Source organism: Bacillus sp. MUM 13, assembly GCF_001866725.1.
Classification (GTDB): domain Bacteria; phylum Bacillota; class Bacilli; order Bacillales; family DSM-1321; genus Peribacillus.
In genome coordinates, this window is sequence record NZ_MLYQ01000018.1 from 57,672 (window position 1) to 101,924 (window position 44,253).

47 protein-coding genes and 3 pseudogenes (1 of these 50 cut by a window edge) are annotated in these 44,253 nt (G+C 40.3%); 16 read left to right on the forward strand and 34 right to left on the reverse strand.

Annotation, left to right across the window (positions count from 1 at the left end):
• The 3 genes from BIV59_RS06200 to hmpA form a co-directional block, all read right to left on the reverse strand.
• A protein-coding gene (locus BIV59_RS06200) for a TrkH family potassium uptake protein (protein WP_481747416.1) crosses the window boundary here: on the reverse strand, window positions 1-1,154 show its 5' portion. The gene continues 193 nt to the left of window position 1, outside the view; only the first 1,154 of its 1,347 coding nucleotides appear in the window; it begins with the start codon at window positions 1,152-1,154; the stop codon falls past the left edge of the window.
• 581 nt (window positions 1,155-1,735) lie between these two features.
• Window positions 1,736-2,338 carry a molybdopterin dinucleotide binding domain-containing protein gene (locus BIV59_RS06205; protein WP_240501858.1) on the reverse strand — a complete coding sequence of 201 codons (603 nt, stop codon included), beginning with the start codon at window positions 2,336-2,338 and terminating at the stop codon, window positions 1,736-1,738.
• A gap of 123 nt (window positions 2,339-2,461) precedes the next feature.
• Entirely contained in the window at window positions 2,462-3,682 is a 1,221-nt protein-coding gene (gene hmpA / locus BIV59_RS06210) for an NO-inducible flavohemoprotein (protein ID WP_071350596.1), read from the reverse strand.
• 368 nt (window positions 3,683-4,050) lie between these two features.
• On the opposite strand from hmpA, the gene BIV59_RS06215 reads away from it, so the two are divergent.
• The 3 genes from BIV59_RS06215 (at window position 4,051) to BIV59_RS06220 (ending at window position 5,285) form a co-directional block, all read left to right on the forward strand.
• A complete protein-coding gene (locus tag BIV59_RS06215; RefSeq protein WP_071350597.1) occupies window positions 4,051-4,590 on the forward strand; it encodes an MEDS domain-containing protein in 540 nt (179 codons plus the stop codon).
• Window positions 4,591-4,680: 90 nt separating this feature from the next.
• On the forward strand, window positions 4,681-4,821 hold the full coding sequence (locus BIV59_RS23550) for a hypothetical protein (RefSeq protein ID WP_170846095.1): 141 nt from the start codon (window positions 4,681-4,683) through the stop codon (window positions 4,819-4,821).
• A gap of 215 nt (window positions 4,822-5,036) precedes the next feature.
• Window positions 5,037-5,285: a hypothetical protein gene (locus BIV59_RS06220; protein ID WP_071350598.1), complete on the forward strand. Its 249-nt coding sequence runs from the start codon at window positions 5,037-5,039 to the stop codon at window positions 5,283-5,285.
• Between the two features lie 127 nt (window positions 5,286-5,412).
• On the opposite strand, the gene BIV59_RS06225 is transcribed toward BIV59_RS06220, so the two are convergent.
• From BIV59_RS06225 to BIV59_RS06235, 3 genes are all read right to left on the reverse strand, one after another.
• Window positions 5,413-6,045 carry a hypothetical protein gene (locus BIV59_RS06225; RefSeq protein ID WP_240501859.1) on the reverse strand — a complete coding sequence of 211 codons (633 nt, stop codon included), beginning with the start codon at window positions 6,043-6,045 and terminating at the stop codon, window positions 5,413-5,415.
• Between the two features lie 89 nt (window positions 6,046-6,134).
• Complete coding sequence (locus BIV59_RS06230; RefSeq protein WP_071350599.1) at window positions 6,135-6,695, reverse strand: histidine phosphatase family protein; 561 nt, start codon at window positions 6,693-6,695, stop codon at window positions 6,135-6,137.
• A gap of 175 nt (window positions 6,696-6,870) precedes the next feature.
• Window positions 6,871-7,650, reverse strand: coding sequence for an alpha/beta hydrolase (locus BIV59_RS06235; protein WP_071350600.1), 780 nt, complete (start codon window positions 7,648-7,650; stop codon window positions 6,871-6,873).
• Window positions 7,651-7,982: 332 nt separating this feature from the next.
• Here BIV59_RS06235 and BIV59_RS06240 point away from each other — a divergent pair, with 332 nt between their 5' ends.
• The 5 genes from BIV59_RS06240 (at window position 7,983) to BIV59_RS06260 (ending at window position 13,427) form a co-directional block, all read left to right on the forward strand.
• Window positions 7,983-9,500, forward strand: coding sequence for a spore germination protein (locus BIV59_RS06240; RefSeq protein WP_139194320.1), 1,518 nt, complete (start codon window positions 7,983-7,985; stop codon window positions 9,498-9,500).
• 21 nt (window positions 9,501-9,521) lie between these two features.
• Entirely contained in the window at window positions 9,522-10,607 is a 1,086-nt protein-coding gene (locus tag BIV59_RS06245) for a GerAB/ArcD/ProY family transporter (protein ID WP_071350602.1), read from the forward strand.
• Entirely contained in the window at window positions 10,600-11,688 is a 1,089-nt protein-coding gene (locus tag BIV59_RS06250) for a Ger(x)C family spore germination protein (RefSeq protein ID WP_071350603.1), read from the forward strand. Before BIV59_RS06245 ends, BIV59_RS06250 begins: the two co-directional genes overlap by 8 nt.
• A 45-nt stretch (window positions 11,689-11,733) precedes the next feature.
• On the forward strand, window positions 11,734-12,774 hold the full coding sequence (locus BIV59_RS06255) for a tetraprenyl-beta-curcumene synthase family protein (protein ID WP_071350639.1): 1,041 nt from the start codon (window positions 11,734-11,736) through the stop codon (window positions 12,772-12,774).
• A gap of 191 nt (window positions 12,775-12,965) precedes the next feature.
• The gene (locus tag BIV59_RS06260; protein WP_071350604.1) at window positions 12,966-13,427 is read left to right on the forward strand and encodes a hypothetical protein; all 462 of its coding nucleotides are present in this window, start codon (window positions 12,966-12,968) and stop codon (window positions 13,425-13,427) included.
• A gap of 225 nt (window positions 13,428-13,652) precedes the next feature.
• Here BIV59_RS06260 and BIV59_RS06265 read toward each other — a convergent pair whose 3' ends face one another.
• The 16 genes and pseudogenes from BIV59_RS06265 to BIV59_RS06340 form a co-directional block, all read right to left on the reverse strand.
• Window positions 13,653-13,913: a metal-sensitive transcriptional regulator gene (locus BIV59_RS06265; RefSeq protein ID WP_071350605.1), complete on the reverse strand. Its 261-nt coding sequence runs from the start codon at window positions 13,911-13,913 to the stop codon at window positions 13,653-13,655.
• A gap of 435 nt (window positions 13,914-14,348) precedes the next feature.
• Window positions 14,349-14,537, reverse strand: a complete 189-nt coding sequence (locus BIV59_RS06270; protein ID WP_071350606.1) for a hypothetical protein — start codon at window positions 14,535-14,537, stop codon at window positions 14,349-14,351.
• 51 nt (window positions 14,538-14,588) lie between these two features.
• Window positions 14,589-14,972, reverse strand: coding sequence for a DUF302 domain-containing protein (locus tag BIV59_RS06275; RefSeq protein WP_071350607.1), 384 nt, complete (start codon window positions 14,970-14,972; stop codon window positions 14,589-14,591).
• 180 nt (window positions 14,973-15,152) lie between these two features.
• Window positions 15,153-15,380 carry a sulfurtransferase TusA family protein gene (locus BIV59_RS06280; protein ID WP_071350608.1) on the reverse strand — a complete coding sequence of 76 codons (228 nt, stop codon included), beginning with the start codon at window positions 15,378-15,380 and terminating at the stop codon, window positions 15,153-15,155.
• Window positions 15,381-15,396: 16 nt separating this feature from the next.
• On the reverse strand, window positions 15,397-15,969 hold the full coding sequence (locus BIV59_RS06285; RefSeq protein WP_071350609.1) for a sulfurtransferase TusA family protein: 573 nt from the start codon (window positions 15,967-15,969) through the stop codon (window positions 15,397-15,399).
• A 14-nt stretch (window positions 15,970-15,983) separates the two neighbouring features.
• Complete coding sequence (locus BIV59_RS06290) at window positions 15,984-16,280, reverse strand: rhodanese-like domain-containing protein (protein WP_071350610.1); 297 nt, start codon at window positions 16,278-16,280, stop codon at window positions 15,984-15,986.
• A 57-nt stretch (window positions 16,281-16,337) separates the two neighbouring features.
• A complete protein-coding gene (locus BIV59_RS06295) occupies window positions 16,338-16,814 on the reverse strand; it encodes a DsrE/DsrF/DrsH-like family protein (RefSeq protein ID WP_170846096.1) in 477 nt (158 codons plus the stop codon).
• Between the two features lie 93 nt (window positions 16,815-16,907).
• Window positions 16,908-17,270 (reverse strand): rhodanese-like domain-containing protein, encoded by a 363-nt coding sequence (locus tag BIV59_RS06300; protein ID WP_083392069.1) that lies wholly within the window; start codon window positions 17,268-17,270, stop codon window positions 16,908-16,910.
• Between the two features lie 98 nt (window positions 17,271-17,368).
• Complete coding sequence (locus tag BIV59_RS06305; RefSeq protein WP_071350612.1) at window positions 17,369-18,148, reverse strand: sulfite exporter TauE/SafE family protein; 780 nt, start codon at window positions 18,146-18,148, stop codon at window positions 17,369-17,371.
• Between the two features lie 55 nt (window positions 18,149-18,203).
• The gene (locus BIV59_RS06310; RefSeq protein WP_071350613.1) at window positions 18,204-19,331 is read right to left on the reverse strand and encodes an MBL fold metallo-hydrolase; all 1,128 of its coding nucleotides are present in this window, start codon (window positions 19,329-19,331) and stop codon (window positions 18,204-18,206) included.
• Between the two features lie 151 nt (window positions 19,332-19,482).
• Window positions 19,483-19,985: pseudogene (locus BIV59_RS06315) on the reverse strand (DUF2716 domain-containing protein).
• 332 nt (window positions 19,986-20,317) lie between these two features.
• A complete protein-coding gene (locus BIV59_RS06320; protein ID WP_139194321.1) occupies window positions 20,318-21,613 on the reverse strand; it encodes a VTT domain-containing protein in 1,296 nt (431 codons plus the stop codon).
• Window positions 21,614-21,997: 384 nt separating this feature from the next.
• Window positions 21,998-22,858: an STAS domain-containing protein gene (locus tag BIV59_RS06325; protein WP_071350614.1), complete on the reverse strand. Its 861-nt coding sequence runs from the start codon at window positions 22,856-22,858 to the stop codon at window positions 21,998-22,000.
• Window positions 22,859-23,012: 154 nt separating this feature from the next.
• Entirely contained in the window at window positions 23,013-25,451 is a 2,439-nt protein-coding gene (locus BIV59_RS06330; RefSeq protein ID WP_071350615.1) for a heavy metal translocating P-type ATPase, read from the reverse strand.
• Between the two features lie 135 nt (window positions 25,452-25,586).
• Window positions 25,587-25,793, reverse strand: coding sequence for a copper chaperone CopZ (copZ, locus tag BIV59_RS06335; RefSeq protein ID WP_071350616.1), 207 nt, complete (start codon window positions 25,791-25,793; stop codon window positions 25,587-25,589).
• A gap of 440 nt (window positions 25,794-26,233) precedes the next feature.
• Window positions 26,234-27,046: an STAS domain-containing protein gene (locus tag BIV59_RS06340; protein WP_071350617.1), complete on the reverse strand. Its 813-nt coding sequence runs from the start codon at window positions 27,044-27,046 to the stop codon at window positions 26,234-26,236.
• A 632-nt stretch (window positions 27,047-27,678) separates the two neighbouring features.
• Here BIV59_RS06340 and BIV59_RS23555 point away from each other — a divergent pair.
• Window positions 27,679-28,203 carry a DUF5412 family protein gene (locus BIV59_RS23555; protein ID WP_071350618.1) on the forward strand — a complete coding sequence of 175 codons (525 nt, stop codon included), beginning with the start codon at window positions 27,679-27,681 and terminating at the stop codon, window positions 28,201-28,203.
• A 42-nt stretch (window positions 28,204-28,245) separates the two neighbouring features.
• Here the strand turns inward: BIV59_RS23555 and BIV59_RS22725 are convergent.
• Window positions 28,246-28,904 (reverse strand): annotated as a pseudogene (locus BIV59_RS22725) (IS1595 family transposase); the annotation flags it as partial.
• 553 nt (window positions 28,905-29,457) lie between these two features.
• On the opposite strand from BIV59_RS22725, the gene BIV59_RS06355 reads away from it, so the two are divergent.
• The 3 genes from BIV59_RS06355 (at window position 29,458) to BIV59_RS06365 (ending at window position 32,019) form a co-directional block, all read left to right on the forward strand.
• Window positions 29,458-29,787 (forward strand): four-helix bundle copper-binding protein, encoded by a 330-nt coding sequence (locus BIV59_RS06355; RefSeq protein WP_071350620.1) that lies wholly within the window; start codon window positions 29,458-29,460, stop codon window positions 29,785-29,787.
• A gap of 179 nt (window positions 29,788-29,966) precedes the next feature.
• Window positions 29,967-31,334: a sensor histidine kinase gene (locus tag BIV59_RS06360; RefSeq protein WP_346417302.1), complete on the forward strand. Its 1,368-nt coding sequence runs from the start codon at window positions 29,967-29,969 to the stop codon at window positions 31,332-31,334.
• A gap of 1 nt (window position 31,335) precedes the next feature.
• Window positions 31,336-32,019, forward strand: a complete 684-nt coding sequence (locus BIV59_RS06365; protein ID WP_071350622.1) for a response regulator transcription factor — start codon at window positions 31,336-31,338, stop codon at window positions 32,017-32,019.
• Between the two features lie 28 nt (window positions 32,020-32,047).
• Here the strand turns inward: BIV59_RS06365 and BIV59_RS06370 are convergent, their stop codons facing one another.
• Window positions 32,048-32,590 carry a YdhK family protein gene (locus tag BIV59_RS06370; protein WP_083392070.1) on the reverse strand — a complete coding sequence of 181 codons (543 nt, stop codon included), beginning with the start codon at window positions 32,588-32,590 and terminating at the stop codon, window positions 32,048-32,050.
• A 331-nt stretch (window positions 32,591-32,921) separates the two neighbouring features.
• On the opposite strand from BIV59_RS06370, the gene lepB reads away from it, so the two are divergent.
• The 3 genes and pseudogenes from lepB to BIV59_RS06385 all read left to right on the forward strand — a co-directional run bounded on the left by lepB (window position 32,922) and on the right by BIV59_RS06385 (window position 34,590).
• The gene (gene lepB, locus BIV59_RS06375) at window positions 32,922-33,467 is read left to right on the forward strand and encodes a signal peptidase I (RefSeq protein WP_071350623.1); all 546 of its coding nucleotides are present in this window, start codon (window positions 32,922-32,924) and stop codon (window positions 33,465-33,467) included.
• 87 nt (window positions 33,468-33,554) lie between these two features.
• A pseudogene (locus tag BIV59_RS24315) lies at window positions 33,555-33,833 on the forward strand (insertion element protein); the annotation flags it as partial.
• Window positions 33,834-33,879: 46 nt separating this feature from the next.
• Window positions 33,880-34,590 carry a hypothetical protein gene (locus BIV59_RS06385; RefSeq protein ID WP_071350625.1) on the forward strand — a complete coding sequence of 237 codons (711 nt, stop codon included), beginning with the start codon at window positions 33,880-33,882 and terminating at the stop codon, window positions 34,588-34,590.
• A gap of 180 nt (window positions 34,591-34,770) precedes the next feature.
• On the opposite strand, the gene BIV59_RS06390 is transcribed toward BIV59_RS06385, so the two are convergent.
• Window positions 34,771-34,995 (reverse strand): DUF2188 domain-containing protein, encoded by a 225-nt coding sequence (locus BIV59_RS06390; protein WP_071350626.1) that lies wholly within the window; start codon window positions 34,993-34,995, stop codon window positions 34,771-34,773.
• A gap of 167 nt (window positions 34,996-35,162) precedes the next feature.
• Here BIV59_RS06390 and BIV59_RS06395 point away from each other — a divergent pair, with 167 nt between their 5' ends.
• A complete protein-coding gene (locus BIV59_RS06395) occupies window positions 35,163-35,573 on the forward strand; it encodes a hypothetical protein (protein WP_071350627.1) in 411 nt (136 codons plus the stop codon).
• 198 nt (window positions 35,574-35,771) lie between these two features.
• Here the strand turns inward: BIV59_RS06395 and BIV59_RS06400 are convergent, their stop codons facing one another.
• The 9 genes from BIV59_RS06400 to BIV59_RS06435 form a co-directional block, all read right to left on the reverse strand.
• Window positions 35,772-36,422, reverse strand: a complete 651-nt coding sequence (locus BIV59_RS06400) for an HAD family hydrolase (RefSeq protein ID WP_071350643.1) — start codon at window positions 36,420-36,422, stop codon at window positions 35,772-35,774.
• A gap of 157 nt (window positions 36,423-36,579) precedes the next feature.
• Window positions 36,580-37,032: a GNAT family N-acetyltransferase gene (locus BIV59_RS06405; protein WP_071350628.1), complete on the reverse strand. Its 453-nt coding sequence runs from the start codon at window positions 37,030-37,032 to the stop codon at window positions 36,580-36,582.
• 31 nt (window positions 37,033-37,063) lie between these two features.
• On the reverse strand, window positions 37,064-37,504 hold the full coding sequence (locus BIV59_RS22730) for a hypothetical protein (RefSeq protein WP_139194322.1): 441 nt from the start codon (window positions 37,502-37,504) through the stop codon (window positions 37,064-37,066).
• 43 nt (window positions 37,505-37,547) lie between these two features.
• A complete protein-coding gene (locus BIV59_RS06415) occupies window positions 37,548-37,901 on the reverse strand; it encodes a VOC family protein (protein ID WP_071350629.1) in 354 nt (117 codons plus the stop codon).
• Between the two features lie 686 nt (window positions 37,902-38,587).
• Window positions 38,588-39,103: a DinB family protein gene (locus BIV59_RS06420; RefSeq protein ID WP_071350630.1), complete on the reverse strand. Its 516-nt coding sequence runs from the start codon at window positions 39,101-39,103 to the stop codon at window positions 38,588-38,590.
• Between the two features lie 310 nt (window positions 39,104-39,413).
• The gene (locus BIV59_RS24215) at window positions 39,414-39,545 is read right to left on the reverse strand and encodes a hypothetical protein (RefSeq protein WP_276205126.1); all 132 of its coding nucleotides are present in this window, start codon (window positions 39,543-39,545) and stop codon (window positions 39,414-39,416) included.
• A 2-nt stretch (window positions 39,546-39,547) separates the two neighbouring features.
• Window positions 39,548-40,885, reverse strand: a complete 1,338-nt coding sequence (locus BIV59_RS06425; RefSeq protein ID WP_071350631.1) for a (Fe-S)-binding protein — start codon at window positions 40,883-40,885, stop codon at window positions 39,548-39,550.
• Window positions 40,882-42,294 (reverse strand): glycolate oxidase subunit GlcD, encoded by a 1,413-nt coding sequence (gene glcD / locus BIV59_RS06430; RefSeq protein ID WP_071350632.1) that lies wholly within the window; start codon window positions 42,292-42,294, stop codon window positions 40,882-40,884. The genes BIV59_RS06425 and glcD overlap by 4 nt, the downstream gene beginning before the upstream one ends.
• Before the next feature lie 104 nt (window positions 42,295-42,398).
• Window positions 42,399-44,090: an L-lactate permease gene (locus BIV59_RS06435; RefSeq protein WP_071350633.1), complete on the reverse strand. Its 1,692-nt coding sequence runs from the start codon at window positions 44,088-44,090 to the stop codon at window positions 42,399-42,401.
• Between the last annotated feature and the right edge of the window lie 163 nt (window positions 44,091-44,253).

Here is a 44,253-nt window from a genome sequence, read left to right on the forward strand (position 1 = left end):
TCAAAAAGAATTTTCTCCATACTTGCATGCTCTGTATATGTAAGCAAGAAGAAAATAATAAAGATAAAAATGACAGCACTCACGCTAATTGATAATGATTTATTTACTAGCTGCCATGATATTCGTCTCTTAAAAATATTCACATCACCTTTATTAGATAAAAATGTCCAAAGAGTCAATAAAATAATGACAAAAGTGGTTACTTTAATACCACCGCCGGTAGAACCAGAAGAAGCTCCAATAAACATTAATACCATCATGAAGACCTGAGAGGGTAAGGTCATTTGTCCGATATCAATTGTATTGAATCCTGCTGTCCGAGTAACAACGCCCTGAAAATAAGATGCCCACACTTTATCTTCTAACCCTAACTTCCCTAAAGTAGCTGAGTTATGATATTCCGAAGCAAAAATAATTAAAGTGGCCACGATATTAAGAATTAATGAGAACAGCAAAACGATTTTGGAATGAAGAGTTAACTTTCTCCAAGATTTTTTTTGCCAAATATCCAATATTACGGTATAACCTATCCCGCCTATAATAAATAAAAACGTGATAACCAAATTAATTGCAGGATCCCCCACCCATTTACTTAAATTGTCTGGCTCAAGTCCAAATCCAGCATTGTTGAACGCTGAAACCGAATGGAAAACACCATAATAAGCAGCTTTCCCCCATGTCATCTCATGTGCCCAGCGTACCGCTAAAATGATAGCACCCGCAATTTCAACAATTAGAGTAATACTAATAATCTTTAAAACAAGTTTCACTACACCTGAAAGAGTAAATAAGTTCAAGGAATCTTGAAGCAGCAATCTTTCTTTCATTCCTATTTTCTTTCCCAGAATGATGAACATAAATACACCTAAAGTCATAAAACCCGATCCGCCAATTTGGATTAAAAACAAAAGAACGATTTGCCCAAATACAGTAAACGTCGTACCTGTATCCACCACTGCCAGTCCTGTTACACATACCGCAGATGTGGCTTCAAACAAAGCATCAATCATGCTCAGCCCATGTCGTTCTCCCGATGTAGAAATAGGCAGCATCAATAGGAATGTACCTAATAATATGAGGATTGCAAAGCCTATTACAAGAATCTGGGCAGGATGTAATTTAATTATTTTTCCCTTTTTTTTAAACAATTTCACGGTCGTCTTTTCCCTTCTATACATTTAGATGGTTAATACGTGTATTCTTAATGTACCCATTTTAATTAAGCTGTTGCTGGAATTCCAAGTAAATGCCCGGCGCTGTTATTTAGTCCTCATAGATTCTCCTCTAGTATGGTATAGTCAGCTTAACCTTAATTTTTCTGTCCAGCTTAGTGTAGCATATCCACTCATTTATTAAGGCTGCTTTCGAAAACTTTGCTGCTACCTGGACAAGGGGTTGATTTCCGCTTCAGAATGCCCGCTTTCCGCGGGGCGGGCGGAGAGCCTCTAAAGCAAAGCTTGCGGGGTCTCACCTCCCGCTAATCGCACAGGAGTCTCGCACCTTACTCTCAATCAACCCGGTTTAACAACGGGATCCCTTCACAGAATATATGAAAAAACAGCAATCTTTAAGAAAAGAGCATTTATTAAATAATGGTACCCACTTAAAGTTATCCATACTCTAACTCTCACTCACCAACAATATGACTTAAAAACCCTTCATAATGGTCAAATCATGCCTAAAGAAAAAAGCACATCCTCATAAATAAGAGCATGTGCTTCTTAAGCATATGAAGCTATATTTTTTGCCTATATGGCATATAAGGCTGAATCGGAACATTGATGATGGATAATGGTATTTCCAGGGTATCACCCATTTGAATACTATACGGGTTTTGCAATCGATTGGCTTCTATTAAACCATCCGCAGTTAAACCATACTGTTCAGCAATAAATTCAAGAGTCTCCCCGGTTTCTATTTTATGTTCCCGGCGGATTTTCTCAATTTTGCAAGCAGATTGTTTAAATGTCGGCTGCTTGGAAAGAGGGTCAACAAAGTCTGCAGTCAACTCCTTTGCAGCTTCTTTTTTCTGCCAGCTTCCAAAATGGAAGGGAACAAATACGAGTCCCTTTTGCACAACATCCCCTACTCTTGCAGGGACTTCAATCCAGCCGCGCGGTGAAGAAATTTTGACCACCTCTCCCTGCACGATGGAGAGCGTCTTTGCATCTTCTTTATTAATTTCAACATACCCATGCTGCGCCGCCATTTGCAGGTAAGGGGAACGTCCGGTTTTTGTACGGGTATGCCAGTGCCACACCAGCCTGCCGGTCGTAAGCCAGATCGGATATTCCTCATTCGGCTGCTCAGCCGGCGGCAGATAGCGGGTTGGGTGCAAAATGGCTCGCCCGCTGGCATTGTGGCATCTCCTTTCCATTTTGACTATTAATACTATAAATAGAACAAAGAATGCTTCTGCAAAATGCGAAACAGCCATGGAAAAACCTTGGATTCTAATTGGCTACTCTTCTCCTAAAATGGCGACAGGACTGAAGGATTCATAGTGAACGTGTTCTTTTGGTACTCCCCATTCATCCAAAGCTTTAATGATTGTCTCCATAAAAGGAAGAGAACCGCAAAGATAAAATTGGGCGTCCTTAGTGCCAGCATTCGCTTTTAAGAAGTTTAAATCAACATAACCTTCTTTATCAAAATTTTGGGAGGCTTTATCCTCCTCAGTTGGCGCGTCATAACAAACCAAGTATGTTAAATGGCTGTTGTTATCGGATAGCTGCTTTAAATCCTCCCGGAAAGCATGGGTTTTACTATTGCGCGCAGAATGGATAAACGTGATTTCCTTCGCTGTTTTTTCATTTAAAAGAGTCTGCAGCATACTGTATACCGGTGTAATCCCGATACCTCCGCTAATAAACACAACTGGCAAATCATCCTGCTCAAGGACAAAGTCTCCTGCAGGAGCTGAAAATGGAAGTGAATCACCTGTTTGGATGTCGTTATGTAGATAATTTGAAACAATACCTTCCGGTGATGTATCATGTTCGTCTTCCCGCTTCACGCTGATCCGGTAATAATCCTTCCCTGCTGCTTCCGAAAGGCTGTAATGGCGGATATGGGTATACTCTTCCCCTGGAACTTTTGCCTTAATGGTAAGATATTGTCCTGCTTTATAGCCAGCGATTTCTTTCCCGTCTTCAGGCCGCAGGTAAAAGGAAGTCACTTCGTCGCTTTCTTTTACTTTTTTCTCCACAATAAAGCTGCGGTAGCCTTCCCAGCCGCCTGTCTGATTTTTAGTTTCTGCATACAATTTCTCTTCAAGTTCAATAAAAGCATCGGAAATATAGCCATAAGCCTTTCCCCACGCCTCAATGATTTCATCTGTAGCGGCATCTCCCAGAACATCTTTGACAGCAGCAAGCAGCGTCTCTCCAACTACCGGATATTGTTCTGCTTTAATTCCGATTGCCCTGTGTTTTTGAGATATTCTCTCTATAACAGGCTTGATTGCACCAAGATTTGTTATATGTTCCCCAGCCGCATAAACAGCGTATCCCAACGCTTCTTGCTGAAGGCCTCTTTTTTGGTTAGTCTGATTGAAGATGTTATAAAGGTCGGGTGCTTTTTCAAATAATAGTGTATAAAACCTTCTCCCAATTTCCTTACTATGTTCCTTTAATACCGGGGCAGTAGCCTGAACAATACTAATCGTTTTTTCATCAAGCATATAAACACACCATCCTTCTCAATACTTTTACATTGTATCCTCTTGATTTGGAAGCCAAAATACTGTCTGCCATCTTTCGCTGACTGATCCTTTTTATGGAACGCAGTATTTCTTTATTTTTATCCTTTGTTTTGTACATTAAACATTAAACCAGGAATATTCCAAAGACCCCTGAAGGAATACGGAGTGACACAATGCCGGGATCCTGCCCGCTGTAAGAAAAGGACTAGCATTATATAGTTAAAAGAGACAAACAGTTTTCACTCTTACACCATCAAGGATATTTTTACCGAAAAACCCATTTTTGATAATTAAATATGATAAACTTTATTAATAGCGTTATATGTCTGTATCGATGAGGTGTACATTTGGAAAGTACGCATTTAATAGAGGTTAACAAGGTTCAGAACCTTACCAAGGGCCACGTATTATACTTTTTTGAGGATCAGGAACAGTATGTTTCAAACGTAATCGACTTTATCATTTCCGGTTTAAAACGAAATGAATATTGTATTATTATAGAAAATGACCGATTTATTCCTTTGATAAAAAAAAGACTTACTTTGTCAGTAAATGAAAGCCGCTTAATGAAAGTGGGATTCGTCAATAATTATGACTTCTATTATACAAAGGGAGACTTTAGAATTAATTCTATTTTCGATTACCTGCCGAAAATAATTGAAGGTTATTCTGAACTCGATTCAGCTGTCCGAAGTTGGGCTCATGTAGAGTGGCGGGATGAACAGGAGGTAAGCAGAAAATTAGTAGAATCTGAAAATGAAGCAGATAAAATTGTCACCGATACAAATCTTCTTTCTGTATGTGCCTACGATACCAAAAGAGTTAGTGAAGAATTTATGGCAGGCCTTCTAAACTCCCATAACATTCTCATAACCGAGGAGCAATAATCCAATCTGCAGACTTTCTTAATCATTGTAATTAAATGGATATAAGGGTAGCCTAACTGGAATAGGTGTCTATGCAGAGGAGAGAACACTATGGACATGTTTCTGTTTATTAAAGAACTTGGGCGTTTGCTGATTGAATTGAACAATTGCGGCGATTACCAAGTGAAAAAAGTAATCCAGCAAGATATCGTTTTACTTCGGGATGCATTGCTTTTGACTGCTATTAAATAGTGGTTTTTTTTTGTTCGATTTATTAAACCCTCCACAATCAATAGTTTTCCGGCTCAGATGCTGTTCCCTGCTTCTCAAGGTTGCGGCTGCATAGAATTTTTTCAAAACTGTGATACAGGTTATATGTATTATTTTCCCCTTCAGGTGGACAAACACCGGACCCCTTTTCCGCTTTTCTAATATCTTATTACTACAGCGAAAAAAGGGGGGAAAATATGAAAGCCATAAAAACATTCGACACTTCATCCAATCGGGTTTTATTAGCTGAATTTGATAAAAATTGGGAACGCGAAACAACATCCGCTGGACTAATTGTCTATACTGCAGCAGCAAATGATGCTGAAGTAAAGCTTCTTCTTGCAGGCGGACAAACCCAGACACTAGTATTCAGGAAACGCAAGACCATCATTGTTGCAGGAAGTACGTTCCACTTCTCACCACACAGCTACTTTATTACTTCATGATTGCTGCTAGTTTAATTTAAGCATGATATTTTAATGTAAGCAGCCATGCAGAAGTGGCAACTAGCTTAGAACCACTTCTGTCATGGTCTGAGATTTGGCGGTTAAGTTTATCAATCCACTGCTTCCCTTACTTTATATGAACCTCCTCACTATCTAACCTATAGGCATCTTTCCTTTTTTTCTTTACAATCCCTAAATAAATGACAATGCTGATTATTATTAGACAGTAGGTCACATTTTGCGCAATGCCAACAATGTCACTCCAACTGCTTTTGCCATTTAAAAATAACTGTAAAATCAGCCCTAAAGGGATAATAAGAAGTATAAAGGGAGTTTTCTTTATAAGAAATCCTGAAATACCTCCAATAATGCCGCCTAAAATCGACGATCCGTACCAAACGGCATAAGTGATAACCTTTTCATTAAAGGATACTTTCACTGGTACATCCTCGTAAAAATTGGAAACTACGAAATAAAGGGAAATTGCGGTGATTGTATATATGGTAGCAAATAATATCGACTCCTTCATTCCCCTTCCGAAAATAACACCAACAAACATTGCAAAAATAAACCAGAATGGCAAGGAATTAATCATTACCGCCAAATATGAAATGATGAATTCAGGTACGGTTACACCATCACTTAAATCTGGCAGATTATCAGAAATAACGGAAAACATGCCAACAATTAAACCAACAACAAGAGTGTAAATAATAAACCTTTTCCAGTTCCCTTCATATTCATGCCTCTTCATCAACATATATCACCTCTTTTGTAAACATTATTAAACAATAGTTTAACTTAACGATATATATAGTCCTTCAACAGCAGCCCTTACGAAAAGAGCAATTAGCCCTTCCCCCAAATTCTATTTACTTCTTTTAATTCTAATTTATCAAAAGAGAGTTTATAAATATCCGGCATATTGAGTTCTTTCCAAAAATCAAAGCCATAATTAGTATCAAAGTAATTCATAATAAGGACCATTATATTGCCATGTGTACCTATTAAAATGTTTTTATTTTCAAATCTTTCTAAGACTTTTATTGTAGCTTTAACTCCCCTTTTTTGAGCAGTTATATTTGATTCTCCGCCTTTCCAATAAAATGCAGGCTCTTTCCAGACTTTTGTGACAGCTAACTGAAAATCTTCAACATACTGTGAAGACAATTGCCTCTCTTTGAATGCATCCACAATAATAACTTCTTTGCCAATATCCTTTGCTGCACCTTCTACTGTTTGAACTGCACGCAGATAAGGACTTGAAATAACATAATCTATACTTTCTTTGGCAAGCAGCTGATTCACTATTTTTGCGTCACATAAACCTTTTTCGGATAAGGGTCTTTTAAGTTCTTCTGTAGAATATTCAGAATGAGCGTGTCTTACAAAGTACAGATTTGTTACCAAACTTTCCCCTCCTTAAGCATGATTGTCACTACAAATGTATTTAATCAGTAAAAATAATAGTTTCAATTTAAATAGATAATTTTAATTCTGCAGTAATTCAAACCAATTTCAATCAGATTAGAGCCAATTCAAAGTGCATTTGAGCGAAAGGCCCGAATGCGGAGCTTCATTCTGCTTAATTGGAATCTTCCTCAAATAAAAATTCAAAAATTGCCGGAACTCTTTCTCGCCAAGCCTGTTCATTATGGACAGCTCCATCTATGATGTCGAAGCGCAAATCTGTTATTTTATTTTTCAATATATGGTGAACCCTTTCGCTTGAGTCCACATACTGCTTACTTCCGATGCTTTGTGTACCTTCGTTTGTGCCAATGTCCATGTAAAACTTTTCGATGCTGGAAAGATCACTGTTTTCAATGAAGTTCTCAATTTCCTTCTGATTGAACCAGTAAGCTGAGGAAACGGAGGCGATTCTTTTAAAGATATCAGGGTACGCACAGGCAGCATAAGTAGAAATCAGCCCTCCCATCGAGCTGCCCGCCATGGAGGTTTCTTCTGTTTTTGTTCTATATGCAGCATCAATCATCGGCTTTAGCTCTTGAACAATATAATCAATGTATAGCTTGCCTTCTCCGCCTATTGAATCTTCGTTCACAGGAAAGACCCTGCTCATTTCTTCGCTTGGCCAAGGCCCATATTCATCGAGGCGCTTATAGCCTTCATGATTGCAATCGAGTCCCACTACAATCATTTTTCTGCCGCGCTCTGTCAGGTATTCTGAAATCCCCCAGGATACACCGTAATTCGCGTCTTCATCTTTAAAAAGATTTTGGCCATCATGCATATAGAGAACAGGATACCTGGAATCATTTTGATAATAATCCTCAGGCAAGTACACCCTTGCTGTTCTTTTTCTATTAAACGGCGTAATCACCACTTCAAATTGCTCGATCATCAAAAATCCCCTCCCAATCTGTCTCTATTATAGCTAAACATTTCCATATTAGCTCTTGGAATGCATGTCTTCCCGCAGACAAACAGGTTTTCACGTTTCCATTTTCTGTAATCATGCAACTTTTCCCCATAATCGTGCAGCTTTTACAGAAATCATGTGACTTTCTGCGATAATCATGCAGCTTTTCACAAAAATCATGCAACTCCCAATTCCGGACAGTTTCTCCTATTACCTATACCTAAAAAAACATCCAGGAATAAATACCGGCAATTGTAGAAAAATATTGAAGTGTACAAATGATATTCCAAAAATGCGGAAAGGAGAGGAAATACATGAAAACATGGTGGCAGAAATCCGGCAAAAAGAATTCATCCGAAGGCCAGCTGGATACACAATATCATTCACTCAAGGATCTTCTTGATACTTGCCGTAAATCAGCAGATTTTATGAGGTTTCAGCAAAACAAGCATAATTTTTTGTGTGTTACCTATGTTAAAACTCTCGTCTCTCCTGAAATTTTGCACCGGGATATCTTTTTGTATCTTCAGGATAAGAAATTCAAGTCATATGATGAGCTGAAAAACGCTCTGCCGTTTGAGAATATTATGGTTACAAATGATGTTTCCGAAATTCAGAAAAAGCTGTTTGCCGGTTTTATCATGATTCAGCTGCATGAAGATGATACTTCTGCCATGCTGCTAAACGCATTGACAGAAGAAAAAAGGGCCATTTCCATTCCTGAGCAGGAATATAGCGTCATTGGGCCAAAAGAAGCTTTCGTGGAATCCCTGGATATTAATTTAAACAGAATCCGCAAAAGACTGCCGATTCCTGAATTAACCTTTGTAGAAATCATTGTGGGGAATTTGTCCAAGACGAGAGTTTGTGTGGCATATATCAGCGGAGTGGCCGATGAAGAGAACGTAAATACTGTTGTCCAAAGAATAAAAAATATAGAATATGACGAAATTGTGGATTCCTCTTTTATTACACAGATGATTTCTGATAACAGGAATTCACCATTTCCGCAGCTAATTGATACAGAACGGCCGGACCGGACTGCAAGTGTTTTGGCTGAGGGCAAAATTGCCATTTTAACAGACGGCTCTCCATCTGTTTTAACCGGCCCAACGACGCTGGTTGAGTTTTTCTCTGCTTTTGAGGATTACTTCCTGACATGGCATATTGCATCAGCTTTTCGTTTAATCCGTTTGTTTTCGGTCATGTTTTCGGTTTTATCCACTCCGCTGTATGTGGCGATTTTGACCTATCATTATGAATTGATTCCGCAGGATTTATTAAATAAACTTGTTGCATCAAGAAGCGGTATTCCATTTCCGCCGGTGCTTGAAGCCATCATTCTGGAACTGACCATTGAGCTTCTGCGGGAAGCTGGCGCGCGTCTGCCCACAAAGGTAGGCCAGACCATCGGTATCGTGGGCGGTATTGTTATCGGAACGGCGGCTGTTGATGCAGGATTGACAAGCAATGTGCTCTTGATTGTTGTGGCATTGGCTGCTCTATCATCCTTTACCACACCCGTTTATCAGATGAGCAATACCATCCGTTTGATTCGTTTCCCTTTTATTTTATTTGCCCAGTTTCTAGGGCTTCTTGGCATTTCTGTATGCTTTGCTTTTGTTTTAGCGCATTTGCTGAGCCTTAAGTCGCTTGGAAGGCCATATATCGCACCTATCTATCCGCTCAGGATACATGATTTAAAGGATGCCCTATTCAGGCTGCCGTTTTCTCACCAGAAATTGCGCCCTATGCAAGTAAGATCCCAAAATCCAGTACGATTTAAAGACAAAGCCAAGAAGAAGAAAAAAAAGCCAGATATTGAAGACTAAACTGCAGAGGTAGGATACATCATGGTAAAAGAAAACCGCCAAGTCTCGCCGTTTTTCACCTTTTATTTGATACACTGTGTACAAATAGGTGTTGGCATTCTTGGATTTCAGCGCTACATCGCGAAGGATGCAGGCCACGATGGCTGGATATCCATACTCATCTCAGGACTTTCTATCAACGTCATTTTATGGATATCATATAAAATTCTGAATAAAAGCAAAAGTGATATAACCGTCATACATAAACAGCTCTTCGGCAAGGTCATCGGAAATACTCTCTCACTCATTTTCATTGTATATCTGCTGGCGGTGACGGTTACCATCGCCCGCACATATGTCGAGGTCATCCAAATCTGGATTTTCCCGGAGCTCAACACCTGGTATATGATCATGATTATACTGTCTCTCACCTATGTCTTCGTCATCAAGGGGTTCAGGATTGTTACCGGCGTAGCATTTTTAAGTGTCATATACGGAATTCCTGTCATCTTCATGAATTGGTTTCCCCTTCAGGAAGGACACTTTACAAGGATACTTCCCATCATGGACCATTCTGTTGGAGAAATTTTATTAGGCGCAAAAACCATGACCCTCAATTTTTTGGGCTTTGAAACGATATTCTTTTTTTATCCATTTATCAAAAAAGCGGAAAAGTCGCAAAAGTGGTCGCATCTGGGCGTTTTGTTCAGCATATTCATCTATTTTCTCAGTGCCTTTGTTGCTTTTGTGTACTTTAGCCAAAGCCACCTGAAAGATACCATTTGGGCAACCCTGACATTATGGAAGATTGTTAACTTGCCGTTTATTGAAAGGTTCGAATATACCGGCATAGTGATATGGCTGTTTGTCATCGTTCCAAACCTTTGCATACTTATATGGTCAGCAAGCTGGGGGTTGAAACAGGTTACTCATTTAAAGCAAAAAAAGGGTGTGATACTTTTATTGATCATCACTTTCATTTGCTGCGTATTCTTTTCAAACCGTGTTGAAATCGATTTACTGAACTCACTCACGGGGAAAGCAGGCTTTATCTTGATTTATTTTTACATTCCATTTCTTTATGCTTTTCAACTTATACGATTGAAGGCAGGTAAAAAAAATGAATAAAAACCCGGTTCAAATTATATGGTGGACCATTTTTACCATACTCTTAATCACCGGCTACAGCATAAAGCCCCGGATTCTTGAAGATATCCAGCTTATCACGGCATTTGGGTATGATTATATTGATGATATGTATGTAAAGGGCACTGCTGTCACACCGATCAGTTCAAATGAAGAAACCGCTCCGCCAAAAAACAGCTATTTCTCTGCAAAAGGGCATACAAGCAAAAATATCCGCCAAATCATTCAGTCAGAGTCCCCAAAAACGCTCATGATCGGCAGAGCGGATGTGGTTTTATATAATAAAGAACTCGCAGAGCACGGAATAGGCTTCTATATTAAAACGCTCAGCAGGGATCCTGAAATCGGAAGGAATATTTATCTGGCTGTTGTCGATGGCTCTGTTGAAAAGATGCTCAAGAAAAACTATACAGTATCAGAAACTCCGTCACGGTACCTTTCAGATCTGTTTAATTCCAATATGAACCAAAATCTTCCAAAAACCAATTTGCATTCTTTTTTGAATACTTACAAAGAAGAAGGCCAAGATCCCATCATGCCGCTGCTGGATAACTATCAAAATAAAATCAGGATTAAGGGAGTTGCCCTTTTTAAAAAAGATAAATATGCAGGATCTGTTTCAGAAGAAGACTCGTTTCTCTTTAAAACCGTTTATGAAAATTTCGAAAACGGGCTGCATGAAATCAAGTTAAAAGACGGTTCTTTTTTAACCATAGAAAACCTTGACTCAAAGGTGAAATACCAAATGACAGGAGGTGACTTTTCAAAAGCGGAGGTGCAGATATCCATGAAAGGCAGAGTGGCTGATGCCGGGCGTGTCACTTTCAACAACCCTAATGCTCTTCATGCTGTGGAAAAGGATTTCAGTGAAGATTCCTCTAAAAGATTAAATAAAATGATCAGGAAGTTCCAAAATTTGGAGGTTGATCCATTAAGCCTTGGGGAAAAAATGAGAAGTAAAACACGCCATTTCGACTTTAAAGAATGGAAGGAAAAATACCCTAAAATGGATATTACGGTCAAAATGGATGTGGAGCTGAGCCAGTCAGGGATTGTAGACTAAAATAGGGAAAGGAGCGGTTATGTGTATTCAAATTCTATTTCTTTAATGATAGATATTTTTTATAAAATCTTTCCTTTCGTTGACAAGGAACTTGCCCACTGGAGAAAAAGAGCGGAACAGATACCTGATCCTGAACTTAAAAAACAGGCGTTAGCGAGCCTCGAAAGCAAAGCCTTTCACTGCCAGGGAGGAGCCATTTTTGCCCTGCTTGCAGATAATAAATGGAACCGTGAAGAAACCATCAAGTTTATCGTAGCCTACCAAACAATGAGTGACTATCTGGATAACCTGTGCGACAGGGGCACCATTTTAAACCCAAAGGACTTTTCTGCCCTGCATGAAGCCATGCGGCACTCCATTGATCCAGGTCATGAAAAAACAGATTACTACAGGTTCAGAAGCGAAAAAGAGGATGGCGGCTACCTGTATGAGTTAGTGGATGTATGCCAGTCAGTACTGCGCGGCACCCGGCATCACAGCATCATCCTTCCGTACATGGGAGCTCTAAATTCCTATTATTGCGAGCTGCAGGTACATAAGCACGTTACTGAAGAGGAAAGAGCGGCACGCCTGATGGGCTGGGCCAAAACCAGGAATTCTGACTTCCCTTCCCTCGCGTGGTATGAATTTTCTGCCTGTGCCGGATCTACCCTGGGCATATTTTGTCTTTGTGCATACAGCATCCAGAAAGAATTTAGTGAAGAGAAAGCCATTTCTATATTCAATGGCTATTTCCCATACATACAGGGCCTGCATATATTATTGGATTACTTTATTGACCAGGAAGAAGATCAAAAGGAGGGTGATCTGAATTTTTGCAGCTATTACCGGGATGATGATGAATTATTGTCCTCTTTTGCAAGCTTTATCTCTCAGTCACTGGATACGGCGGCAAATATACCAGATAAAGGCTTCCACCAGCTTATCCTTAAGGGCCTGCTCGGTTTATACTTATCTGACAGTAAAGTCAAGTCTCAAAAAAATGTACGCACGCTTGCAAGAAAAGTCATTAAATTAGGAGGCAGGCAAACATATTTCTTTTATGGAATGGCTAGGGTTTACAACAGTCTGCGAGCAAAAACGTGAATAAATCATGGAGCCGAATTTTAATTTACTATATGGGAAAATTAAAATTGAAGATAATCAGGAGGTTAATACAATGGAAAATCATCATAAAGGAAGCACCCAAAGTATACTACGGAGTTCCTATTCCGCCTGTATAAATGTAAGGAAAGCACTGTCTTGGGATTTCTCTATCAATAAAGGATTAAAAAAATGTGGATGCTAAAGAGACGATTTTTTGGAGTGCAGCATTCCCCGGCTTTGGACAAATACTGAATGGCAAATTAATAAAAGGATTCATATTTATTGTCATCGAGATTTTAATTAATGTGCAGGCGAACTTTAACTTAGCTATCATATATAGCTTTCAGGGCGAAATTCAAAAAGCCATTCAAGTGACAAACCATCAATGGCTGATGTTTTACCCTTGCTTATACTTTTTTTCCATGTGGGATGCCTACCGGGATGCGGGAGGCGGAAAGAAACCATGGGCCTCCCTGCCATTTGTCTTTTCAGCCTACTTCGTCACGCTTGGGCTGTTTTATTCCTCGAAACTAGAAATATTTGGTGTGCTGCTTGGCCCTGTATGGCTTCCTATACTATTTCTTATACCCGGTATATTAAGCGGCTTGATCATCCGCCGCATTGTGCTATATTTTGGAAGAAGAAAAATCTAAGGGGAAATCCGAGAAAATAGAAGGACACAGGTGACATTTTCAGTGCCTCCCTTGAATATCCGGTCCTATATTTTGACTCAGTTATGACCACTTTAATCCTGCCCAAATCCAGCACAAAAAGGGCTGCCCGATCCCTGAAAAGGGTGAGTAACCCGTGTGCCTCTATATAATTGTCCATATAACGCACTGAATCCTCGCAGAAACAGTACGTTAATGTTTATTGGTTTATTGGCTTCTAATAAGAAGTTTTACTGCTTCCTCTACAGCCTCTGAATGGTCTGTTCCTGATTCAATCGATTCCCGGACGCAGCGTTCCAGATTTGTGCTGACTACAACCCCGATGATCCGGTCGATGGCTGTTCTTGCAGCAGATAATTGAGTGACGACTTTTTTGCAGTCTTCATCGTCCTCCATCATCTTCAAAATACCGCGCAGCTGCCCTTCAGCACGTTTCAGCCTATTCTTTGTTTTAGCATCGTATTGCATACGGCTCACTCCTTATAAGTGTATATTATAACTTTTGCACCTAAAGTAGCAAGAACCAAACCCCTGTTTATCACTAGGAATTAATAGAATGCTCCAAAACACAAATCATTATTTCGAAAAAGAGTTCAATTGTTACTATTTCAGCCAAAAGAGGTAAGGAGTAATAAATAAAAAGCTCTTTTCTTAAAGATGATTGTTTTTTTAATTTGTTATGTGAGGCCTCCCGTTGTTAATTCAGGTTGGTTGGGGCCTAAGGTGTCCTCTAAGATTAGCAGAACAGGTGAGGCCCCGCGGAAAGCAAGCATCCTGGAGCGGAAATCAACTACCTTGTTTCTTAGCTGCAAAGTTTACGAAAACAGCAAAATAGTAAGAGAAAGGTGATGACACATTGAAGAATTTTCGATTGCTCAGAGTGATAGATTTCATAGGATTTTGCTATTTAATAATAGCCTCATTCAATATGAACCAGGGATTAAATGAGGAAAATAACCCTGGAAATCCGATGATTGCTCCAAAAGGCATCACTTTTTCCATTTGGTTTTTGATTTTTATTTGCCTATTGATCTGGTGTGTACGGCCCCTTACACTATCTAAATTGTATGTCACACCAATAAGCAGGATCATATATCGATCCTGCTTATTTTACTTTTGTCATTCATTCTCAAAATGAGCCTTTTACCTGGCTTTGTTTATGCATTCTATTAAACGGTTTTCTATATCCGAAGCAAAAGCGGATAAATGGTCATCAGCCACTAAATGAATCAGTGCCGTTGGTTTAGGCATGCCAATTTTAGTTACATTTCCTTCAGCATAAACCACCATTTTACAGGGAAGAAAATAACCCGCCAAGTTATTTTGTTCCATTACCCTCTTCGCTTCATGAGGATTACAAACTTCAAGTACATTAAAAACGGAATCAAACTCCACTCCCTTTTCCTTTAATTTTTCTTGCATATTAAACTGCCATAGCACACCAAATCCATCATCTTTTAATGTTTTTTCCAAGGAAGAAATCGCCTCTTGAATGGTTTTCTCCGACTCAACTGTATAATGAAACATACTACCCCTCCTCTTTCATATCCTTTAGATTGCCCAAATGGCAGGCTTTCCATATACCTCTACCCGTATATAGTGAAATGAATCCTTTTTATTTTCATTAAAATCAGCAATTAATTGTAGCGGGGGCCGATATTTTGATCAAAAAAAGGCACTTATGTGGGCCTTTTTTGAGTTAAGTTATTATCCTTTTTTAATCCAGAATTTCAGTACGCCAGCTTCTTCCACAGAGTTTACCAGTTCATTTCCCGTTGACTTTGACCAGGCTGCCAGGTCATTTTTAGCTCCTTTATCTGTTGCATGGATCTCAAGGATTTCCCCTGACGCCATCTCACTTATCGCTTTTTTTGTTTTAACAATCGGCATCGGGCATGCTAGCCCTTTTGCATCGAGCACTTGATCTCCATTCATATTCATCTCTCCTGTCTTATGATTCTTTCTCTAACGGTCCATCCCATTTGGACATCCCTGGCACAATATTGAACACTCTGCCAAATCCCTTATCAGCAAGCTTGGCACATGCCATATCACTGCGGGTTCCTGTGCGGCAGACTACTAAAATTTCCTGGCTGCTGTTCAATTCCTCGTGGCGTTCATCCAATTCTCCCAGCGGAATCGAAACCGCTCCCGGGATATGCCCAAATGCATATTCCGCACTTTCACGGACATCAAGGATGGCTGTTTCGCCATTTCCAATTTTCTTTTTTGCTTCATCGTTTGAAAGGACATGTTCAAATGAATACAGAGCCTTTTCTTCATCACTGCCCGCTTTGCGAATATAATGCTTTAACGTGTCCCCTTCCACCACTGTTCCAATATACTGGTGACCTGTGCTTTCTGACCATGCCTTGATATCAGCTTGGGATCCTTTATCTGTTGCCTGCACTTCCAAGACTTGCCCTGATTCCAAATTCACGATCGCTTTTTTTGTTTTAACAATCGGCATCGGGCAAGCGAGTCCTTTTGCGTCAAGCACATAGTTCGTTTTAATTTCTGCCATGCTGATTTTCCCCCTTAATTAGTTTCGCCTTCCCAGGCTAGCATTCCGCCGTCCATATTCACCACTTGAAACCCGCGGTTTTCTAATAGTGCTCCTGCTTTAGAACTTCTGCCCCCAGAACGGCACACCACGATATATTCCTTGCTTTTATCCAGATCCTGCAGGCGAAATTCCACCAAACCAAGCGGGATATTGATGGCAGATGGTATTTTGCCTTCTGCCACTTCTGCTGTTTCCCGGACATCGATTATGTTCAGCTTTTCTCCGCTATGCAGCTTTTGTTGTACTTCTTTTGCTGATAAATGTTTCATCTTCTTCAGTCCTCCTATGGTCAGGCGCTTATTCCGCCTTTTTGTATGTTTCTATTCCTAAATAAATAGATTTACGTTTCCGTTTTCTGCATCTGCTAAATATGCTGCTACACCTGCGTATTGCACGCCTTCTGCGATTTCCTCTTCTTTTAACCCAAGCAGATCCATGGTCATTGTGCATGCCACCAGATTGATGTCCTGTTCTTTAGCCATCTCAACTAATTGCGGAAGCGTCATGGCATTGTGCTTTTTTATCACACTTTTGATCATCGCAGGTCCCATTCCCGCAAAATTCATTTTAGACAATCCCATTTTGTCAGCGCCTCTTGGCATTATTTTCCCGAACATTTTCTCTATAAAGCTTTTTTTCACTGGAACTGCTTCATCTTTACGCAGGGCATTCAATCCCCAGAAAGTATGAAAGATTGTCACCTTATGGTCATATGCAGCGGCACCGTTGGCAATGATATAAGCAGCCATCGCCTTATCATAGTCTCCGCTAAATAAAATAATATTTGTAGATTTTTGTTCCATGTCATCCTCCCGGGTCATTTTATTTAAACTACCTCGTTCGCTTAATACCACATGGGGTATTAAAATTTCCATAACATACGTACTTATTTCAGGTTATTGCATACATTTACACAAACCTTCTGATGTCATGCTTCTAAACTCTTTTTCACTTTTTATCATGTATCCCTTAATCCGGTATCCTTTCTTTTTAAGAAACCGGCAGGCAAGATTTTTTTCAATCACATCACCCGCAACAATTATCAGTTCTTTATCAGGAATTTCCCTGTGGCAGCGTTTTAAATATCCATAAGGAATTTCAATCGCTCCCAAAACAGGATCATTAAATATGTCTTGATAAACTCTGACATCAAGCAGGGTTTCCTTATCGCATTTCCCTGTAAAAGGATGGCTCACTGGAACATAACGCTTGTATATGGAAAATCCAGCATAGCCTAGTAATAACAGCAGAAATATCAATCTGTGTTCACCTCCAAAAGTAAAGCACAGCTCATTATATACCCTTATGGGTATTTTGTAAAACTAAAATGAACCTGTTTTACCAAAGTAAGATTACATCACATACTTCCTATTAAATCAGCCCAAATTTTGATGGCTGTCATTAAAATTAAAACGGCAAGAATATACTGCAGGATTTTTGTATTGGCCTTTTTCCCTATTTTAACTCCAAGCGGCGAGGCTATAAGGCTTGCTGCCGCAATAATGATAGATGGGATCCATAGAATTTGGTGGGTTGAGACTTTCCCGGCAGCTGATCCGATGGATGAAATGAACGTTATGGCCAATGAAGATGCTATGGTCACTCTAAGCGGAATCTTTAATACACCTGCCATGATGGGTACAAGCAGAAACGCTCCCCCTGCCCCAACAATGCCTGATGCAATGCCTACTAGAAAAGCCAGCGCTGCACCAAGAGGGGCATTAAAAGTAATTTCTTCCTGCCGCACTATCCGATTTTTCGGAAGCAACATCAGGAGCACTGCTAAAATGGCAAGAATCCCGTAAATGACATTAATAGTACGGCTGGAAAAACCATTCGAACTGAAGCTTCCAATCACACTTCCAAGCAGCACGCTTCCGCCCATTGTAAGGATGATTTTTTTATGCAGGTATCCTCCTTTGCTATAGGCAATGACACCAGCCAGGGTAGAGAAGAAAACTTGGATGGCCACAACACCCGTTACCTGATGTGCCGTCATTGCCCCTATTCCCAAAATGGCCGGAATATAAAGGAGCATAGGATAATTAATGATGGCCCCGCCAACTCCCACAAGACCGGAAATGAATGAACCGGCAAATCCGAGCACAAACAGAATGAGAAGTGTGTATATAGTCATATCCTTCCTCCCTGAAATCCGCCCTGTCCGCCCGTTCTTAACCCGCTGCCTTTTGTCATCTTACCGCACAGCGGTTTGGCCCGATCTCCATTTCACGCTGGGCATCCGTATCGGGAGCTATTTTCCCCATATTTGTTTTTCTTATCTCTTCATAAGCATTCGGCTGGGGCGGAAGATTTTCCGTCACCTTTTTCCGGAATTCGTTTTGATCCCCGATATTCAAGCCATGATTTTTCTCAAAAAGGCTTCCTAATTTCGCCAAAACCGTTCCATCCTCATTTAATTCATCGATAATCATAAAATGAGCAGGCAAAACGATTAGCTCTGATGACAGCTTTTTATACCGGCTGTAGAGCGTTTCGCGCAGGTCTCCCGCCCAATCCTGAGACATGCCAGCCAGGTCAGGACGTCCTATCGAATCAATAAATAAAATATCGCCTGATAATAAATATTGATCATCAATAATAAATGAAGTGGACCCGATTGTGTGGCCGGGAGAATATATGGCTGCAATCGAAATGGAAGAATCCCCGATTGCAAACACCTTGCCGTCTTCTAAGGGATTGTAGTCAAACACTGCCTCCTCGGCATCCTTCGGCGGCAGCCAGTACATGGCATTTGTTAACTCGGCAATTTTTCTTCCGCCTGAAATATGATCTGCATGAAGGTGAGTGTCCAAAACATGCTTTATAGCGGCACCTTTTTTCTTTGCAAAGTCTGTGTACACATCTGTCATGCGTGCTGCATCAATCAGTGCTGCTTCTCCGCCCGAAATCACCATATAGGACAGACATCCTTTTCCGGTCCGGACAAACTGATAAATTTCTCCGCCGTTTTTCAGGCTGCCTGCTTTAACGGGCTCTAAATGCTCGCTCCATGCTTTCATGCCCCCTAAAAGGTAAGAAACAGAAAGCCCTTCCTCTGATAGCATTTCCGCTACAAAAACAGATGACCCTTCCTTCGCGCAAACAACAAGAATTTCTCCTTCTGCTGGAAGCTTATCAAGAATTCCTTCCACACCATCCAAAAGATCAAAATAAGGCACATTTAAATAGTTGAAATTCGCTCCTTCAATTTTCCACCCCTCAAAATCCTCTGTGTTTCGCACATCAAGGATAAACAGTGATTCTTTGTTGAACACTTTTTTTGTAACTTCATGTGATGTCATGGCTTTAATCGTCATAAACAAATTACCCCCTATGGTATTATTTTATTTAAAAAAATATAGCGTTTTTTGTTTGACTGGAATAATTCATACTCCGCCTCCATTAGTTTCATCCTGCAGCTTTTGTTTCTGATTACAAAACTAATAATATACCCCATTGGGTATAATGTCAACCGATGAATTTGATGAATGAGCCCTGCCTTAAAATCTTACGAAACATCCTTGGCTTGTGTTTATCAAATGCCTCTATCAATTCTTTTCCAAATATAGTTATACTCTTTTCCCATGGATGCCCTAAAAAGCCCCACTCAAAATCCTTCTGTATGAAGAAATAATAATCACCATTCGGAAAGATCGGGATGGTCCATTCTCCAAACTCATCTCTTTCAAATTTTAAACGAGGATTTATCCAATAACATTCATGCTGCCAATCGAGTGCCAGTATATATTCATCAGTCAATGTGCTCTCTTTAAAGGCATTTAACGCATTTTCTTCAAGGTCATCTAAGTCTGCTGAATCCTAGAAATAATCGGAAATATCATAAGTTATAAAAGGATCGGGCACCTTAAATGACGGAAATTTAGTCATGCTAGGTTTAAATGTAAAATCTCTATGTATCTTTTCCAAACTTGGTCGGACTCTTGTTCAGAAAGCGGAATCCAGTTTTTCATTCTATAGCCTCCCTTATTTTCTCTTCTTAAAAATGGCTGTTTTTTAATGAGTCTTGTAAAGCGAACTAATTGTAATATTAGGTTGATTGGAGTGAAAGGTGCGGAGACTCCTGCGGGATAAGCGTGACAGCTGAGACCCCGCAGACGCAAGTCGAGAAGGCTCAGCGCACGCCCCGCGGAAAGCGGAGCATCCTGAAACGGAAATCAACCCCTTATTCCATAGCAGCAAAACCTACGAAAGCTGCCTGTTTAAATGTTATCGGCTATAGCAGACTTCCATAACTCAAAAAAAGGACAGCTCTCTTTATGGGAGAATCAGCCCTTTTCGGTACTTAATCAATTTTTCGATTGCTTTCTTTTATCAAATTCAAGAAGCGGAACATTTCCATAGATAAGATGGCTCCGCTGACCAGTACAGCACTGAAGACGTAACAGGCCAGAATGTCGCTTGGGAGTGACTGATGAAGATAAATGGAACTGACTGAATAGGCTGCCAGACAGAAAATAAAGAAGACGAACAGGAATGCTGCTGATAAAAACCGCGACTTATGGCGGATCAGCATAAACCAGAGCAGACCATACACCGTCATGAACAGCATGGACTTTTCATCAGCAAAATTCCCGCTAATGCTTTTTGCACCAAGCAAGAAATGAAACAGCCAGCGGACACCAATGGAAAACAGGTAGGTACCGATCACTGCCGAAGCATAAAAGATGCATTCAAGCCATATATTTTTCCTGTTAAAAAAGATCGCTGCAAGTGTCAATAAAGAAAGCACTCCAAGAACCGGCCAGGAAGAAAGATGCTGCAGCACATGCATCAGACCGTTCCAGTGAACATTAAACAAAGAATTAAGAACCGTTTTTGCCACTTCATTAAATTGGACAAACTCATTTGAAATGACACTTTTAATATAAAGAACCATCAAGGTAATAAACGAAACAAACAGCAGAGAAACACCTAAAATAATAATTTTTATTTTACGGAAACTATGAAAACGCTGAAATACATTCTCAAAAATAAGAATGATGGCTTCTTTAATATATTCCTTGTTTGTTTTTATTACAAAATAACATAAGCCAATGATGCCGAAAAGAATGGCTGCAAGGACGAGCCATTTTTTAATTTCTCCTTCAAACTGATCCCACTTCGGCCCCATTAAATCTCCGAGCCAGATAAAGGTTCCTGTCCATAAGAAGACACCAATATATGAAAAGATGGCGAAAGTCCGGAATGGAAGCTTGATAATCCCGGAAATGATGCTGGCGATATGCCTTACACCCGGAATGAAATAAGAAATAAGCAAGAGCACCTTCCCATATTTCCCGTACCAGACGGACATCTTCTCTATTTTCTCCGGCCCCATGTGGATAAATCTGCCGAATTTGCGGAAAAAGGGCTCGCCAAGCTTATAGCCGATCCAATAGGAAACCGTCACCCCTGCCACACCGCCCAATCCGGCAGATAAAACAGACAAAAACAAATTCATTTTTCCCTGATAGCAAAGCACACCCACATAGCTCATTATTGCTTCATTAGGTATCGGGACAATAATCAGCTCAAGCATTAATGATAAAAATAATACGATATATCCATATTCATTTAATAAATGTATAATTTGGTCCACTAATTCATATACCTCCTGATGAGAGCGTAGCACTACTTAATGATACCTCATTGCCAGCATAAATAAAATTAAGAGAAGATTAAAATGAAGATGCAATGGCGGTTTAAAGCTGGCAAATTACCCAGTGAGGAAAATAAATCAAAATCTTACTATTTAAAACAATGATCAATTCCATTTAAATGGTAAATCAGACACGGATCCATCCTGATTCGAGCCAAATTGACCCTGATTAGAGCGAATTTCTGCTTTATTGGAGCGATATTCTGTATGATTCGAGCGAATACCATAACAAGCAGTAATTAAAAAAACTCCAAACAATTTGACTAAGCGGAACTAAATAAAGCTTCCCGGAAATGGCAGCCGTTGATTAATCCATTCGATTTTTCATGACATATGAAGCTGCCTTTGGCTGTGTAAACTCATGCTAAGGATGGCTTGCTGTACGGTGCCGAACGTTTCTAGAGCTGTAAAATCAATTCCAGCGGCAATGATACTTGTTGCTAAATCCGGACGGATTCCAGTAAATATAGTATGTACCCCTAATAATGCCAGAGCCTTGTGTATGTGAAAAATTCTCCCGGCCACCTCATTATCAATTGTAACCAATCCAGAGAAATCAATAATAAGACACTGAATTTTCAAATTACTAATTCTCGGTAAAACCCTATCCATAATATGTTCGCTTCTATGTAAATCAAATTCTCCAATAAAGGGGAGAACCGCTATACCATTTTGTATGGGCACGATCGGTGATGATAACTCAGTTATGACTTTTTGATTTTTTACATTCGTTTCATTTGCTAACCGCTCCCGTTCAAGGATAGATTGAGTAATACTTAAATCGAGCAGGTAGTTTGTACGGTTATTTACAAAAATAACCTCTTCTGCAGACAAGCCCTGCTTAATGGATGTTTTGGCAAGCATATTTATTAGCTGAAGTTTAGTTTCCGCATATGGCTTTAAAAGGCTTGAGATGTCTTCAAAACTAAACTGACGGGATTCAGCTTGAGATTTTTCCAGATGTTTTTTATGCCATTGAAGAAACATTTCTGTCACTGCTTCATCCGCGGAATTTAACGAATTCCCAACAAACTCCAAAAATTCACGGTTGGTTGTTATGGACTTTTCGATCATCTCACCTGGAAGCTCTATTTCTAATTTTCCTAAATTATATTCAACGATTTCTTTGCTTATAGATTCAGCATTCCGAATTAAAAATATTGCGAATTTTTCAATTCCATTCACTATTTTGCCCCCTAGTACATTGCATATATCTTTTGTTAAAACATTATCATGCAACTTCTCACATTATAACATTATTCATTATTCAAAGCCTGTCCCTTTAAGGATAGCAATTATAAAATAGAGACCCCGAAACGGGATCTCCATTTTATAACATTTATTGTACCTTGCCAGCGATTTTTACGCGCTGCAGGCGAAGTGCATTCAGTACGACTGATACTGAGCTGAATGCCATGGCAGCTCCTGCCAGCCACGGGGCGAGCAGGCCAAGGGCTGCAATTGGAATGCCAATGACGTTGTAGGCAAATGCCCAAAAGAGGTTTTGTTTAATGTTGCGGATGGTTTTTTTACTCATTAATATGGCATCGGCAATGTTGTTCAAGTCGCCGCTTATGAGTGTGATATCAGCTGCTTCCATCGCAATGTCCGTACCCGTTCCAAGGGCCATGCCAATATCGGCGGCAGCGAGAGCCGGGGCATCATTGATCCCGTCGCCAACCATGGCCACTTTTCTTCCCTGCTGCTGAAGCTTTTGAACTTCCTTCGCTTTTCCTTCTGGAAGGACCCCTGCTATCACTTCATCTATGCCCGCTTCCTTCGCAATGGCTTTGGCCGTCCGCTCGTTATCTCCAGTAATCATAAGCACCCTGATGTCCAGATCCTTTAACCGGCGGACTGCTTCTTTTGAAGTGTCCTTCATTGAATCCGCCACCGCAATCATCCCGGCATATTTCCCGTCAACTGCAGCCAGCATCACGGTTTTCCCGCAATCCTCGAGAGCTTCCATACCAGACAGCACATATGTTGCAATACTGATATTCTCCTGAACCATAAGCTTTCGTGTCCCGATAGCAACGGATTTGTGATCAACTGCTGCTTTTATGCCATAGCCTGGCAGCGCTTCGAACTGCTGCACATCTTTTAAAGGGATATTCTTCTCCTTCACTCCAGCAGCAATTGCTTGTGCAAGAGGATGTTCGGATTGATTTTCGGCTGAACCGATCAATGATAGAAGTTCATTTTCCTCTATTTCATATGCGATCACATCTGTTAATTGCGGAGCACCTTTTGTAACGGTGCCTGTTTTATCTAAAATCACCGCATCAATGATGTGCGCCGCTTCCAGATGTTCTCCGCCTTTAAAGAGAATACCGAATTCTGCAGCACGGCCAGATCCTGCCATAATGGAGGTCGGTGTCGCAAGACCAAGCGCACAAGGACAGGCTATCACTAAAACAGCAATCAGTTTTTCCAATGCATCGGCAAAGTTCCAGGGATTTATGGCTAAAAACCAGATTAAGAAGGTGATAACGGCAATCCCCACAACAATCGGCACAAATACCCCCGAAATTTTATCAGCGAGGCGCTGGATAGGGGCCTTTGAACCCTGGGCCTCTTCAACTACCTTAATGATGCGGGATAGAGCCGTGTCTTTTCCGACCTTGAGTGCTTCAATCTTTAAGAATCCGTTTTTATTGATTGTTGCCCCAATGACCGAATCACCTGCTTGTTTATCCGCAGGCACACTTTCCCCTGTTATCATCGATTCGTCCACCGCAGAATTTCCTTCAAGAATCATGCCATCTACCGGCACTTTTTCTCCTGGCTTGATGAGAACCACATCGCCAGTTTGAACCTCTTCAAGCGGAATTTCGTTCTCCATTCCGTTTCTAATGACAATCGCCGTTTTAGCCTGAAGTCCCATCAGCTTCTTAATCGCTTCAGACGAGCGGCCCTTGGCTCTTGCTTCAAATAGTTTCCCGAGAAGAATTAATGTAATGAGGATGGCACTTGTTTCATAATACAGCTCCGGCATATGCCCGCCAGATCCCGCAGCAATCGTCATATATAAGCTGTAAAAGTACGCTGCAGATGTTCCAAGGGCTACAAGTACATCCATATTTGCGCTTTTATTGCTCAGTGCTTTATATGCGCCAATATAAAACTGCGACCCGATCATAAACTGGACTGGGGTAGCAAACGCGAATTGAACCCAAGGATTCATAAGCGCTTCCGGCAGATAAATTCCAGAAGTAAAAGAAAAATGGCTGACCATCGCCCACAGCAATGGAAGAGATAGAATGGCAGAAATAATGAATTTTGTTTGCTGTTTTTTTACTTCTTTGAGCCGGTAATCTGCCATATTTTCATTTTCTTCCTTTGCAATCGCGTTATACCCGAGCTTTTGGACGCGGCTCACTATATCTCCAGTGTCCACTAATGACGGGTTAAATTCTACGCTTGCGCTTTCTAGGGCAAGATTCACTGTTGCGCTTGCAATTCCGTCCATTTTATTTAAGACCTTCTCAATCCTCGCTGAACAGGCTGCACAGGTCATCCCGGTAATATCGAATTCCTTTTTTTCCATCACAACATCATATCCAAGATTTTTGATTTTCTTTTGAAAATCCTCCTCTGAAACAATACTTGGATCATATGTGATTCTTGATTTTTCCAGGGCCAAATTGACATTTGCCTCTTGGACACCCTCCATTTTCTTCAGGCCTTTTTCAATTCTTCCGGCACAGGCCGCACATGTCATGCCGGTTATTTGATAGTTCGCTTCTTTCATTTTGGCTATTCCAGATTCACTCATACAGCAGCACCTCCAAGACGTTGCAGGGTATAATGATATCATTTACAGAAATCCCGCATGTTCCGCCGCTCATCATTCAAAGCCCTTTAAAAAAAGAGAACGTGCCGGATAGCACGCTGCTCTTGTCCCTCTTATTTAAACCACATCGTAGCCTTGATCATCAATCGTTTCTTTAATTTCACTTAGTGATACTTCTGAAGGATTGAATTCTACATCGACTTTTTCTTCTTTTAAATGGACGGTAACAGATGAAACACCAGATAATTCGCCGACGCTTCCTTCAACAGCTTTTACACAATGTCCGCAAGTCATGCCTTTTACGTTTAAAGTTGTTTTTTCCATGTACACTCTCTCCTTTTTCCTATTATTTATACATTTACTGAACATCCTCTTTTTTCTTTACACCCTCAGTATATTATACCCCCCTACCCTATGTAAAGGATTATACAAAAGCTCTTTTGTTACTTTAGAAAGATGACATAAAAAAAGGCTCTTTTCTTAAAGATTGTTGTTACTTAAATAGTTCTCGAGGCAATTCCATTGTTATAGCAGGTTGAATGGAGCGGAAGGTGTGGAGACTCCTGCGCACGCCCCGCGGAAAGCGAAGCATCCTGGAGCGGAAATCAACCCCTTGTTTCATAGCAACAAAGTTTACGAAAACAGCCTAAAAAAAGAGGGTGAATGGCTTCATCCTCAATTTATGACGCTTTAAGCAAACCTTTAGAATCCTATGGCCGCTGAAAAGGAAAGATTTCATATTACCAGGCAAACTTTACAGCAGATTAAGGGCTAGAGGCCAACGCATGTCTCAATTGTCCATATACAGGTACATGTGTTAAATCCAATCCAAGTTCTGTAACCGTTTTAGCCATTTTTGGAGAAAACCCTGAAATTTCAACCTTGGTGCCCACTAGTTTCAATGCGCCTATTAGTTCAAACAATTTTTGAAAAATCACTGTACTAACACCTACAAAACCAGAAAAATCGATAATGAGTTTTCTAACGTCTAGTTTTACTACTTGATTTAGGGTGTTATTCACTACGCTGTCCATCCGTGACGAAGAAAACCCTCCCACAAGAGGCATCACTGCATCATCATCGTTAATAAAAACAATGGGAGCAGCAACATTATCCAGCTCATTCTCCATTGTCAGCTTGTTTTGTTCAGTCTGATTGTTAAATTGTTGTGTTGTTATCCTTATAGCTTCATCAAAAGCAAAAATAATGGTTTCATATATTTGAAGCCCGTCCTCCAAGTCATTGCCATCGATGATTTTTGAATTACGCAAGTATTTGAGTAAAGACAAGCGGAATGATCCAAGTACTGCCACAGTCTCTTTTAACTGAACGCCGTGATTAAAAAAATAATTTAATGAATCGTATCCTAATTCATTTTTCGAGATCTCTTCCTTGCTAATTTTGAGACTGCTGGTTACCCGATCCAAAAGTAAATGAAGCATTTCATAGTGGATTTGTAAATCCTGCTCAGTAAATTTTATATTAAGTTCTTCTAAGTTCCTTGGTAAAAGTGTTTTGATTACATCCTCTTGGTGTTCTTTAAAATAATCCACAACCTTGCTGTTAAGCTGCCGCATTAGGTTCACTCCCCTTCCCCTTGCATCCTAGTTTAATACACACTTGTTAGAATGTTCAAAATTTAACTTCCCAAATTATTTTTCTAATCATCCCTTAAATTCCTTCGTGAAATCTAGTAATATGAGCTTCCCTGCTCTTTGTACCAAAACTCAGGCTTGCTAACCATCACTTAACATAAGGCGTAAGGGTTATTTGATGTAATAATGACAGCAGCCATTAGCGGGAGGACAAATTACTTGGGCAATTAATGCGACACTGGAGATTCATTTAATACTACAATTACCTCTCCCGTCACCCCGCAAACCTTTATTCTCTGCTGCTAACAATTCTAATTTAGCCACACAGTGATCTTTTGAAAACGCTCTTTTCGAAAAGATTGTTGCTTTTAATTAAAACAATGAATATTTTACTTTTTATGGTATTGTTTATGGAGAGGCTTATTCAGCTAAGAATAAGTTAAAAAGGAATAGAGATTAACCTGCTTATCAATTCCGCTTTATTACTTTAGTGGTGCGTTCTCTGAATAGTCAGCGGCCAACCGTAAAGGGCAGGATAAAGGAATATCGTTACTAGTGTGTAAATAGAACTTAAAGCTATTTGAGCAACTAATAATTCCAGGAAGGTTAAAATTATGACAAAACGCTGTAATATATGGTCATTTTATCTGTGTTTATTATGTTTGACGTTTTCATTTTTGTTGATTATTTTTTCAGATTGGGAACTGGCACCTGCTTATATCCCTTGGTTTCTTTCTGTAATCGCTTTTATAATTGGAATTATAGGCTTCAAAGATAAAAGTAATCGTTTTTCTAAAGCAAGAAGTTGGTTTACACTTGTATTTTCATTATTGCTCTCATTATTTTTTTTCCTAGGGGTAATCAGATTATTTATTATTTCAGAGGAATTGTTTGAAACATACCATTCACCTTACCACAAATACACAATAGATTTTTATCTTGGAAACGGCGGGGCTACGACTTCATATTTTGTGGTTGGAAAAGTGAAAGGACCACTATGGTTTGAAAAAACGATTTATTATGATTATAGAATGACAAAAGCTAAAGTGGAGTGGATAAACAGCCATACTGTTTCAATAAATAATCATAAACTGGACTTTGAAAAAGGTGAAACGTATTCTAATATAAGTGAGATTTAATGGAATAAGCAATAAAGTCGTTCCATTTCGGAATGGCTTTTTTTATACCTTGCGTAAGAAATTGACGGTAATCGTATTTGAATATTGGCAAACACTGAGGAGCATTTGATTTATCTGCTCTTTTTCAGCCAACTTCTTACTTTGTTGCAGGAAACTAAACCAGTAGAGGTAGTTGTCCAGATACTTCGTCGCCACTCCTTGGAACCTATCCATCCCTTTAATCGCTTGTGATAGTTGTTGACGTTTTGGAGATGGTAGATGCCTTTTTTGACATATCCCTCTTTGCTCAGATTGATAGGCTCGTGTTTCAGTGCCTTGATGAGAGCGAATTTCTTGTAATTCGTGGCTGTATCTGTGCATAACAAAGAAGACGATTCAATATTCCAATAACCGCATCAATTTCTTCAGCCTTTACACGACCAGTTCCAGCCTTCTGAGCAATGACTTGCCCGCCTCGGTCCTGAGCGACCACAACAGCAATCTTAAGATTACTAATCCCTCTCTTTTTATCCCTTCCTCCTCGTTTCTTAGGCTTCCTGTCCAGAATCCTTCTTCCTTCAAAGATTCTTTAAAAAAGGTCTCATCACTTTCAATAATCCCTTTCAACATTTGATATCCCATTGAACGGAGAGCAAAGAGAATTTTATGCCTCAGATATGGATTTTTAACTGCTTTTCTATTTTGGGTAATGTGTATCCTTCCCCATTTGAAAGTATTAGGGTATTTAAAAAATGGCACTGTAATAACTGAAAATGAATATGACTGTGAGCGATATTATCTTTCGCGGCTGCTATTACTGAAGCGCTGCCCATCGTAAAAACTGCCGCTGACTCGATTATTGCCATGTACGAATACAACGATAAATGTGAAAGGTGTGAATTCATTTGGATAGACCACTAAGCATGTGGTTATACGCTATAGTTTTTGTTGTAATAATAATTGGATTTATATGGGCTATGTTTAGCCTCAGACCGCTATATCTTCTTGCAATTCTCGCTTTTTCTATCCCAGCCTATGTATTTTTTAAGTTATTTTTCTTTAATCCTGATCTTTAATTGAAGAAAGTTCATAAATAGGAGCATTTTGATTATCTCCTTGTTCGTGCAGCTTCAATTTGCATGTAAAGCTAAAAAGTCCGTTTTCACCGCCCATTTTTAATTTGTGCATTTTTTATGGAGTTTTGAAAAAGGCGTTAATAACAAATGATGCCGGGTACTAAAAGAAGGACAATACTTTTTTTAGGAGATGGAAGATATGAACAATGCGCAATATCAGGAATGCATAGAGGCTTGCCTTGCCTGCATGGAGGCCTGTAATACATGCTATGATGCCTGCCTGAACGAAGAAGATGTTAAAATGATGAGCTCCTGCATCAGGATGGACAGGGAATGTGCCGATATTTGCGGCTTGGCGGCAAGGGCCATGCAATCAAACAGTCCATTTGCAGTTCAGATCTGCCAGCTATGTGCAGAGATTTGCGAAGCCTGCGGAAATGAGTGCAGACAGCACCACCACGATCACTGCCAGAAATGTGCAGATGCCTGTTTAACGTGTGCTGAAATGTGCCGTAAGATGATTTCATAAATAAGAAAGGGAGTGCACCGATTCAAGAAAGCCCTCCCTTTTTTCCTGTTATAATTTCATACATAAAGCGTTCTGCATACTTTTTTCACATTTCCAAGGTAAAATTGCAGATATACATATTAATTCTTCAGAGCCGGTTTCATACCGCCGGCTGAATTGGATGAAGCAGGGGGAAGATAGTGAAAATTTCGTTTAAGCTGGGATTATGGTTTTTTATATGCATGTTATTGATCGAGACAATTTCCATGATATATTTGCACACAGGCATCATCCATTCCCGGGTCAGTCAGGAGCTCCACTCCCTGCAGGCTCGCGGAAACAGCCATCGTGATGTTTTGGAAATATCGTTTAACTCATCAACTCTCCATCATATCGGATTGATGGAATCCCAGACCGATACTGAAGTCGTAATCACTGACAGCAGGGGGAAAGTTCTCGCTTCTTCCAGAAAAATAAACACCAGCATGAAGGAAATCCTGAACAAACATCCCGGCAAGATTCCGCTGCACGGAAAAATCCTTCAGCAGGACTGGAAAAATGAACAATATATTTCAACAGTAACAAGCTTCCATACAAAACAGGGAAACAGCGGAAATGTGTTCATGTTTAAGGATACCAACAGTGTTAAATTATTGATTGCCCAGTTAAATCACCACTTTATTTTTGCAGGAATATTAGTTGCCGTCTTTATGCTGATCTCTATTTTCTTTCTATCCAAGGCATTAACAAGGCCTTTGATTTCTATGACAGAAGCAACTAAAAAGCTCAGCGGAGGCAATTTTTCCGTTACTCTCCCCTCGCCTTCAAGGGATGAACTGGGAGAGTTGTCATCCTCCATCCAAACTCTGGCCAATGACCTGAATTATCTCAAAAAAGAAAGAAATGAGTTTTTGGCAAGCATCTCGCATGAACTGCGAACCCCCCTGACATATGTAAAGGGATATGCCGATATTGCGAAAAGGCCGATGCTGAATGAAGAAGACAGGGTAAAGTACTTAACCATTATTCATGAAGAAGCGGAGCGGCTTAGTGCCCTTCTTGAAGAACTGTTTGATTTGGCAAGGCTTGATCAAAATGAGTTTAACATTAAAAAAGAGGATATAGACGTGCCTTCTTTTTTGCAGGGCATTTATGAAAAGATGCTTCCTGCATATAAAAATAAAAACATCCAGCTCACATTGGAAGCAAATGAAGACATAAAGATATGTGCAGATCCTGCCCGTTTTGGACAAATTCTTATCAATCTGCTCGATAATGCCTTAAAATATTCAGCTGCACCTGCACGTACAAGCATGAAGGCTTTTCGAAAAGAAGAGGCTATTGTCATTGAAATTCGTGATGAAGGCATTGGCATCCCGCCGGAAAAACTTCCTTATATTTTTGACCGCCTGTACCGTGTGGATAAGTCCCGCTCAAGGGAAACAGGAGGTTTTGGGATCGGGTTAGCCATTGCTAAAGAATTGGCTGAGGCACACGGCGGCCAAATATCTGCTGAAAGTGAAGTAAACAAAGGAACATGCTTTACCATACTATTGAAGGAGCAATAAGATGAATACCGTTCTGCTGGTTGATGATGAACCTAAAATGCTCGAACTATTAACGCTGTACCTTAGCCCCCATGGCTATAGATGCATCAAAAGCAGCTCAGCAAGCGAGGCTTTAGATTCACTTGATCGTACTAACATAGATGTAATCCTGCTGGACGTAATGATGCCCGAAGCAGACGGATGGGAAACGTGCAAAAAAATCCGTGAAACCTCGAGTGTGCCCATCATTATGCTGACCGCCCGCAGTGATAAAAATGAAATAGTAAGAGGACTGAAATTAGGCGCAGACGACTATGTAGCAAAGCCATTTGATGAAGAGGAACTGCTTGCACGCATGGAAGCTGTGCTGAGGAGAACGGCAAGAGACAGTGATGAACCTCTGCTATTTAAAGAACTTGCTTTACATGAGGACGCATTTGAGGTTTTCTGTGGCTCACAGCAAATTCCCATGACAAAAAAAGAGTTCTCTCTTTTATCACTATTTTTGAACTATCAAAATAAAGTCTTCTCCCGGGATCATCTGCTGTCGGCCATTTGGGGACTTTCTTCAGAAACAGAAGACCGGACCGTCGATTCACATATCCGGAACATAAGAGAAAAATTGCGCCAGGCGGAATTTCCGATAGATCAGCATCTGAAAACCGTTTGGGGCGTCGGCTATAAATGGAGCACAAAAAAGGAATGAGCCCATCCGCCTTGGATGAGCTCATTTTCTATTTTGCAGATACTTCGTCTTCAGTTACCCATTTATGATTCTTCACTTCTTTTCCTCCTGAAGCAGGAGTGTAATCCACCATATACACGACCGTTTTCTCTGAAGACACAATCTCGGCTTCTGCACCCTTCATGCCCTTCATATGGTCTGCATCAAGCGTCACTTTTGCACCAGGCGACAGTTCCTTGTTTTGAGCATCTTTGATTTCTTCCTTGATGACCCATTTATGGTTCTTTACTTTTTTTCCGCCATTTGAAGGAGTATAGTTCACCACATATGCTGTTGTCTCATATGCCCCTTTAACTGTTGCTTTTGCCCCGTTCATCCCTTTCATATGATCTGCTTTAAGAATGACCTCGCTGCCCGGTTTATAAGCAGGCTTCTGAGCTGTCTTTAAACCTTGAGGAACTTCGCCTGAGCTAGTGTGATTCATACTGGAATGATCCATATTTGTGCCTTTATCCGCTGAAAGATCACTGCATGCAGACAGAGCAAAAACAAGCATGACTGAAAATATTAGCATAGCCATTTTTTTACCCATAATAATCCTCCCTTAAATAAAATCTATATGAAGAGGATAGCTGATAGATTTGCAGAAATTATGCATAACATGCAGAACTCTGCTTAGCAGGAAACTATTATCAGAAAAATTTTTTTTACCCATGCGGGTTAGACCTTGCTATGATGCATTCCTAAGAGGCGGTATAAGCGTAGGAATAAGCCTTTCAATATTTCCCGGAACTAAATCAGAACAATTTAGCAGGGATCCTGAAGCGGAAAACCACCTTATTTATCAGGAAAATAACAAACACGAAAACACATATGGTAATATAAGGATATATATATAAACAAATATTAAGGGAGATTGAGTAATGACAAATAAGAAAAGAGAAATGATCGGCTGGTTAAAACCCATTATGACTGCAATTGTTTTAGTATTTATTATTCGTTCTTTTTTCTTTACCACTATTGTTGTTGACGGTGAATCGATGAATCCCACTCTACAGGACAAGGAACGTATGGTTGTAACTAAAATTGGGGAACCGAAAAGATTTGATATTATTGTGTTTCACGCCCCTGACGGCAGAGATTACATTAAACGTGTAATTGGACTCCCTGGTGATAGAATCCAGTATAAAAATGATGTTTTATATATCAATGGAAAAACATATAAAGAACCATACTTAGAAAAATATAAGAAAAGACTAAATGAAGGAAACCTGACAGAATCCTTCACTTTAAAGGAAACCGCAGTAGGCAGTGATACTGTTCCAAAAGATTGTTTATTTGTAATGGGAGATAACAGAAGGATCAGCGAAGACAGCCGCCGTATAGGAGCGATACCGCTGAAAAAGATAATAGGGACAACGAATATTGTTTATTATCCGTTAAAAGAAGTTAATATTGTAAATAACTGATTTCTGCTTATACAGCATAAAAAAAAAGCTTTAGTTTAATATGAAATTATATGAAATTATTAATATACCAAAGGAAACCCGCCTTAAAATGTTAGTGACTATTCAACTGATATGTTCATACAACAAATCCGCAGAAGATTATCAATTCTAGGGAGACCATTAGTTACTGCAAGGGGTGAAGGAAGAAGTTATATTTATACAAATTCCAACCCTAAATATGCCCAATATGCTTTGACTATTTTAATGACTTTTTATAATTTTTGTGAAACAATCAAGGGGTTTGATGGTGAAGAATTGACCCCAGCACAAAGATTGGGAATAACTCAAAAAAGATTTGAGATAAAAGATATTCTCTACTTTCAATAAAAAAATAGTTGAAGCAGCAGATATATATAAGAGGTAGCTGATATAAGTGGATATAGAACAAGATATTTTACGCACAAAAAGGCGAGCTAAATGGGGATGCTTGATAGGAGCAGTTGTTCTAATTCTTTTACCCATTCTTCTATTTGTTGGTTATTTTTATTACCAGACAGAGATTAAGGAACGCACACTTATAGTTAGTCATTCTCCTAACAGTGCCAATACTATCAAAATTGAAGAAAAGGGTGAACCAGCCTTTTTCGGTTCCTCCTCTGTCAGAATTAAATATCAAAATCAGCATATTGACCTAATTATTAGTAACGATGGGAAAACACTTGATGATTCCAATGCCTCTATAAAATGGGAAAGTAATGATACCGCCATTATTACTTTAGAGGGGGAAGAACAATTCCCTGAAACCATCGTATTTAATAAAAATAATCGTAAACTTTTCAAAAATGTACAAATCCAAGTCGATTCCAATACTTTAGTGACAAGTGAATCGCCCGATCATAAAAAAATAATTGAAATAAGAGAAATAACCAGGTCTCAAGGACAAAAACCTAAAAGGCTTTTAAGGATTTATTATGGAAAAAAAGGAAGTAATTTAAATAAATATAAAGAATATTACCATCTAGATAGAAGTTACAAAGCAGACCAACTATATGTTGATTGGACGAACAACACACAAGCATCTATACGAATATTTACAGATAGTGGCTTTGAGGATTCTGTCCAAATTGACTTTAACAAATATTAAAAAGGCAGCTAAATCGCTGCCTTTTTTGTTGTCCAAGCATACTGTTATTTCAATTGCTAAAATGAATTTTCTCCCTCTTAACGGAACCCGTTATTAAAATATTCACGGTTTTTTTGAATCAACATTATGAAATAGGAACCGAATATAGTCTTAAAATAGAAAAGGCCAGCCCACAAACGGCTAGCCCCTTGGCGGAAATGGATCATGTCCATGGCTGTCCCTGGACTGTATTTTTCCGTCTTTCCCGTGAATAAATAATTCAGATTTCTCATCTTTGGAAATCTCTCTCGCAAGATCCACAGCCTCTTTTTTTGTATCCGTGACCTCCGAAGGCCTTTTAACTCCTTCAGCTTTCACCTGCCAGCCTCCGCCGGGATGCGGTGCAGCATGCTGATTCTTGCCCACTCTCTCACCTCATCGAGTAAACTATTTTTATCAATAAATACCCTTAAGACCTGAACTGAAAACCTGGTGAAAGTGAGTCTTTATTCTAATGCAATATGGTTAAATATGTTAATCTTATATTAACGAAGCATGGCCCAATTTATACCGGTTGCAGAAGGAGTGGTACTTTGAAAAAGTTCTTAATTAGCATCACACTAATAGGTTTGACCCTTGCAGCAGCGGCCTTTTTTTATATCAGTCAGCGCGGATTGGATATCAAGGTAAAAAATCAGACCAACACGGAAATAGCCGGCCTGTATGTGACCTACAATCATATTAAAAAGGATATCAGCATCCCGCCGGTTGCGGCAAAATCTTCGTACAAATTACATGTGGACCCTGTCAAAAATTCCAAGGCAGATTTCAATGAAGGCGCATTGAATATTGTATATAAAGATTTAAAAGGAAATGTGCACAGCGAAACTGTAATTGGATACTTTGAAAGAAGCTATTCCGGGGATGCTGTGGTTAAAATAAAGTCTGTTGATAAAAATGGTGTGCTTGCTATTATGACAAATAGCGATGTTTCTTTATATTGAGTTGCGAAGGATGACTGACTGCTTAAGGCGCGAGACATCTGCTTAGATTAGCAGGAGGCGCAGCCGGCGAGGCTCACCGCCTGCCCCGCGGAAAGCAAGCATCCTGTGTTTCATAGCAACAAAGCTTACGAAAACAGCCTTTTGAAAACTAATTTGATATCCAAGAATCAAATCCCGGTCATTATTTGATTAAGCTGCTCATGTAATATAATTCAATAAACGATCCAAAGAATCAATCTCGGCATATGGTTTTATTTCGGTATCGTTCTTTTTCATATGAGGATTGAACCATATCCCTTTTATATTTGCATTTTGACTGCCGCCAATATCTAATACTAGGTTATCTCCAACGAATAACATGGCTTCCGGCAGCACATTCAGTCTATTTATTGCTAATTCAAATATGCGTTTGTCAGGTTTACTAATTCCCGCTTCTTCTGAAATAATGATTATATCAAAACAATTAGTTAAATTCGTTTTAAGTATTTTAGCTTTTTGTCTCTGCGATGCGCCATTTGTTATAATGCCAATTTTCATGTGCATCCTTATAGCATTTACGATATTTGCAGTATTCTGGTCTATAGAAAAACAATTTGGAAAATTACTATTCCAATAATCCTGAATGTCATTGCGGGGCAATCTATATTTTGGCGGAAATTCATCGAAAAATGATTCCAGGACTTTTGTTTTATCATTACTGCCATAGCTTCTTTTATCATATTCTTTAAATTTCTGCAGCATTATTGCAGAATGTTTAACACCGGGATAACACTTTTCTAAAATCATTAAAAACATATTATCTACTGCATGATCCCTATCAAGCAATGTATCATCTAAATCGAATAGCATTGCTTCAAATCTTCTCAATAACTTTACACCCCTTTCACAATATGATGTTCGTTATACTAAGATACCAGAGTATGCAGGCAAGGCCTCTGGAAAACCACTTTCACAAATAAGTAAAGGTCTCCTTAATCTGACGGGAACAACAAATTTGTGTTTTATTCTATAAATCCTGGGATAGCCGAACCATATCCCTGCACCGGATGCCATTTTCATAGATTTCTTCATGATAATGCTTTATAAAAAAGTCCTTTTCAATACCATTCATTCTAAAGCCGCATTTTTGATAGAATGCAAGCTGGTCTATACTTGAATTTCCTGTACCCACTTCAATGGTTGTAAAGCCTTTCTCCTTAGCCGATTTTATTGCATGCATAATCAGCTCTTTTCCAATCCCCTTGCCGCGCTTTTCTTTTGCGACTGCGACATTCACCAGCTCCGCTGTCTCCGGCCTTGTGGGAAGCAGCACATAAACTCCTGCCATTTGCCCCTCGTCCCAAGCTGTGTAACATTCGCCTCTAGTGAGATATTCTTTAACAATTTCTTCTGAAGGATCAGCCTCAAGCAGAAGATTCATCGGATATTCCTCATCATTATGAAGTTTTCTGATTTCCATCATGATCCCCCTTATCCAGCAATAAAGCAACTCAGCGCCGGGCCTTAATTGAACGAAAAGCATACATCAGCAGGACAACGATTACAAAAATAATTAAACCTGTTTCAATATAACGGATAGGTGCTACTTTTTTCCCTTCATATTTTCCTCTTCTTTCGGCCTTTTTGTAATGGCCATGATCGGCAACTGCAATTGCCTGGTCGGTGCTAATGCCTTTGATAGAATAGTATTTTGTCCCTTTGTGATATTCGTTAGAAAAGTTGCCAGAGTACGTGCCTTCAATATCTGAATACTTCGTGACTTCCCCTATTTCCTTATCGATATCTGTTACAGATTCTTCACTCAATACATAGGTATAGCCATCATAGACTACAAAAGCATAAGCCCATTTGGCGAAGGACTGTTTTGGATGCAGCAGCGAGAAAAGGATAGCAAAACACAAGATGAAAACCGATGCTTTTTTTACATTCATACGCTTCCTCCCTCATCAGAAAAAGTTTAAGCTAACCGCTTAATCAGCACTTACAAACCATAAGATGATTTCCATCAGGATCTTCAAAATTAAAATAATGCTCATGCTGGATGTCAGTTAGCAAAGTGACATTCTTTTCTTTCATATATTGAAAGGCTTCTTCGATGTTATGTGTATTGAAATGGAATAAAGGAGTTTTCACTATATGTTCCTTTGAGAAAATCTTGCTGTCTAATACAATCCCCGTCCCATCCATGGGGATGACGTAAATATGGCCAAACTGTATTTCTCCATCTGCCTCCAGACCCAAAAGACCGCAATACCAATCCCTTGCTTTCTCAATGCTGCTTACTGGTATAAAAACTGTTCCGATTTGATTTAAAATAGGGTTTCCCATAAAAAAACACCTCCAGATATTAAACTATTACATTCGATTTTATTATTTAAATATCCTTTATTTACTAAATGGATCAGCCCGTTTTGCGATTTTGGGCATCATGCCGAATTTAGACTCAAGAATAAGGACAAGAAAAAACAAGGCTCTTTTCTTAAAGATTGTTGTTTTTTTAATGTGTTCTTTTCAGCCATTCCATTGTTAAGTCAGGTTGATTGGAGCGTAAGGTGCGAAACTCCTGCGGGATTAGCGGAACAGGTGAGACCCCGCAGGCGAAGCCGAGGAGGCTCACCGCCCGCCCCGCGGAAAGGGAGCATCCTGGAGCAAAAATCAACCACCTTGTTCCATAGCAACAAAGTTTACGAAAACAGCCAAAGACAAACACCCAAAGCCTGTCATATTGGCTGTGAAGTGTGGTGATGCCATCCATTTTGCATAGATTAAAACATTCATCACATACGAAATGATGAATCCGCAATATGAGATGCAGCATAACCCGTTCATTAACAATACTCTAAATAGATTTCCGGAGCTATGTCTCTTTTTCCAATTGTCCGCCGTATGTTTGAACTGCTGAAATAAACCATAAACAAACCGCACAATAACAAAATGACCACAGTATAACTTAAATATTCCTCCATGCTACATCCCCTTGCATGCATGGCCCCGATAATAAAGAGCTCTGTATTTTATACCAAATATTTTTCTTTAATGATGTTCACATGATGAAGTTCATGGCCGGCAATTATGTAAGCAAGGGCCCTTACAGATATCTCGCCATTGTTGGCAAACCCCTTTCTTGTCTCTGATTCATGAGGCAAACCATTCAATAGTGATATAGTCGAGTTCCTTACAGCCTTATAGTCATCTAGTAAACTAGAAAGGAGGCGTGTGCGGAACAATGCCTCTTTCACATATTGTTCATCGTCATATCCGGCAAGCGGAGTCTGATCTCCTCTCGATATTCTAAGCAGCCTGTAACTCATAATTCTTTCAACGTCTGTGATATGGCCAATTACTTCCTTTAAAGTCCACTTTCCCTGTGCATACCGGTAGTTTGCCTCTTTTTCCGTAACACCCAATAACAATGTAAGTGTTTCTTCAAGCTGTCTGGTTAGAACATCCTTTAAGTCCCCCGCTGGAACTAGATCAATATATGTTTGATAATATGCGGGGTATTCTTCATTTGATTTCGGCTTTAGCATCACAAGCCCTCCTTCTTCAGCTATTACTAATACTAAAATTACGGATTTGATACCTCATTTTTATCAACACCCTGCACAAATAGAGTGGTTTTAACTGGGTTGAGCTTCGCAGTCCCAAATGATTAGATAAAAAAACATAACTGCCTGCTCCGTTTATTGAAAAGTTTGTCCCTTTATAGCCATAGAAAAATCCCCTCCAAATAGTAGTGTAACACCCATTTAACTTCACGGGCTTTTTACACTGTCTATTTAAAGGGGATAATATCAAACCCAATAGTCCCATTGTTATTTTACTATCCCTGCTATGCGTTTAATAGATTCTTAGTACTATACTCCGCTTTTTAAAATCAGGCACTTCCACACGAAGCGCCGCTGCACCGTATCGTCCATGCAATACTGCTGGACTATCAAGAAAAACAGCTGGTTCCGATAACGCCGTCAACCCTAAACCACCGCCTCTTTCTTCACTGCCTCAATCAGCAGGTCTACTAAGTGAACTCCCCTCATTTTCGCAGCCAGTCCTTCCCGCTCTATGCCGAGCTTCATTTGAAGCAGGCAGCCAGGATTGGCTGTAACAATTGTAGATGCCTGTGTGGCCGTTGCGTGGACCATCTTAGAATCCAGCAATCTCATCGACATTTCGGATTCGATAATGTTATAGATTCCAGCTGAGCCGCAGCAGCGATCGGCTTGCTGCATTTCCTTGAATTCCACACCTTCTATGGATTGGATAAGCAGCCTTGGAGCCGATGAGGTTTTCATCACATTCCTAAGGTGGCAGGAGTCTTGATAGGTAACCACCTGTGGCGGCAGCTGCAATTTTACCTTCTCATGGAAACCTGCGGCAACGAGTACCTCTGCGATGTCCTTAATTTTTCCTTTAAAAGCGGCGGCTCGTTCCTTCCAGACCGGATCATCGTTTAGCAAGTGATCATAATCTATCAGGAATGCCCCGCAACCGCCAGCGTTTGTGATAATAAAGTCCACATTCAAATCTTCAAATGCCTGAATATTCTTTTTCGCCAGCTCCCTTGCACTTTCCTTTTCCCCGCTATGTCCGTGAAGGGCTCCGCAGCAGGACTGTCCTTTAGGTATGACCACTTCACAGCCGGCTAGCTGCAGCAGCTTCATCGTGGCATTATTGGTTTCAAGAAAAACCGTGTCCATTAAACACCCGCTGAAGAAAGCGACCCTGCCTGTCTGTGTTCCGATGGATGGCAAATGTTCAGGACGGTTTTTCATTTCCTTCCTCGTGGGAACGGGTGGAAGCACCTTTTCCATTGCAGCAAGATTTTCAGGTAATAGCTTCATCATGCCAGTTTTTCTTGCTGCCTTCTGCAAACCGGAACGCTGATAAAACCCAATCAAGCCAGTTAAGTTCTTTATTCGATTTTGATGGGGGAATAATCCATGAAAAACAGCCTTCCTTACCGCTCTGACCGGCAGTGAATGCCTTTTGTTCTGGTTCACGATATCCCTTGCCTCTTCCAAAAGCTGACCATAATTAACGCCGGATGGACAGACTGGTTCACATGCCCGGCAGCCCAGGCACAGGTCAAGTGATCTCTCGAAATCCTCATCCGGTTCGATCAGGCCGTCGACCACTGCCTTCATCAAGGCAATCCTGCCCCGCGGCGAGTGTGATTCCTGGAAACCCGATTCAATATATGTCGGGCAGGATGGAAGGCAAAAGCCGCACCTCATACAATTCAGCAATTCTTCCTGATTCATACGCTCATTAAATTGTTTTTGTATCTTCTGCCGTTCTTTGAGCTTTGTCATTGTCCCACCTTCACCCGCTTTCTGCTTTCGTCCATGAATACTTTCCCAGGGTTCATGATATTATTGGGATCCAATGCGGTCTTTACTGCCTTCATGGCAGCGATCCCTGCTTTTCCAAGCTTCAACTCAAGGTAAGGAGATTTCATGATGCCGACGCCGTGTTCACCTGTAATGGTTCCGCCGAGTTCAATGGCTTTTTCGAAAATCTCAGCAAAAGCATGTTCCACCCTTTCCATTTCCTCATGGTTGCGCGCGTCAGTCGGGCATGTCGGATGCAGATTCCCATCCCCTGCATGGCCGAATGTACAGATATCTAAGTTGTATTTAGCGGCAATATCATTAATCGCTTTTACCATTTTTGCGATTTCTGACCTAGGTACGGTCGCGTCTTCGAGAATGGTCGTCGGCTTTAGACGGGCAAGTGCCGAAAGCGCAGTCCTTCGAGCTGTCCGTAAAGCCTCGGCTTCTGTTTCAGACTGAGCGGTTTGAACAGATACCGCCATTTCCTGCCTGCAAATTTCAGAAATTTTTTTAATATCCCGCTCCACTACTTCCGGAGGGCCGTCCTGTTCAATTAATAGAACTGCCTTCACATCTGTCGGGAGCCCAATCCTCGCGTAGTCTTCTACTACCTTTAAAGTCGGCTGATCAAGGAACTCCAGCGTAGCCGGTATGATTTTATTTGCAATGATTTTCGAAACCGATCTCGCAGCAGCTTCCATATCCTGATATAGAGCGAGCATCGTCTTTTTTGCCTCAGGAATCGGAATAAGCTTTAGGGTAGCTTCTGTTACAATTCCAAGTGTACCTTCTGAACCGACATAGAGACGGGTAAAGTCATAACCCGCTACATCCTTGGCAAGCTTTCCGCCTGTGCGGATAATCTCCCCGTTAGCCAGTACAATCTCCAGAGCCATGACATAATCCCTTGTAACACCGTATTTCAAACCGCGGAGACCGCCGGAGTTCTCATTAATGTTGCCGCCGATTGTCGAGATTTTCATGGAACCCGGGTCAGGCGGGTAAAATAGACCTTTTGATTCTACTGCAGTGATGATATCAAACGTAATGACCCCTGGCTGTACGGTCGCAGTTAAATTTTCTTCATCAATTTCCAGGATTTTATTCATATGCTTAAACAGCATCACAATCCCGCCTTCAAGAGGGCAGGTGCCTCCGCAAAGGTTGGTGCCGGAGCCCCGCGGCACAATGGGAACTTGATGTTCATTACAAATCTTAACAATTTCCGCTACCTCTGCCGTATTTCTTGGACTGACAACTGCATCTGGAAGTGCTTGATAATTCGGTGTGGAATCATATGAATAAACGAGCCGCCCTGTTTTTGAATCATCAAAATTCTCTCTCGTCACAACGGCAATTATTTTTTCTTTCACTAGAATTTCCAGCAATTTTCCTCCCCCATTTCTGTTTTAAACGTATTTATTGCCAGTATCAAATGCATACCCATTTACAACCGCTATACGATAATCTAAAACTCTCTACATGTAGTAAATTAAGGAACCATCCAAGAAAGAACCGTATTCTGCAAGAATGTTATGATCCCTATTAAGGCGACGAGAAACAGACTGTGCTTAACTGTGAAACGGAATAAGTCTGATTCTTTTCCCGCTAGTCCCGCAGCTGCACAGGCCACGGCAATCGATTGCGGTGATATCATCTTTCCGGCAACCCCTCCTGAAGAGTTTGCCGCAATGGCAAGTATTGGGTTCATACCAATCGACTCTGCTGTAATCTTCTGAAGGTTTCCGAATAAAAGGTTTGCTGATGTATCCGAGCCAGTTATGAAAACCCCGAGCCAGCCAAGAAATGGAGCAAAGAACGGAAACAATAACGATCCTGTCTTGGCAAGTGTCATCCCTAGCGTAGTGCTCATGCCGGAAGCATTGATCACATAGGCAAATCCTACTACAGAGCAAATGGTAAGTATCGGAAATTTCAACTCGCTTAGTGTCTCGCCGAAAACGGCAGCCCAGTTTTTCCAAGATATTCCCACGATGTACTTCGTTATAAGTGCCGCAATGAAAATCGCAGTTCCTGCCGCACCTAAAAAATCAAGCTTATAAACGGCCTCGATGGCATGACCGTCAATATTAATGACTTTGTTATTCAAAGCAGGCACTTCCGGCGCGAATGTTAAAGCATGTCCCAAGGAATTGACCGCTTTTAATACGGCACTGCTCCCTTGATAGTGCCCTGTTAAAGCAAGCTTCAAAACGGGAACTCCCCAAAGGGAGATCATTCCAGTCAGTACCAGGAACGGAGACCAAGCCTTAAACACCTGTCCTTTGGTATAATGCTTCTCAGTGCTGACAGCATCGATGGCTACAGAAGCAGCCATTTCCTGCTCCCCTGGAAAGTGGAAGATAGTCTTCGGTTTCCAGAATTTCAAGAAAATCACCATTGTGAACAAGGAGACGAGAGCTGAAAGAATATCGGGCAGTTCAGGCCCAAGAAAGTTGGAAGTAACATACTGTGTCAATGCAAAGGAAACTCCTGAGACTAGAATAGCCGGAATGATTTCCATTGCTTTTTTAAAACCTGCCATAATCACTACTAAATAGAACGGTATAAAAAAGGATATAAATGGAAGCTGCCGGCCGATCATCTTAGATATTTCCATCGCCGGGACACCTGTTGGTCCCTCTACTGCGATTACAGGAATACCGATTGCTCCAAAAGCAACGGGAGCAGTGTTGGCAATCAGACACAGGCCTGCTGCAAATAAGGGATTGAAGCCCAGCCCAACCAAAAGTGCTGCCGAAATCGCCACCGGGGCCCCAAAGCCTGCAGCCCCTTCAAGAAAGGCTCCAAACGAGAATGCAATCAATAATGCCTGGATTCGCCGGTCTTCTGTAATGGATAATACTGAATACCGGATAATGTCAAACTGGCCGGTCTTCACAGTAAGCTTATACAAGAAAACAGAAGTGATGATGATCCATCCGATTGGCAATATACCGTAAACTGCTCCCTGAGTGGCTGACGTTACAGCCATTCCTGCCGGCATCTTAAATGCCAGAACAGCAGTCAACAAGGCTACGATAAGTGTCGTAAGTCCGGCAATATGGCCTTTCATTCGTTTTATTGCGAGTGCCCAAAAAAAATATAAGATAGGAATCAGGGCAATAAGCGAGGAGAGTGCGAGATTATTTCCTACTGCGGTGAAATTCTGCTGAAATGACATAAGGTTCCTCCCTTTAATTATGTACAAATATGCTCCTCCACTTAAAGTAACCGTTTTCAAATGTATGGTCATCTGATGACTAGGTGATTACATATCTGTCTAAAAAGAGTATAAATATCATTTTTAGAATTTTCAACTATTTTTATTATTTATTATTTTCCCC

Bases quoted from the DNA above. Each gene is read 5' to 3' on its own strand.
- hmpA (WP_071350596.1), bottom strand. From the start codon at position 3,682: ATGCTTGATGAAAAAACGATTAGTATTGTTCAGGCTACTGCCCCGGTA.
- BIV59_RS23550 (WP_170846095.1), top strand. From the start codon at position 4,681: ATGGACATGTTTCTGTTTATTAAAGAACTTGGGCGTTTGCTGATTGAA.
- BIV59_RS06220 (WP_071350598.1), top strand. From the start codon at position 5,037: ATGAAAGCCATAAAAACATTCGACACTTCATCCAATCGGGTTTTATTA.
- BIV59_RS06225 (WP_240501859.1), bottom strand. From the start codon at position 6,045: ATGTTGATGAAGAGGCATGAATATGAAGGGAACTGGAAAAGGTTTATT.
- BIV59_RS06235 (WP_071350600.1), bottom strand. From the start codon at position 7,650: ATGATCGAGCAATTTGAAGTGGTGATTACGCCGTTTAATAGAAAAAGA.
- BIV59_RS06240 (WP_139194320.1), top strand. From the start codon at position 7,983: ATGAAAACATGGTGGCAGAAATCCGGCAAAAAGAATTCATCCGAAGGC.
- BIV59_RS06245 (WP_071350602.1), top strand. From the start codon at position 9,522: ATGGTAAAAGAAAACCGCCAAGTCTCGCCGTTTTTCACCTTTTATTTG.
- BIV59_RS06250 (WP_071350603.1), top strand. From the start codon at position 10,600: ATGAATAAAAACCCGGTTCAAATTATATGGTGGACCATTTTTACCATA.
- BIV59_RS06255 (WP_071350639.1), top strand. From the start codon at position 11,734: ATGATAGATATTTTTTATAAAATCTTTCCTTTCGTTGACAAGGAACTT.
- BIV59_RS06265 (WP_071350605.1), bottom strand. From the start codon at position 13,913: ATGCAATACGATGCTAAAACAAAGAATAGGCTGAAACGTGCTGAAGGG.
- BIV59_RS06270 (WP_071350606.1), bottom strand. From the start codon at position 14,537: ATGATCCTGCTTATTGGTGTGACATACAATTTAGATAGTGTAAGGGGC.
- BIV59_RS06275 (WP_071350607.1), bottom strand. From the start codon at position 14,972: ATGTTTCATTATACAGTTGAGTCGGAGAAAACCATTCAAGAGGCGATT.
- BIV59_RS06280 (WP_071350608.1), bottom strand. From the start codon at position 15,380: ATGAATGGAGATCAAGTGCTCGATGCAAAAGGGCTAGCATGCCCGATG.
- BIV59_RS06285 (WP_071350609.1), bottom strand. From the start codon at position 15,969: ATGGCAGAAATTAAAACGAACTATGTGCTTGACGCAAAAGGACTCGCT.
- BIV59_RS06290 (WP_071350610.1), bottom strand. From the start codon at position 16,280: ATGAAACATTTATCAGCAAAAGAAGTACAACAAAAGCTGCATAGCGGA.
- BIV59_RS06295 (WP_170846096.1), bottom strand. From the start codon at position 16,814: ATGGAACAAAAATCTACAAATATTATTTTATTTAGCGGAGACTATGAT.
- BIV59_RS06305 (WP_071350612.1), bottom strand. From the start codon at position 18,148: ATGACTATATACACACTTCTCATTCTGTTTGTGCTCGGATTTGCCGGT.
- BIV59_RS06310 (WP_071350613.1), bottom strand. From the start codon at position 19,331: ATGACGATTAAAGCCATGACATCACATGAAGTTACAAAAAAAGTGTTC.
- BIV59_RS06330 (WP_071350615.1), bottom strand. From the start codon at position 25,451: ATGAGTGAATCTGGAATAGCCAAAATGAAAGAAGCGAACTATCAAATA.
- copZ (WP_071350616.1), bottom strand. From the start codon at position 25,793: ATGGAAAAAACAACTTTAAACGTAAAAGGCATGACTTGCGGACATTGT.
- BIV59_RS06340 (WP_071350617.1), bottom strand. From the start codon at position 27,046: ATGCGGCAGCTTAACAGCAAGGTTGTGGATTATTTTAAAGAACACCAA.
- BIV59_RS23555 (WP_071350618.1), top strand. From the start codon at position 27,679: ATGACAAAACGCTGTAATATATGGTCATTTTATCTGTGTTTATTATGT.
- BIV59_RS06355 (WP_071350620.1), top strand. From the start codon at position 29,458: ATGAACAATGCGCAATATCAGGAATGCATAGAGGCTTGCCTTGCCTGC.
- BIV59_RS06365 (WP_071350622.1), top strand. From the start codon at position 31,336: ATGAATACCGTTCTGCTGGTTGATGATGAACCTAAAATGCTCGAACTA.
- BIV59_RS06370 (WP_083392070.1), bottom strand. From the start codon at position 32,590: ATGGGTAAAAAAATGGCTATGCTAATATTTTCAGTCATGCTTGTTTTT.
- lepB (WP_071350623.1), top strand. From the start codon at position 32,922: ATGACAAATAAGAAAAGAGAAATGATCGGCTGGTTAAAACCCATTATG.
- BIV59_RS06400 (WP_071350643.1), bottom strand. From the start codon at position 36,422: ATGCTATTCGATTTAGATGATACATTGCTTGATAGGGATCATGCAGTA.
- BIV59_RS06405 (WP_071350628.1), bottom strand. From the start codon at position 37,032: ATGGAAATCAGAAAACTTCATAATGATGAGGAATATCCGATGAATCTT.
- BIV59_RS22730 (WP_139194322.1), bottom strand. From the start codon at position 37,504: ATGAATGTAAAAAAAGCATCGGTTTTCATCTTGTGTTTTGCTATCCTT.
- BIV59_RS06415 (WP_071350629.1), bottom strand. From the start codon at position 37,901: ATGGGAAACCCTATTTTAAATCAAATCGGAACAGTTTTTATACCAGTA.
- BIV59_RS06420 (WP_071350630.1), bottom strand. From the start codon at position 39,103: ATGCTAAAGCCGAAATCAAATGAAGAATACCCCGCATATTATCAAACA.
- BIV59_RS06425 (WP_071350631.1), bottom strand. From the start codon at position 40,885: ATGACAAAGCTCAAAGAACGGCAGAAGATACAAAAACAATTTAATGAG.
- BIV59_RS06435 (WP_071350633.1), bottom strand. From the start codon at position 44,090: ATGTCATTTCAGCAGAATTTCACCGCAGTAGGAAATAATCTCGCACTC.